This is a genomic window from Pseudonocardia xinjiangensis, from assembly GCF_012911925.1.
Classification (GTDB): Bacteria; Actinomycetota; Actinomycetes; order Mycobacteriales; family Pseudonocardiaceae; genus Pseudonocardia; species Pseudonocardia xinjiangensis.
Genome location: NZ_JAAXKY010000001.1, coordinates 173,015 through 216,452 on the forward strand (window position 1 = coordinate 173,015; position 43,438 = coordinate 216,452).

Here is a 43,438-nt window from a genome sequence, read left to right on the forward strand (position 1 = left end):
ACACCGTCCGCCAGGTCAGCCCACGCGATCGGATCATTGATTTGGGCATGATGGCGACGCCGAATCCGGCGCGGACGAGTTCGGCGCAGGTCAGGATGTCAGCCACCTCGACCACGATCCTCCGCTGTATCCCGGCGTTCCGGAAGGCCTGATCCGACAGCGTCCGCGCACCCCAGCCCTCCGGGAATTCGACGAAGGCCTCGTCGCTGAGATCGGCGAGTTCAAGCCTGCGGGGCAGGCGGCGACTGGTCGGCACGACGAGCACGAAGGGTTCGGTTGCCAGTTCGGCCACGCGCAGCCCGCGTGCGGAAGCTTCGGGCTGCCAGGCAAACGCCAGGTCGAGCTCACCGTGCCGGACGTGTTCAGCGAGAGCGACAGAGCCGCCGTGGGCAGGCTGGGGTTCGATGACGACCCCCGGGTGTGCCTGGTGGAACGCCGCGAACATCCGGCCGGCGTCGATCAGGGCGAGCGACTGCATGATGCCGATCCGAAGCCGCCCCCGGACCACGCCGCGCACCGCGTCCACCTCCTCCCTGACGGTTGCAACCTCGCGCAGGACACGTCGGGCCGCCGGCAGCAGTGCCTCGCCCGCCGCGGCCAGCCGCACACCGCGGCTCGTCCGGTCGAACAACGTTGCTTCCAGGTCCTTCTCCAGATTCCGGATCGACACTGACAGCGCGGACTGCACGAGGTTCAGCCGCGCCGCAGCCCTGGTGAAGCTCGATTCTTCTGCGAGGGCGACGAAGTGTTCGAGATGACGTAGCTCCACGGGTATTCCTTGAGTAGATGGCTTCGATCAAAAGTCTTCGTTGGACAGCATAGCTCCGGTGCATGACAGTAGAAGGGCTGGTGCAACACCCATGCTGAGGAGATGTGGCAACGGACGAAACCGACGACAGCGTGTCCAGCGACTGCTGCGTCTCACGATCACGAGGGGTGTCAACGGGCACGGGCACCGCTCACCGACCAGCGAATCCTGCCGCAGGCATCACCCTCACCGGGGCCGACGGACAGCCCGCTGATCCGTCCGTTGTGCCGGGCTCGTCAACGACGAACCGAATAGCGCGAGTCGCGGAATACGCTGTTGATTTCCACCGGAACGACAACCGCCCGACAGCTCGGCTAGTTCTCCGAACGGGACAAACGCCGCCCGCGCAGTACTCACCCCACCCCCCATGTAATCAGCCGTGATGTCAACGACTGAACACCACATGTGAACAATGCCAATAGAAGGAGCGTGACTGAAGATGAATGGGCTCGCAGCGAAGATCGGAGCAACCTTCTACGTGATCTGGGGCCTCGTGCACATCAATGCCGCATACGCCCTGTTGACACTCGGGCAATCGATCGATCCGAGCATGGTCCAGGCCCGCATCTTCCAGGACGCCTGGAACATCTTGGTCGGCGCTGTCGCCGTGATCATCGTCGGTATCGCCATGAACTGGCGCAACTCCAAGACCGGCTTCTGGATCAACCTGACCGTTGTGTCACTACTGGATATACCCTTCGTCCTCTTCGTCATCGCGCCCGGTTACGCGCCGTTATGGCCAGGACTCCAGGGCCCGATCGCCTGGGTGATCGCCGCAGTCTTCAGCACACTGGGACTGGCCGGCCACCCGGTCCGGCCCAAGAGCGCCCACGTGGCCGCAGGACATTCTCACTGACGCCGACAACGTGGGGTGTGGGGTGCGGCAACCAGTGAAGGCGCCGCACACACGTTTCACCGACAGCTTCAGCAGAACCTGGGTCACGTCTCAAGGTCGCCGACGGCCTCACCGTGTCACAGCGGCTGGACGCCGCAGCTCTGCGCGCAGGCACGTCCACCTCATGACCTTCCACCCCCTCGATAGGAGGAGAATCCCGATGTCCGACGCATCCTCGAACCCGGCGTCCGAGCCGTCCATGCCGTGGCAGGACCTCGTCACCTACTCCGAGACGCACGACCTGCTCGCCAAACGGCTCTACGTCGTGTTCTCCGAGCCGACGAACGGCCTGCGTCCGGTCCTGGAGAACCTCGACCCGCACGTCGCGCACCAGACCGAGCTGGAGAAGAACGGGATCATGTTCGGTGCCGGCCCGTTCGCCAGTGACGACGAGCAGCAGTGGAACGGCGAGGGCATGTTCATCTACCGGGCCGGCTCCCTCAAGGAGGCGCGCAAGATCGCAGAGTCCGACCCCATGCACAGCAGCGGGGCTCGCAGCTTCCGGATCCGGTCCTGGCTGCTGAACGAGGGCACCTACTCCTTCCGGCTCTACTACTCGGGCGGCAAGCCGGAGATCGTCTGAGCGGACCGGGCAGCCGCGCGGCTTCGGATCGACGCCGCCGCGCGGCTGCCCGTCCTCCAGCTCCGGCGCAGGGAGGGCAGCCGGCGCGGGACGGGGCGGCCTCGACACCCCCGCGGGCCTGGTCGCACTCGGTCCTCGGCCCCCGTCCACCTGCGCCGGAGGCCAAGCCCACGTCCCGCCGCCGTCGGCCCCGCTCGTCCGACAGTGCCAACGATCGTCCGACGTGCACTCCCGGAGCGTCTCATCACCTGCTGACAGCGCAGCTCGCGATTGCGACTACCGATGAAGGCGAGTGTCGGTGTCCGTTCGTGACGTGATCGATCGGGCTCCGCTGGGCCGGTTCCAGGTCCCGCTCATCGCGGTCTCCGCGTGCTGAACATGCGACGGCTTCGACCTCCTCGTGATGTCGTTCGCCGCATCCGGCCTGGCCACAGAGTGGGGGCCGAACGGCGCCCAGGTCGGGCTGCTGCTCAGCGCCGGCCTGCCCGCGTGGCGCGGGGTTCGGCGTTGCTCGCTCCGCTCGCCGACCATATCGGTCGCCGGCCGCCGAGCATCGGTTGCCCGGTCGGGTGCACCGTCGGCATGGCTCTGGCCGCGATCGTGACGAGCCACGTCGGCCTCGGCCTGGCTCGTCTCCGCACCGGGTTCGGGATCGGCGGCCTGGTGTCGAGCCCGCCCGTGCTCCTCTCCGAAGTTCTCCCCGAAGCGCCGGCGCGGGACCGTCATCGCTCCGCGTGCTCGTTCGTCGGCACCGGCCTCGCCTTCGTAACGATGAGCATCGTGCTGGGCGACCTCGGCTGGCCCCTTGGCGTCGCCGCCATGATCGGCGTCGTGCTCAACGCCAGCGCCGCAGGCCTCTTCGCACTGGCACCGGACCACTACCCGACGTCGGTACGGAGCACTCGGGGTCATTGTCTCGCCAATCTTCATGGGACTTGCTGGCTCGACCATGGGCGCCACCGCGGTCTTCGTCCTGTTCACCGCCCCCACGGTCCTGGCGCGGCCGCGCCGGTGCTGCGGGCTCGGACGCGTACGGGGCTCGACCGGTTCGCCTCCGGGGTCGTCGTCGTCACCGCGGTGGGGAGCGACGGTCCCTTGGCTTTACCTGTCAGAACTTCGCCAGCGTCTCGCACGACCCGCCGCTGGTGACCTCCGCGCCCGCGCGGACCTCGTCGACCTGGGCGCGTACGACGACCGCGACCCCCTGCCGAAACGGATTGCAAGCCACAGAGCCTGACGGACACGAGCGTCCATCGCGCACATACCCTTGAATGGCGATCAGCCGATCGGTGCTCCCACCGAGGTACGGAGTACTTGTCCACTCACACTGCGAGGAGACTCTCATGTCCACCACACCGTTCGAACTGTCTGGCGCCAGCGCTCACCCGGTTACGCACATCGTGCTTCTTCGTGTACGCGAGGATGTGGCCGCCAGTGAGGTCGAACGCGTCTTGAAAGAGGTCGGGGCCCTCCAGTCAAAGATTCCTGGAATTCTCTCGTACTTGTGGGGGCCGTACTCGTCGCCCGAAGGCCTTGGCCGCGGATACACGCACGGTTTCTGCATGACTTTCGTCAGCGAAGCGGCGCGTGACGCATACATGCCGCATCCCGAGCATCAGAGGGCCGGGCGTTTGGTGTCTTCAATCGTCGAGACCGGTTCGATGGACGGGGTGCTTGCGTTCGACTTCACGTCGTAGCACCCCCATCATCCCCTGCTAGGGGCCGATTGCTCGGGTTGGGGCGACGCGGGTGCGCCGGATGCCCGCCCGGTAAGGGCACTCGCCTCCGCTGCGCTCCGCACGCCAGGCTGCTGGCCGCCTGTGGCTTCGCCGGCCTGGGCAACTTCGCCCAGGTGATCACCGATACGACGAGCGCTGAGAACCGGAGCCTGTCGTTGCGCAGCCTCGACTGATCCACAGGCGGCGGCCGTACGCCCGATGATTCGCGCCTGACCGGCGAAGGCCACGCTGTCGGAGGGTGGCCGTGTGGCTGCACCTGCGCCTACGCGACCGGCGCGGCGGTGCACGGCAGGATCAGGCAAGAAGCGGAAAGGATCGTGCTTTTGCCGGAGGTATCGGCGTGGTTGCCTTCAAGTGTCACGTTTTTGGCCGTCCGGAGCTGCCGTCGTCCGCCCCAGAGTTTCGGATGGACCAGCGGTACGGGCGTCGTCTTCCTCGCCGCGAATCCTCACCGTGACTAGATCTGGCCACGCCCCACGCGACGAGAACCCCCGGTGCTCCCTCGGCCGGGGGTTCTCTGCTGTCTCGGGCTACTCGCGTCTCGGCGACCGCTGGCGGTGTCGCCGCTCGTTCGTCCCCGGGGGGGGGCTTGCGATCTTCGCGGTCTGGGCGATCCCGCTCCCGCGCCCGGGCAAGATGACGGATCAGGAGCGGCGGTACGCACGCCGCCAGCCGGCCGGCGTCGTCCCGTACAACCGCCGGAACGCCCGTTCGAACGTACTGAGGTCGCGAAACCCGACGGCAGCCGCGACGCTCGATATAGTGAGACGGTCGCACCTCGGGTCGGACAGCATCGCCTGGGCCGCGAGCAGCCGCTGCTCGCGAAGGTAGGCCCCCGGTGTGGTCCCGATTCGTTCGAACATGGTGTACGCATGGCGGATAGACACGTGGTGCCGCCGCGCCAGCTCCTCGACCCGCAGGTCCGGGTCGCCCAAGTGTTCGCGGACGTGGGTCCGCATCATCTCGAGCAACACCCCCTCGGGACCGTCCCCGCCCGGCACGGAGGGGGTGACATCGCGCAGCGCCATGGTGAGCAGATCGATCGCGGCGTGCCCGGCGTCCTGCCGCTGCGGCGCGGTGAGATTGTTGGCAACCTCGAACAGCTGGCCGAGGTAGCCGGAGAGCATCTGCATGGCCGGCACCGCCGGGTCCACGCTGCGTGCACAGGCCTCGGTGATCTCGGCGGTGCGGAGCGGAAGCAGCTCGCGGGAGAAGCGCAAGCTCATGCGCCGAGTATTGGTCGCCGAGACCCGCTCATAGCGGCTACGCGCCTCGGCCAGAACTCCGATACCGGGCGCCAGCTCGGCGACGCGGTCGTGCTGGCGGACGCGGCCCCGGCCAGCCATGTATACGCAGAAGACCACGAGGTTGTTGGCTGACGCTCTCGCTGCCATCCGATCGGTCCGGACGACCGACAGCGGTCCTCCCCAATGCGCGTGAGCGAGTGTCAGGTTCTCGCCCAGCTCGTGGAACGCCACTCGCCCGCGGCAGTCGGGACCCGTCCGGGCGATCACCGGAATACAGAACTCACCGGCGACGTGTTCCAACTCCTCACGGGAGAACTCGTGACTCTTCACCGTCCCGATGGTAGCTTCGGCCATCAGCCCATTGGGAGGCCGTACTGGGCGTGCTTTTAGCACCGGGACGGCTACCGTCGTGACGAGCAGGGCCAGGCCGCAGACGGACGGCGCAGGAGCGGCCGGAGTACGGACGGGCGACCTCCAGGGGTGGTGCCACGCCGCGACTGACTCCGCTCCCGCCAAACGTACGAGGACCCCCGACCGGGAGTGGTCGGGGGTCCTCTGCCGTTAAGGCGCTGCCGCGCCCGTGACCAAAAGCCGTGACCCCATAGACGGTGACCCCATGGACCGTGATGCAACTGCAGCTCCGGCGCATCCTCGGGCACATGCGGCTGAGACAGTCCCGGAGCATGTGAGTCGCGTACTCACTAGGCAGAAGGCAGACGCCCCTTCACTGACCGCTTCTGAACACTCGGCTCTGGGGCCTTAGCACCCAACTCGCTCTGTATGAGAAGAGTGATCTTGTTGGACGCATCGACGACCTCCTGCTCGGCAGCCTGGTCCGCAGGGTCGGCCTCGTCGTACTCCTGAAGTGCAGCTATGAGTCCGGAGGCCGCGTCGAGCACCTCGCGCGGCATCACGAGCGTTACGCGCATCAACGCGTCCAATAGCCCGCGACCGCGGGCCCGTTCACGCAGGAGTGGCCTGGCGGGTGCGTGGCGCAGCTTCAAGACCACCGCAGGCGCTGTGCGGGGCGGGCATCTGATCCTGTACTCGGCAACAAGCCCCGAGGGGAGCGGCGCGTACCTCGGCTACCAGGACGCCTCGACCGACTCCTTCATCAACGTCAGCGAAGACGGAACCTGAATCTGGAAGGCCCGTTCTCGGCATTCAGCGCGCCCGCCGGGCAAAGCTCCATGTTCATCGGGTTCGGGCAGTTGCCAGCGGCGTTCTCCGAGATAGTTGTCAACTACGGATTGACCATGGCTGACCAGCGCGGAACCCGGCAGCGGCCGCGATGCCCGACATCCCGCGATGCGCGTGCCTCGGGTCGGATAGCATCACCTGTGCCGTGTGCAGCCGCTGCTTGAGAAGGTATGCGCCAGGCGTGATCCCGATCCGTGCGAACAGGCTGTACGCGTGGCGAACCGATACAGGGTGCCGCCGCGCGAGCTCCACGACGCAAGTGCGGCTCGGCCAGGTGTTCGCGCACGTGAGTCTGCATCGTGTCGATGCAGTACCCGTTACCTTCTTGATCAAGCCCGGGTGAGGGCTTGCAGGCCGCCGGTCGCGGTATGACTCGTTGCCCCTGTCGCTTGCATGATCTGGAGGGTGTTGCCGCCGCGACCGGAGGGCGCCAACGACCGCTGATATAGACCTGACCCGCTCGTGGTCTGCTCGTAACGTGGCTGCCGGCGCGGGTGCTCGTGGTCGGCCTGCCGCGACGAGGAGGAAGCGGCGGATACCTGATCCTGATCACCACCCGAGTGGGTTTGCGGTGTTCTGCGGGCTGGATGTCGGCAAGTCCGAGCACCACGCCTGCGCGGTTGATGCCTCGGGGAAGCGGCTGCATGACAAGCCGCTGCCCACGACGAATCCGCGCTGCGCACCGTGCTGACCGGCCTATGATGGTTGTCGATCAGCCCGCGTCGATCGGTGCGCTCGCGGTCGCGGTCGCCCGCGATCTCGAGATCACGGTGGCCTATCTGCCCGGGCTGGCGATGCGTCGGATCGCTGACCTGCACCCCGGCCAGTCCAAGACCGATGCCCGCGACGCGCGTCATCGCCGAAGCCGCCCGCACGATGCCGCACACGCTGCGCCGGGTCGGCACCGACGACGAGACCCTCACCGAACTCAGCGTGTTGGCCGGCTACGACGACGATCTCGCCGGGCAATCGACCAGGCTCACGAACCGGCTGCGCGACGCCCTGCTCCACGTCCACCCGGCACTGGAACGCCTGCTCGGTGCCCCTCTCGACCGCGGCGGGGTCCTCAATCTGCTCACCGCCGCGTCGAACATCCGGCAGGGTGGGCCCGCGCAGGCGCGTGACATGCAGGCCGCAGCCGAGAAGGCTGGCAACATTCCGGGGATCCTGCGGCCGATCTGGGCTATGACTGGGCATGTGCTCCTCGCCGCGGCCACGGAGTTGGCCAACGGGCGCCGGCTTCCGATTGAGGTGCGGCGTGCCGCGCTGCACAGATGGTCTGGGCGATCGAAGAGGCCGCGCTATGGCGATAGCTCGAGGTGCTCGGGCCCCGGTGGAAGCCCCGGGGCCTGAGATGGTCAGCGTTGGACGTCGAGCCCGCCGCGTGAGGTGGCGGCGGCCTGACCGTGCCGTACCGGGTGTACCGCCGTGACGAGCGGGGGCCGGGACGCGTGCACGTCCCGGCCCCACCCCCCTCGGGCCAGGGATCAAACATCGACGCGGCCCCCAACCCCGTTCGCGTCTGCTTGTCCCATTGGCTGTGCATACAGTTGACCAACCAGGACCTTCGATGTGTACGGCCATTCCTGCTCGGCACCATGCGTTTCCTGCAGCACGGTCACGGGAGCAGTCCGGAGCGAAGGTGCTCACGCCGCCAACCGGCCAGCGTCGTCCCGTCCTGCCGCCGGAACGTCCGTTCGAACGTCCTGAGGTCGCGGAACCCGACGGCCGTCGCGATGTCCGACATCCTGCGCCAGCCGTGCCTCGGGTCGGACAACACGGCCTGTGCCGCGAGCAGCCGCTGCTCGCGCAGGTACGCACCCGGCGTGGTTCCGATCCGTTCGAACAGGATGTACGCGTGGCGGACCGATACATGGTGCCGCCGCGCCAGCTCCTCGACCCGCAGGTCCGGGTCGGGCAGGTGTTCGCGGTCGTGCGTCCGCATCATGTCGAGCAGTACGTCCTCGGGGCCGGCCCCGTACGGCACGAAGGGGGTGACGTCCCGCAGCACCATCGCGAGCAGATCGATAGAGGCCCGCCCGCATGGCGTCGTCCGACCGGGCCGATGCTGGCGAGCAGGACTGCGGCACCGCCTGCGCGGACGGGGGACGGCAGCCCCGATGGCACCTTCGAAAGCGTACCGGCCCGGCCGGTCACGCGTGGCAGGTCGACGACACCGACCGCACCGGAGCGCTCGGTCGCGCTGGCGTCGCCCCCGCGGGGGCGCGTTCGTGCTGGAGACGCCGCTGCCCTACCTCGAACTCGAGCGAGGCCTCGAGGACGCCGACCGTTCGCGTCCGCATCCGACGCGGATGCCCCTGGCGGCCGACGCCGGCTACTGGGCCACCGGCAGTTCGCTGCAACGGACCACGGCTATCACGAGCTGCTCACCTGGATGCGCAAGCACGGCCAGCGCGCCGCTATCGGAGTCGAGAGCACCGGCTCCTTCGGAGCGGCGCTGACCCGGACCCTGACCGCCGCTGGAGAACGAGTAATCGAGGTCAACCGCCCGAATCGACTGGCCAGACACATGGACGGCAAGTCCGACCGACTCGGCTCCGAACAGATCGCCCGCGCCGTCCTCGGGCGCACCTGCACCGCAGTGGCGAAGGCCAAGTCCGGGCTGGTCGAGGTCATCCGCACGCTGCGGGTCACCCGAGCCAGCGCGGTCAAGGCGCGGACTCAGGCGTTCAACACGCGCTGGGGCATCATGATCGGCACCCTGTCACCGCTGCGTGACGAGTAGGTCGTGCTGAGCAAGCGCACCCTGGTGAACCGGTGCCTACGGTTGCGCCCCGAGACCGAAGACCTGCTTCCGCTGGCCGATGATTCCCACCGGCTGCTGACTAGACCTCACTACGCGCTCGCGCATGACGCTGGAAGGCACGCGGTGACGAGGTCAAGGCGTTGACCGGCAGATCGAGGCGCTGGTGCGCGCTGCAGCTCCAGTCCTGGTCGAGCTGCATGGAGTCGGGGTGGAACCCGGCACTGGGCGCGAACCGGCAACTGCCCTTCACCCGTGAAGCAACGTCGGACCCGACCGCAACCGAGGCGACGTGAACAAGGAGGCGACACCGATGATGAGGACGATCGCTGTCGAGGAGGCATTCAGTCTCCCGCAGTTGGCCACTCGGGTGGCCCCGTGGGGCGGCAAGTCCGTGCTGCGGCCCGACCGGGCCGCCGAGTGGGCAAGGCGACTGCCCGATTTCGACGAGCTCCGGCTGGCCGAGATGGACGCGCATGGCGTTGACGTCGCGGTGCTGTCGCTGACAGCACCCGGGATCCAGGTCCAGCCCGACACCGCCGTGGCCGTGACCGACGCCGCGATCGCCAACGACGCCCTGGCCGAGATCGTGGCCAGGCAACCAGACCGCTATGCGGGCCTGGCCGCGCTGCCGCTGCAGAACCCGGACGCCGCGGCGGACGAGCTGGACGGGCGGTCCGCACGCTGGGGTTCAACGGTGCCCTGGTGAACGGCCCGACGCTCGGGCAGTACTTGGACGAACCCCGGTTCCGAGGGGTGTGGGCGGCGTTGGAGGACCTCGGTGTCCCGCTCTACCTGTACCCGACGTCCGCGCCGGCCGGGGAGTGGCACGTCCTCGGCGGGCGACCCGAGCTGGCCGGGCCGTCGTTCAGCTGGGCCGCCGAGACCGGAGCCCATGCCATGCGGATCATCTACGGCGGTGTGTCCGACGACCATCCAGGCCTCACGCTCGTCCTCGGACACATGGGCGAGTTCCTGCCGTTCCAGCTTTCCCGTCTGGACGCCCGGCACGCTGACATCAGTCCTCTCCGCTCGCTCGCCAAGCTGCCGTCGGAGTACATACGGCAGAACGTGATGATCACGACGAGCGGCGTGTGTTCGCATGCGTCGTTACTGGGTGCTGTGCTGGAGATGGGCGCCGACCGGGTGGTGTTCGCTGTCGACTACCCCTACGAGTCGACCGCCGACGCTGTCCGGTTCCTCCGATCGGCCCCGTTCACCGAAACCGACCTAGCTCGAATCGCGCACCGCAACGCCGAGCGTGTGTTCAAGCTCGACCCGGTTCCCACCAACCGACGGACCTCCACGCGAGGAGGATCGTGACAGCGGTCACGTTCGGCCCGGCTACGTCGCAGACCCCCGACCGCCGGACAACGTCGTAGGGAATCTGCTCCTCGTGCTCGACGCGCTGCTTCCGTCGAATGGTGCCGGGGGTCACAGCTCCATGCTTGACGTCACTGTCAAGTTTACAACCTCGCATACTTTGACCGCATCGTCAAACAAGGCTGGCTCTCGTCGGTGGTCGAAAACGACAATCCGATGAAATCAGGGACGCCGGCTGAAATACCGCACCAAAACGGCCACAGCGCTTGCCCATCCGCTCATCGATCGCCGCCAGCCGATCGGTGATCGGAAGGAGCCGAGCTCGCCTACCACGACCAGATTGCGCCACTCCTGCGTGACGGTGTGTTCTTCGCCCACCCGGGAAGCCCGTGGCAGCGCGAGACACGGGACACTGTGAGTGTGGGTGGCCCGGTTTGTTGATCGACCGGGCTGGCGTCGGCAACTCGAGGTGACTTCCGGGGCGCACAGCTCGACCTGCGTCCGCGGTCACCCCCACACCCACACGTCGCCTCGAGAACGACGAGTCGCGGTCACCGACACCGCGCTGGCGGGCTACATCGCCAAATACGGCACCAAGCACCGGCATCACCAACGGTGCCGACCGCCCCATCCGCGACATCACCCACATCGAACACCTCGATCTCACCCATCGCCGGCCCATGATCGAACCGCGTGGGAGCTCGGCGGCCTGTGGTCGTCGCGGACGTCCATTCCATCCGAAGTGCGGCGGTTCCGGAGCAGCAGAAGAAGCTCGCCGCAGAGCGCACGAACCTCGGTGTCCGCGACGGCGGAAGCCGGCCCATGACCGAACGTCGGCTCGTCCGGCCCGAGCCCGGTCACCGGCGGTAGCCGGTCTCGGTTCCCGAGCGCGAGCATGCACAGAGTCTGAGTCCAAGCCCTTGGTCATGCTCCGCGGTCGGCAGCCCCGGTGGCGACTTCGGCGCTGAGCATCCAGGCCTGCTTCTCAAGGGCGTTGATCAGCGCGTGGAGCAGGTCGCTGGTGGAGGGATCTTCCTGATCGACGGCGGCGTGGACGGCGCGGAGCGTCGCGACGGTCGCGCGGATTCGGGCCGTGATCAGCCGTGCGACCTTCCGGGTGTCCTGCTCGCCGGGTGGAAAGGCCGGCAGGCTGGTGCCGGCAGCGACGGTGTCCGAGCGTCCGTCCGCGGGGAAGGCTAGAGCGCGCATCCGTTCGGCGATGGTGTCAGCACCGTCGCGGGCGATGATGACGATCTCGTCGAGTTGTTGCCGGGCCCGCGGCGAGGAGAATTATTGAAGATCACCTTCGTTACCCGTAGCAGCCGCTTCTTGCCGACGGGATTGACCAGTTCGATGAGGTCACCCTCATCCACGTCGCTGTTCGGGCGCAACGTGATCTTATCGTCGTCGCGGATCTGGGCCGAGTCGAACTCGACCCGCTCCTCGCCCTCGGGTGTCTCTCGGATGCGCACGACCTTCTCGGTGAAGAGGATCAAGGGTTCGTCCTGGCTCGTGTCGTCAAAGGGGAACAACACCATCGTGGCAGAGCAGTCGCCGAACCCCGCAGTGCCATCGCCGACCACGAGCACGGCCACCAGGCGCCCGCCTGGGAAACCGCCGTGCACGTGACGCTCTGCCCGACGAGCGCTCGGTCGTCCGCTGCGGTGCAGACGCTCGGAAGATAAGCGGTCCAGGACGGAGCGCCGGGACGCTCGCTTGCCTGCCGCGCAGACCGGGAACCAACTGCGTGATCGGCCGCCGCGGAACCGGCTGAGCAGGCCGTCCATGATCGCCGTGAGGTGTCGGGGAAGACGCGCTAGCGGTCGAGCTGAGCAGTGTCGCGACCTCTCGACGGCTCGGTGACGCGGTGCGGCCGCTTGGTCCCGGCTGGGTCGAACTGGAGCTGGCCAGCGCGGCCCGGCTATCGCGGCCGGGTTCACACCGGCCTCGCTCGAACGTAAGCGCATCGCACCGGAACGCCCCCGTTCCGGCTCTGCCCCTACAGGGACAAGAAGCATCGCTTCTTGCATATCTCGCTGCTGCTCCCAACCACGGACCTGCCCATCCGTCTCCGCGCTCGAAGCCGTTGACCCGATTCAGATCTTTTCGGCGCGCCGCCACCTGGCCCTGGAACACCAGTACTGCTGGCGAGTGGTCACGACAGCGACCACGGCCCCTGCCAGCAGCGGTGCGCTTCGAAGGAGCTCTGTAAGCGGGGTCGGGACAGACAGCATGTCGCGAGCGCGGGTCCCGCTGGGAGTGGTGGCGGGACCCGCAGCCGGCTCAGCTCGGGCGGAGTTCGGTAGCGAGCTGCGCGAGTTCCTGGAGGGTGTGCTGCAGGAGTGTGGCCAGTGACGCGACGGCATCCAGGGCGAGTGTGGGCTCGCCGCAGAGGGCGGCGCCCTGGATTTCGCTGCGTGCCTGGCAGACCTGGGCCTCGAGTGCGGTGAGGCGGGTCGCGCGGGTGTCGGACTCGGTGATCTCGTGGGTGGTGGTCATGAGGGCCTCCGGTGCTCGGCGTCGGGGGAACGCGGCACTGCCTCAGCGCGCCGGGGTGGGGGTCCCGCAGGGGCGGCGAGGGTTCTGGCTCGCCCATCCCGGTGCGATCGCCGACCTCAACCGCCGGCCGACGTCGAGGCGTGCGGGCGATCTCGGCGGGATCGGTGGGCCAGGTTCATCGCCGCTTGCCCCGCCCCGGTGTGCTGACCTCCGGGCGATCCACCCGGAGCTGTGCACCGGAGGCCCGACCCGTCACACGACCGCCACCCATCCGATACCCGGCCACCTTCCGCGTTCACCGACCACGAAATGTCCACGCGGCACTCGAGGCCGACCACGGCGCGACCACACGATCTCCACCGGCCCGGCGACCTGGGTAGCCCCTTGGGGAGCCCAGCGACCGAGCACTGGAGTGGCAGGGGGCAGAACTGCTGGACACTCGAACTTCTTGGCCCGGGCGCCGGAACGGACCGAATGTCGGTCCTCGGCTCAGTTGGTCGAGTTCGCTGGATGGATCGGGTTCGAGGTGTTCTCGACCGATCGTGGGAGTCGGGCGCCGTAGGTGAGGCCGTCGGTGATGTCGCGCTCGACGTGTGCGGCGGTGTAGCCCGCGACCCCGACGAACTGCCCGGCGGCTTCGGTCAGCGCCGTTCGTGCCTCGGTCTCGGCCAAGGCGCCGCTTCCTACCCAGTGCCCGAGGCGGCGCGCTGCCCGCAGCAGCGTGATGTGCCGCTCCCCCACACCTGCCGCAGTGACGGCGGCGAGCTCTCCGGTGACGACGGCCCGTAGGTACGCCGCGGCGCGGCTGCCAGACGCCGGCGTCCGCGTGCCGACAGTGATTGACGGTGGCTGCGGAGACAGGACGGTGACAAGCCAGTCGGGAAAGGGCGCGATCGGGTATCGGCGAACCGAGCGATAGGAGCCCTCCCGGGAGACGGACCCCGAACCGAGTACATAACCGCCGTGGCCGCGGGTGTCCACACACCACCCGAGGCCACGGCCAGCCGCGCCTTGGGTGTTACGCAGCTCGACTCCCGCGGGCTGCCGGAAGTACCAATGCGTCCCGCCCGCTGGCGTGGCAACGACCAGGGTCCGCGGTGGCCAGGGCTCGCCGGCTCCGGCTGCGAGCCGCGCCAGTACGTCGAACCCGCCACGGACGCCGGGCGACTCGGGTGGTGGGTAGCCGTGCGCGAGGTCGAGGTCGAGGACGACCAGGCCGCTCTTTCCGGTGGCGATACCGATGTTGTAGGGCCGGTGAGCCCACCAGCCCTTGATCTGCTCGAGGTCGCGGGTAGCGGTGGCCTCCCAGTCCTTCACGGCGGGGAGCTTGCTGCGCGGGTGCACCGGGAACACGTACCGGCCGGCCTCGGCCCCCGCCGCGGCCACGCGGCCCAGCCGCGTACCCGTCGTCTTCGACAGCCCGGATCCGGGTTGCGGGTTGGTGCGGGGGTCGGGCGTGGTGGTCATCAGGCTGGGCTCCGGGTCTCGGATGGGCGGGCGACTACGGCCGCCGCTGGGACGTGGTGCCGCAAAGCGAGCTCCGCTTGCTGGTCTGGCTCGTGTCTGCTCGCGTCGGCACGCCGGAAACTGCCCGGGGTTCCGGGCCCGCGATCCGCGAGGAGCTGGACGTCAGGGTTCGGTCGGGGTTGTGTCACGGGCCCGGGTTCTCGGGCACCGTGTCGGGCCGACGCGAGACCACGAGCCGACCACGCGCTGACCATGGGCTGACCACGCTGCACGCGACCTGATCCGGCGCCCGTCCGTTCCGCGCAGACGCGCGATACGCCGAGCACGGCCAGCGACCCGGACCGGTGGCCCGGGCCGCTGGCCGCAGGATCAGGCGGCGGTGTCCTCGGTGGTCGACTCGGGCAGCGGCTCAGGAGCGGGGCCGGTGTCGGTGTCGGGTCGCTTGTTGCGGGTGATCTCGGCGGTGGCGTAGCGGAGGCTGGCGGCGATCTCGGCGGCCTCGAGCTTCACCCCGCGGCGACGCTCACCGTCTTTGAGGTAGGAGTCGTCGGCGAGCTGACCGGTGATGGCGACGGTCGCACCCTTGATCAGACTGGCGGCGGCGTTCTCGGCGAGCTGGTTGAACGCGACGACCCGGTGGAAGACCGGGGGCAGGTTCGTGTAGCCACCGCTGCGGCGGTCATACCGGCTGCGGTTGACCGCGACGGTGAGGGTCAGGACCGGCACGCCGCCGGCGGAGTAGCGCAGTTCGGGGTTGGCGGTGAGGTTGCCGTGGATGGTGATCTCGTTCATGTCGGGCTCCTGGGCTCGGTGTCAGTGGTGACGCGGCCCTGCCTCAGCACGGTGTGGTGGGGTCCCCCGAAGGGGACGGCGGGGGTTCCGGCTCGCTCTTCCCGGTGTGATCGCCCACTGATCGGCAGGCGGCGTCACGACCGCCCGCGATCTCACCGGGATGGGCCGGTCCGGATTCATCGGCGCTCGCCCCACCCGCACTGTGCTGACCTTCGGGCGTCATCAACAGACACCCCCCGCCGGGAAACGACAGCGCGCGCGATCACCAGCTCGGCAAGGCCTGCTCCGGCCAGCACACGCTCCTATCTGCGCACGCCGGTAGGCGATCCCGCGACGCCTCGAGCAGGGGCAAGACTTTGAGTCGCTGTTCCGCCGGCCGCAGGCCACGCGGGCTCGGGGATGTATGTGGCGCGGGCCCACGGCGGAGCCCGCGCCGACGGTCGATTAAGGGTTCAGCCAGCGGTCGACGATGGCAGCCTGCATCGGCACCGATGGCGTCTGGCCTCGGTCCTCGGTGGACAGGTCTTGCCCGTTGATGCAGATACGCCAGCCGTCATCACCGGTCCGGCGCCAGTCGCTGAAGCTGCGGGTCGTCACGAGCAGGAAACTGCCGTTGCTCCCGGCGAGCGCGGTGACGACGGTGAGCCATCCTCGGCGGCGTGCGACCTCGTGGTAGTGCAGGCCCAGCGGGACCGCGCCGGTGTGGCGGCAGATCTCGACGAGCAGCCCGCGCGCGGCGTTGTGCGCGCCGAGCATGCCCACACTGCCCCGTAGCGGGATGTTCGAACGGACGTGGTCAGGAAGGATCCAGCTGCGGGCGTTGTCATAGGCCGCGATCTGATTCCTGCCCATCACCACCGCCTCCCATCAGGCGCGTTCTTAGCAAGCTCGAGCACGCTGGCGAGATCTGCGTCGAGTGCAACCGTGTGGGTGCCGCGGTCGGGGAACTTGCACCGGAGACAGCTGACGAAGTCGGTGGATCGACGGGTGTGCGGCATGCGGGCCTCCGGGTCTCGGCGTCGGGATGACGCGGCCCGGCCTCAGCACACCGGAGGCAGGGGCCCGCAGGGACGGCGGCGGTTCCGGCTCGCCCATGCGGGCGGGATCGCAATGTCCTCCCCTCCGCCGGCCGGGGATCCGCAGGCGATCTCACCGGCATGGTGCGGGCCGGGTTCGTCGGTGCTGGCCCGCCCCGGTGTGCTGTCTTCTCAGCGGCGCCCGACGCCAGGCACCGGCGGTCGTTGCTCGTGCCCGGCATCGCCAGGCACGCATGAGGTTCCCCCGCTCTTAAGCGCCGCGCTGACCTGCAACCAATCTTGAGCACGCGTCTGGCGACCACCAGGCTCCGGGGCGTAATCGCGACACGCGCGGTTTATCCATCGCCCCTCCAAGCGCCGGATCGCGGCCATGCCAGGGGCAGTGGCCGAGGCGTTGTCGCCGCCGTCGCCTCGTGCCGCTCGTAAAGCGGACGCCGACATGTGGCAGCTGGTCCCGCAGGCTCTGCGTCGAGCTTCCGTGTATTGCATGCCGATGGCGAGGCGGGCGTTCCCTCCCCGCTGATCCGTCGAGGGGTACGCGCTCGTGGTCGGTGAGGCCGCGGAGGACCTCACCGACCACCCGTGTTCAGGCCACGTCGGCGCTCTCGTCTTCACCGCTCTGGCTGTCCGCGTCCTCGTCGGACTCGCCGTGGGCGGTGGCGATCTGCGTGTCAGCGGTTTCAGTGATCGCCTGCGGGTCGGCGTCCTGGACTTCGCTCTGGGTGTCGGGCTGCGCCATCGCCGCATCTGCGTCGTCGCCGTGCTGAATCTCGCCAGTGGCGGCATCAGCGGTCGGCTGTTCGTCGACAGTGGCGGTGTCCGGGGTGAGCACGAGCTGCTCGACCGGGGAGAGCGGATAGCCCCAGCCCTGCAGCGCAGTGAAGTAGGCGCGCGTTTCCCCGCTGGGGTTGCGCCAGCTGTGCCGTCCCGTGCCCTGCTCGACGGCACCGAGCAGGACCGCCAGGGCCAGCATCGTCGCTCGCGCCGACGACGCCGATTCCGCCGCGACCGCGATGGGATTGGATGAGCCCAAGCCCGCAGCCGAATCCATACCCAGTAGCTAACGCGCGGTGCTGTGGCCGGACTCCATCGCCTTACGCACGTCATGGCTGCCGCAGCCCAGCGTGGCGGCGATGAACCGGACAGCATCCTTCGGGGCCGTCTTGCGGGCCAGGAACGTCGTGCGCAACCAGTCCCGCCGGACCGTGGTCGCGGAATCCCAATCCTTGTTGTTGGCGATGACCCGGCGGCGTTCGGCCTTCTCGGCCTCGCTCATCGGGCCGGCCTGCCGGGTGCCCGACTCGCTGGCGGTGCCCGAGTTGTCCCACCGTGGGATGTGCCCGTTCCCGTCCGGGTCGGTGCAGACATACGCGGTCGTGACGGTGGCTTCCTGTGCTCCCCAGGCGCGTCGCAACTCGACGAGGGCGGCGTGTCCCGGGCAGCCTTGGTGGGCGTCGAGGGTCAGTTCAGTTCCGCTGGGATCCTCTGCGGCGGGCCGCAGTCCGGAGAGTTGCATTGCCTGGTCGGTGCGTTCGGTGACGACCGGACACCGGCGGCGATCAGTTCGGCGACCCGCTCGGCAACCAGGCGCTTCTCCTCGCGCAGGTCGCGCAGCCGCTGCGCCACGTGGTCGAACTGGTCCGGATCACTCTGTGCCGTCACGGTCAGGGCCTTGACCGCCTCGACACCCTGTTCGGTGCCGTCATCGAACTCGGCGAGCACCGCGACACGATCCAACGGGATGTCGTAGCGGGCCAGGACCGCGGCGGCGAGCTCGCTGCGCGCCACCGACGTGGTGACCTTGACCCGCTTCACCGGCGTGTGCGTCCGGCGGGCGATCTGCCCGGCCGTCAACCCCAGGTCCAGCAGCTGCTGATGGGCCGCCACCTCCTCGGCCTCCGAGTTGCTCGACCGGTGCAGATTCTCCTCGAGCTGGTCCACGATCCGCTCGATCTGCCCAGCACCGTCCTCCCCAGCCGGATCACCCTCCGGGTCAACCAGGACCCGCACCAGCGCCTGGCCGGCCTCGATCGCACCCAAGGTGCGGCGCTTGCCCTTCCGCACCACCAACGCCCCATCGGCGCGGCGGCGGACCTGGATCGGCTCCCGGACACCACGGTCACGGATCGACCGCACAAACTCGCGGTCAAGGACAACCCCGCCGCGGACGTTCGCGCCGATGATCACCTGACGAGGGTCGACCTGCAGCAGCTCCCCGAGCGGAGCAGCGGGGGCCACCTCGTTGCCCTCGTGCTCGGCGCTGATGGCTGCGTTCGCCTCGTGCTGGACGTGCTGGACGTGCCGGTCGTGCTGGTGGTCGTCGGTCATGGACAGGCTCCTTCGTGGTGGCCGCATGCCCTGCGGAGGCGGCGTCGGTGGGTCCCGGTGTGGGACGCACCCACCTGGCAGCGACCGCCCGCGTCGGCCGGGGGTTCCGGGCTGACCTGACCGGCGTGGACCAGCACTCGACAACACGCATACGACCGGCCAAGCCACACTGCGGGTTCACCCGGCGCAGGCCGGCCAGGGTTCATCGGCCACCAGACCGGGCGGCGTTGCCACACTGCGTCGGCCCACCCGCCAGGACCACCGACCCGACACCACGGAACGCAGCCACTGCCGAATCAGCCGCAGCACCGCGCGAGTCAGCTGAGCGCTACGCAGACCAGGATCGGGACACGGGTAGCGCCATGGACACGTCGCTCAACCGCAGGTCCCTCCGGACGCGGATGAACCTGGGCGGATGGCGCCACCGATGATCCTCGAACGCCGTGTCGACATCGAGCTCCACGACGGTCGTCGGCTCGACCTGGACGTAGGTCACCGGTTCCGCGGGTCGCTGCCCGAACCGGCTGGAGGCAATGGTCGGGGGCCACGGATGCTCGGCACCGGCCGCGGTCACCACCGCGGCGATGTCCTCGCGGGCAGCTCGGGACAACCGGGTGGTCCGAGCGGCAACCCGTAGCCGCCCACGATGATCAGGCCGACCGACGATCAGCGCCTCAGGCCGTGTCACCGCTCCCAGGACGCCACCGACGACGGCTTCCGCGGTGAAACGGGTACGAACCTTCCGCCACATCCTGCCGCCCGGCCGGTAGCCGTGGTCGAGCCGCTTCGCCACCACGCCCTCGACGCCGGCATCGGAATGGTTGACCAGCCACGCACGGGCAACGGCGAACTCGGTCGACATCGGCATCAGGACCAGGCCATGCGGGAGCCGGCGGGTGAGAAGATCTTCCAGTATTGCCCGGCGTGCGGCGTAGGACATGGAACGGATGTCCATGCCGTCGAGGGCGAGGACGTCGATCACCACGTAGAACGCCGGCATGGCGAGGGACAGCTCGCGAATCGGCGGGGTGCAGCCGCCCTTGCAGCGCGGCGAAGTCCATCCGGCCCTCCTGCCAGAGGACCAGTTCACCGTCCAGCACCACGTCGACGTCCAACCCGATGACGGCAGAGACGATCTCGGGAAAGTACCGGCCGAGCGGGCGCTGCTGACGCGACTGCAGAGCGACCCGATCCCTGCCGCGGTGGGCGAGGCAGCGGAAACCGTCCATCTTCGGCTCCACGGCCCAGCCGCCGGGGCAGCCCCTCGGGAGCCGCAGTGCCGGCACCGCGATCACCGGGCGCACCGGATACTCGACACCCGCCAAGCCCGCCTCTTCCTTCACCCGGGGACAGTAAGCAGGTCACAATGGGTTCGAGCTGCCGGACCGGCTGTGGTCGCGGCGGCGGCGAGCCGGTGGCTCTTCCAGCAGCACCGCAGGCACGCTGTGAATTCCGCCGAAGTCAGCGTCCGGACGGATCACGACGTTCCAACTCGACGACGGCTTCGCCGACACTCGCATCGTCGAGCGCCCGGCCAGCAAGGGCTGGGGAGTAGGTGTCGATATAGCGCGCGATCTCGTCGCGGGTTCGAAAGGGCTGCAGACGTCGCTAGCATCGCCGACCGCGATGGATGTTGTGGTTACGACCTGACCCGGGCCGGTCGAGTCGTCGTACCGCCATCGTCGACCACGCGCGACCACTTGATGGCCACGCGTCCGTACGTCCCTCAACCACCCAGAGAGGGCCGCAGCTATCCACAGTTCTGATGTTTGACAACCTTCGCAGGTTTGCGGGAACGATAATCGCCCGGTGCAAATTCAAATGGTGCAGCGGCGGGCGCAGCGAGCAGTGCCAGCTCGACCACATATGGTCGCGCTGCCAACCACGCAGAAACCACAGACAACGTCAGCTCAGTCGCCAAGCTCAGTCTCCTGCGCGCGAGGGCGCGAACATGACGAGACGAGGGACGATGACCGATCTCGATGGACTACCGGTCTTGATCAGCGTGACGAAGGCGGCAGAGGTGCTCGGTATCAGCAGAGCCTCGGCCTACCGATACGCCGAACAAGGACACCTCGATCAAGAGACTCGGTGGGCGCATCTACGTTGTCCGAGACCGCCTGCGCAAGCTCGTGGAAGAGCCCACGTGAAGAGCACGGCGTGGAGCTTGACATGACTACCGGTCGTGGTCGTAAGCGAAGCAGGCGAGGGATAGCCGGCACTGTATACCAACGGGGCGCCAAGTGGGCCTACCTGATCGACCTCGGAGCCGACCCCCTCACCGGCAAGCGGAGACGAGACTCACGCAGCGGCTTCCTCACCGAGAATGCCGCATGGGACGCACTCGTCGAGGCAAACACAGAACTCCGCACACACACATACGTCAAGAACTCCCCGCGGACTGTTCGCGAGTTCTTCGACGAGTGGCTCGCCGCAATGAAAAGCGGCCTCAAGCCGACCACGCACAGCAGCTACACCAGCTACGCCCAATACTACGTCATACCAATAATCGGAGATCGAAAACTGCAGGACATCACGGTCGAGACGATCAACCGCCTCTACTCTCACCTCCTTCAGCAGGGTAGGCGGTCAAAGAACACGAACCAGATCATGTACGAGGAGTGGCGAAAGGAGAGGGCCCGCGGCGCTGAGCCGTCCGCCCGCCAGATTGCCCAGGCAGCCGGGCTCAGCTACTCCGCCGGAGTACGGGCGTTGCAGCGCTACCGTGCGGGGCGCGTACCACGCGTCATCACCGACGGCCTGGAGCCGCGCAGCGTGCAGAGCGTCCACATCATGCTGAACCGGGCCTTCGCGGACGCGGTCCGATGGAAGTACCTCAGCACCAACCCCGTCGAGCACGCGGTCCGGGTACGGCGCGATCGCAAGGGGCACTCAGTGTGGACCCCTCAAGAGCTCAAGCAATTCCTCGCGAGCGCAGCCGACGACCGCCTCTACGCGATGTGGCTGATGTTCGCCACCACCGGCATCCGCCGATCAGAGGCTGCCGGCGCACTGCTCGCCCACCTTGACCTTGACGCGCGAGCGGTGACCGTGTGGCACACCCGGGTCGTAGCCGCCGGGAAGGCCCAGCCGTCCGACGGCAAGAGCGAGCGGTCCCGGCGCAGCCTCGCTCTCGACCGCCGGACCGTGAGCGCCCTCACCGCCCACGTCGGCAAGCTCGAGAGCGAGAAGCGCTCGTTCGGTCGCGACTACTCCGACCACGGTCTGCTCTTCTGCTGGCCCGACGGCCGTCCCATCCATCCCGACACGATCACCGATCAGTTCAGCCGGCTCGTCGACCGTGCCGGTGTCCCGCCCATCACGCTCCACCAGGTACGTCACACCCACGCCACGATGTCGCTTCGCGCGGGTGTCAACCCGAAGATCGTCAGCAAGCGACTGGGTCACGCCACAGTGGCCTTCACCCTCGACACCTACACCGAGGACGTCCCCGAACTCCACCACGACGCCGCGGACATGGTCACCAACCTCTTCTTCGACGACCCGGTCGACGAGACGTAGCCATCCGTCACGGTTGGCTACAAAGCCGGCTACCAAGTCGGCTGGGCGCCGAAGGACGGGAAGCCCCGAGAACACCAAAAGGCCCCCTAACCCGCAGGTCAGAGGGCCTCTTGGCATGGTGGGCGATACTGGGATCGAACCAGTGACCTCTTCGGTGTGAACGAAGCGCTCTCCCCCTGAGCTAATCGCCCTTGCCGTCGTAGACCTTACCTCACCCGAACAACGGGCTTTGCAACCAGGTCCACCTCTCGAGCCCCACCCAGCCGGCGACCAGGTAGAGGGCGTTCAGGAGGTAGAGGGTGGCCAGGACGATGAGGCCGGTGGCGGCCAGCACCGCGATCCGCACGATGAGGATCTGCCGGCCGAGCCAGTCGGTCCAGGCGTCGTACTTACCGCGGGCGTAGTGCAGGACGCGCTGGGCCCAGCTGAACTCCGTGGCGAGGATGGCGAGGCCACCGAACACGATGAGCCAGCCCGGGCCGGGGTACGGGATGGCGATGATGCCGGCGACGAGCACCAGCCCGCCGAGGATCGCCACGCCGACGCGGTACGTGCGCCGCAGTGTGGGCTTCTCCTCGAGCCGGGCCCGGAAGCCGGGTCGCTGCTCGTCGTCCTCGCTCAGCTGTCCACCGCCTCTGTCCTGTCAGGCGGCTACGCCGTCCGCCTCGGCCCGGAGCCTACTGGGTGGCCACCTCAAGCGGACGGCGGCGACGGCCACGGCCACGGCGCACATAAAGAAGAGGACAAGGGTGAGGGCGGGACGTAACTGGCCGGTAACTACGCGTTGTCGCTGGTAGCTGCCGACAGGCGGCCGTTCGGGGAGAACAGCGGCCGCCGACCGCTGGCACACAGCACCCCACGTGCAGGTGAGCCTGGAGTAATTAGCCCAGTCGGGTGACTCTGGCCAGGCAACTGCAGGGAGTTCGTGGCTCTACCCGTCACATCTTCGCGGCACGGTCGTTTTTCCTGATGACGAACCACGCGGGACCATGAAAGAGGGACGCAGGATGCGCGACGAGCCCACGGTCATCAGCTCACCGGCGGTGTTCGAACTGATCGCCCCGGACGCCCCTGCGGTGCCCGTCAATGTCGATCTGACGTACAGCAGCCGTGACCCATACGCCGTGCAGGCGTCGTTCCGGACCGGCAACGGCACCGCCGTTGACTGGGTTTTCGCCCGGGACCTCCTGCACGACGGCCTGATCGCACCGGCCGGCACCGGTGACGTGAGGGTGCAGCCCATGCCGCTCGACCCGCACCGGGTACAGCTGGAGCTCTCCTCACCGTCGGGCCACGCGGTCTTCACGACGTGCGCGCAGACGCTCGGCGACTTCCTGCACCGCACCTATCTGGCGGTACCGGCCGACACCGAGTACTCCTGGTTGGACTTCGACGTTGCGCTGTCGGACCTGCTGAACGACCCCGCGCGGGACTAAAACTGCAGGTCGGAGCTCCTTTGCGCAGAACACGGGGGGTGGTTTGAAGCCCCCGCGGCGACTGCGCTAAGGTTCTCCCATCAACGCAGCGGACACGCTGCACAGGCGGACGTAGCGCAGCTGGTAGCGCATCACCTTGCCAAGGTGAGGGTCGCGGGTTCGAATCCCGTCGTCCGCTCGGAGGAACCACGGGTCCCGTCGGACCTCCATGGATCGAACTCCACGGATCGCTCCGAGGAATTCGGCGGAGTGGCCGAGTGGCTTAGGCAAGGGCCTGCAAAGCCCTGTACGCGGGTTCGATTCCCGCCTCCGCCTCGGGCGATTAGCTCAGTGGGAGAGCGCTTCCTTGACACGGAAGAGGTCACTGGTTCAATCCCAGTATCGCCCACCACTCCCATGAAGGCCCCCTGACCAGCACGGACAGGGGGCCTTCGTCATGTCCGGGGCTCGCTCGACCGGCGCCGTAGGCCCGAAAAGGCACCACCCGCGTCACCGGGGCACCAGAACACCCGTGGCGCCGTCGTCCGGTCCTCGTCGTCGAGCGCCCGCAGGACTCGCGACGGGTCTTCCGTCCGCCGGATGTAGAGGTCCAGGGTCGTTGACGAGCGTTCGTGCCCGAGCACCCGACCCATGTCGCGTGCGAGTGCCGCAGATCGTGGAAGCGGAGTCCGCCGGCCTGGTTGCGGGCAACGTGGTTCACCGCCGCCGGTTCCGTGCCGAACATCGCTGATCCGGTGAGGCCGGCCGCGTCGGTCCACTCCGCATGGAACTTGTCGCCGTCCGGCTCGACGAGCCCGAGCAGCCCTGCCCGCACGAGCGCCGGCCGCCACACGCGGGTGCGGAACAGCGTTCGCCGGTACGCACCGCCCACCTGGTTGGCGAAGATCAGGCCGGCCTCCTCGCGCGGATAGCGCGCCATGTGTTCGCGCAGCAGCCCGACGAGCCAGGCCGGCAGTGGAACCGTGCGTCGGCCCGCGGTCCTCTTGGGGAACGGCGTGAACGAGGTGTGCCCGGCGACCTCGATCACGGTCCGGATCACCCGCAGCCGAGCGGCGTCGAGATCGAGCGCGTCAGCGCACAATCCGACCGCCTCGCCCCACCGCAGGCCCGCTCCCCCACCGATCGCCACGAGCGGGCGGTACCGGTGCGGAGTGAGGACTTGAGGGTGCCCTCGCCGGGCGGCAGATCTCGGAGAGGGGGGCGCGCCATCTCCCCGACCTCCCGGAGGGCTACCACACGGAACGCCGGGCGCAGGCCTGGCAGCGTCGGCGGCGGTCGGGCGTTGCCAGGTCGAGGAGATGGCGCTTCGGCGCAGGTGCGTGGCGGCGGAGCATTTCCGGAGCGGGACCGGCGGGCGCGGCTGACACCATCTGACACGGGGCGTCAGGAAACCGCAGCTCAGACGGCACGAGACGACACCGGACGAACGCGCAGAAGCCGACGTATCCGGCGTTCACACCGAAGCGCTCCGCATCTCGACGTCGCCGCTCTTCAACCCGGTCTCTGGGCCGGTCCCGCTGCCGACTCAGTCCACGACGCCTGCCTCGGCTAGTACGGCTTCACGGGTGCCAGGCACGCGCTATGCAATGCCCCCTCGGTGCGGGACTGGCCGGGATCGGCGAGTTCGACGCGACCGCCCGCGACGACGGCCCGACCGGCGTGATGGCCGACCTGCTCGGCGACGCGTACAGGTGGGTCTGCGCCCGGTGCATCGACCGGCACGACAAGCTGGCTGAGTTCAAGGCTGACCTGTGACGACGGTGGGACGAGACGCTCGACCGGTCGTCCATCCGCCACTGCCCGGGAATCCGAAACCCGCCAGGCCGCGAGACCGCCACGAGGAGTCTCTAGGGTGCGGGACGTGATCATCACGTTCGTCTTCGTGCACGGCGCCTTTTGTAACTCCGCAGTATGGGCGCCGACCTCCCGGGAGCTCGCCCTGCGGGGGCACCGCACGGTGCCCGTCGACCTCCCTGGCCATGGTCTCGGGGCGACGATCCCCACCGGCTATCTCGGCTCGCAGGACCTCGACGACCTCGCGAAGGCTCCGAGTGGCATGGCCGGCATCAGCACAGCCGACGACGTCGCCATCGTCACGGACGTCGTAGGCCGGGCCGCGGCGCACGGCCCCGTGGTCCTGGTGGGTGCCAGCCGCGGCGGGCTCACCATCACCGCGGTGGGCAACGCCGTCCCGGAGCTGATCGACCGGCTCGTCTATATCTCGGCGTGGTGCTGCGTTGACGCGACCGCAAGCGAGTACACGGCAGGACCCGAGAACGCCACGAGCCTGCTTGCCGCCGCCGGGGTGGGGATCGCGGTCGCGAACCCCCAGGAGATCGGCGCGATTCGGCTCAACTGGCGCACGGCCGACCCCGCGCACCTCGACGCGCTGCAGACCGCCCTGCTCGCCGACGGCACCCGCGAGGAGCTCATCGCCTACTTGCACACCCAGGACCCGGACGAGGCGCTCACCGTCGACGAGCAGGCCACCCGCGCCGACGCCGCCACTTGGGGCCGCATCCCGCACACGTACGTCCGGCTGACCGAGGACCGGGCGATGCCGCTGGCCCTGCAGGACCGCTTCATCGCCGAGGCCGACGCCCTGACGCCCGACAACCCGTTCGATGTGCGGTCAGTGGCCAGCAGCCACCTGCGCTTCCAGATTCACCCCACTGAGATCGTGGAGATTCTCGACGGGCTCGCGGTCGGATAGCCCGTCAGGCGGGCAGGCGGCGGAACACCGCGCGCTGCAGGCGCGCGGGACGACGCAGGTCAAGCGCGCACCAGTACATCGGCGGCGCCTCCGAGCGGCACGATCGAGGCCGTGCCGACGTCGAGGGCAGCGCTTCGGCCCCAAAAACGGGCGGAGCACTTCCGGAGCCGACCACCTATCCGCGCCCGGTTCGGACTGGCACCAGATGGCACAAACCAGCAGCTCAGATGGCACGACGGCACCGGCCGGTCGTCGAGATCCCGTCGCGTCCGCCTTCACACCGAGGAGGTCGCTTTGCGGACATATCTGTCCGGTTCGGATGAACCTTGCGGGGTTCGGGTCTAGGTTGCGGGACTGGCTGCGGGGTTCGGATCTACCTTGCGGGGCGCTGACGACCGGCCAACAAGGGCCGAGACGATGTCTCAGGTCCGAAACTTGATCTCGTGCCGGGCCGTGCCGCGGCCGCGCTCGGCAAGTGGTAGACCACCAGCGTCTGCTCGGGCCGCTCGGCGACGTGGAACGCGGCGTGCGACATGGTGATCACGCCCAGCCGGGGATGCCGGAAGCGCTTGTGACCCGCGTGGCTGAACTGGATGTCGTACTGCGGCCACCACTCGCGTACCTCGGGGCTCGCCTCGGTCAGCTCAGCCACGAGCCGGGTCACGCGCGGGTGGCCGGGATGCCGCCCCGCGATCGCCCGCAGCCGGGCCAGGATGTTGCGCGCCTCCCGCTCCCAGTCGACCAGCACCTCGCGGGCGGCGGGCTCGGTGAACATCCAGCGCACGACGTTGCCACCCGGCCCGATGCCCCGGAATAGCTCCGCGGCGGCGTCGTTGTGCGCGAGGACGTCGTAACAGATGCCGGTGACGTACGCGGGGTTGTCGCCCAGCAACGCCGGGACACCCGCGACCTCGGGCGCGGCCTCCTCGGGGGCGTCCTCCTCGGGCGTCGCTCCTCCACCGGCGAGGCGGCGCAGGTGCTCCTGCTCGGCGCCGGTGAGCCGCAGCGCCCGGGCCAGGGCGTCGAGCACCTGGCCGGAGGGGCGTACGTCGCGGCCCTGCTCGAGATAGGTGAGCCAGGTGGCGCTGATGCCGGCCAGCAGGGCCAGCTCCTCGCGGCGCAGCCCGGGTGTGCGGCGGCGCCCGGTGGCCGGCAGGCCCGCGTCGGCCGGGGCGATCCGCTCCCGGCGGCTGCGCAGGAACGTGCCCAGCTCGACGCTCAACCTAGAACCTCCAGTACCAGAATAAGGTGATTCTGGATACCACCTTACCGTTGCGCGAGGCTTACCTCATGCGAGCTTGGACTCTTGCTTCACAAGACGACGACGTACGCCTCTCCGAGGTACCGGCGCCCACTCTCCAGGGCGGTGGCGTACTCGTGGAGGTGCTCGCCGCGCATCTCCCGGCGTACACGAAAATGGTGGTGAAGGGGAACCGCGGCGGCCTGCCGGTCCCCCTGACCCTGGGCCCCTCCTGCATCGGGCGCGTGACCGACGTCGCGCCCGACGTGTTCCATGTCATCCCGGGCGACATCGTGCTGGACACGGCGCTGCTCGACGCGGGCGGCGGCGACGAGATCTTGGTGGGCTGGGTCGGCCTGGGCGGTTCCGGCGCCGGCAGCGAGCGCACGGATCGCATGCGTACGGTGTGGCACGACGGCGTCTTCGCGGAGAAGGCGCTCTGCGCCAAGGAGACGATGGTCAAGCTGCCCGGTGCGGAGAACTACCCGGACCCGGCCCGCCTGTCGTTCCTTCCGTGGCTCTGCATCGCCGCCGCGGGCCTGCACGCAGCGGGCCCGCTGACCGGCCGCGACGTCGCGGTGATCGGTGCGACGGGCCAGCTGGGCGGCGCGGCGGTGCTGATGGCGCTGGCGGAAGGCGCGGCGACGGTGACGGCGGTGGGCCGCAACAAGGAGGCGCTAGAACGGCTGGCCGAGCTCGGCCCCCGCGTGCGCATCCACCGGCTGACCGGCGACCGCGCGACGGACGCGGCGGGAATCGGCCCGGTGGACGTGGCCCTCGACGCCCTCGGCGCCACGCCGACGGCGGACGCGACCATGGCCGCATACGACAGCTTGCGGGGGCGCGGCACCCTTGTGCTCATCGGCGGCGTACACCAGGACCTCATTATTCCGTACGGCGACCTGATGCACCGCAGGCTCACCCTGCGCGGCTCCTGGATGAGCGACGAAGAGACGGTGACCACGGTGTGGAACCTGATCCGCTCCGGGCTGCTGGACCTCTCCGCAATCGAGCTGCTGACGGTCGGCCTGGACGACCCGGCGGCCGCCCTCGACCTGGCGGAGCGTACGACAGGCCTCGGCTTCGTAGCCCTCATCCCCTGACCGCACCTTTCAATTCCGGTCGCGAGCGATCTGGAAGAGCCGTCGCGGTCGCCGCGGTCGCACCGAAAACGAGGGTGGCCGGCAGCAGGGCGCCGTTCTTGAGGGTGACGAGCAATGCGGCGCCGACCAGCAGGAACAGCCCAGCCGGCTACCGGTCGCACCACGGCTTCCGCTTTGACACGGAAGAGGTCACTGGTTCAATCCCAGTATCGCCCACCACTCCCATGAAGGCCCCCTGACCAGCACGGACAGGGGGCCTTCGTCATGTCCGGGCGTCGGTCGACTCGGCCCCGTGGGCCCGAAAAGGCACCCGCGGCGCCGTCGTCCGCGTCCTCGTCGTCGAGCGCCCCCAGGACTCGCGACGGGTCATCGGTCCGGCAAGAATCGCCATCGGGTGACGGCGGCGCAGCGCAACCGCTGCGGCCATCGTCAGGCGAGGACGACCGCCGCCAGCGCAACCCAGCCGGACGTCGGTGGAGACACGTCGACGAATGTGGTGACCAGCAGCACCGCCGCCACCACGCCACCGAGGACGGCGTCGGCCACGACCGATGACTCTGCCCCGTCCTGGTCCGCGAGGTTGATGGGCATGGTCGGTGTCCCTTCGGATGAGGGGCGTACGGCGGGGTGCCTACCGTCGCGAGTACGGACACCAATTTCCGCGGGCGTGGGCCGCTCCGGTCTTCGGACAGGCCCGAACGCGCGCTCGTATTCGCTGCGGTCAGCCGGTCACCTCGGCGCGGCGGGAGCGGGCCAGAACCAGCCGGCCGAGGGCCGCGCCGACCAGCCCAAGCACCAGGGCCACAGCGCCACCAGCTACTCCGTTACCGGTGCCGAGACCACCGTCGGCGACCGCCAGATTCACCGCGCCGTTGACCACGCCGGTCAGCCCCGCCACCAGGGCCACGATGGCCCCTCCCTCCCGCCGTTGCCGATACGCCGGTTGGAGCGGGCCAGCGCCAGTCCGCCGATGGTCACGCCGACCAGCGCCACCACTGCAGCCACGCTCGCCCAGATCCGCGCCGGGGTCCCGACGAAGGTGTCGACACCCTGGTTCGCGCATTCAGCCGCGGTCGTACAGATCTGCTCGGCCGCCGGTGCGGCAAGCGCCAACAGAACGGACATGACGTGCTCCTTCTTCTCCTACGATTGGACGTCACCTCATCCCGGTGAGCCAGAGAGCCCGGGCTCTGGACATGCACGGGTACGTGCACGATCCCCGGCTCAGCCCGCCGGAACACCGCTCGTCGCCGTGAACGCCCGAACGCCCCCTCGTTGCGCGGACTCCCGTCCGTACAGGTGCACAGCCAGGATGGTCACCCAGATCCAGGGCGTCACGAGGAAGACCACTGCCAGGGCGTAGGGGTAGCTGCCAACGGCGGAGTTGACGGCGATCAGGGCCGCGAACACCAGCGGGACGGCGGCTCCGTAGAGGGCGTAGAACCAGGCCCATCCCTGGCGTCCGGTGGCGGCGAGTGCCTCGCGATCACAACGCTCATGGCGATGAGGAGGGCAGTGCTGCCCCCCGTGAGGCGTTCTGGACAGCCCCTTGCCAGGTGGTCTGCACCATCTCTGATGCGCCGCCGGGCGGGAAGCCGGCCACCGGGTCCGCGGTCAGCGCGCCGCCGATGACGTACGCCACGCCGAGCAGCCCGAGCAATCGCGGTCCCCACGTCGCGCCCCGGCCCGTCCGCAGCAGCCGTGCGGCCCAGACCGCGAACAGCACCGTGAGCACCCCGACCAGCAGCATGTTCGACCTGTGGATCCAGCCCAGGTCTCCGGCGGTCAGCGCCGTGAAGCGGTGCCGAGCCAGGTCGAACCCGTCGCGGGTCAGCGCCTGGGCCATCGCCACGGTCACGTACACCGGGCCGGCCACGGCGCCGCAAACCAGCAGCGCCCGCGTCGGCAACATCCGTCTCGACATCATGTCCCGGCCGATCGGCGTCGCTTCATGACAACGATCGTGGTCGCCGGACGCGATTCGTGCGTCCGACGGCGGATGTGTCTTCGCCCTGATCCGCTCGGTGTACGGTCAGCCGCCAGTGGTAGGCGTGATCATCCGTTTGTGGTAGCCCCATGCCGCAGGCGCGCGGGCGGCCTCGTTGGCCATGGGCACAGCGTGAGTCCGCGATGTACGGCGTGAACGAGGTGTGCCCTGCGACCTCGATCACGGCCCGGATCACGGCTGTCCGAACGCATCGAGTGCCTGACCCGCAACAGAGACGCAGTCGCCGACTACCTCGACACGGTTCTCAGCGTCAAGTCAGCGAACACGGTCCCAGCATCGATCACCACTCCCATGAAGGCCTCCTGACCAGCACGAACAGGGCGTCGTCGTGTCTCGGGTCGCTCGAGCACGCATTGGACCGCGCTCACCGGCACCCAGGCAGGAGCGGTGCTAGCCGAGGATCGCGCTGATCGCGCTGATCGCGGCGAGGACCACCAGGATGGCTGCCGCCACCCGGGTCACCCAGCGCACCGGCACGAGACCGCGCAGGCGGGCGCCCCCGTAGACCGCGAGCGCGGATACGGCCCACAACGCCAAGACGGCGCCGACGCCCACGGCGAGCGGATCGTCATATCGCGCCGCAAGCGTGACGACGACGATCTGCGTCGGGTCGCCGAACTCCGAGAGCAGGGTGACCCCGAAGCTCGTCGCTATCACACTCCAGCGCGTCCTCGGCGTCTCCTTGACGGTGAGCTCGTCGTCATCGTCGTCCTCGCGGAGAAGCAGCACCGCGCCGACGAGGAAGGTGACGGCCACGATGGCTTCGAGCGGCCGTTCCGGCAGCAGCGCCACGAGGCTCCCGGCGGCGATCGCGAGCCCGACGTGCAGGACCATGGCGGCGCTGACTCCCAGGAGCACCCACCGGGCCGGGAAGCGGGTGCCGAGGACGAGCGTCGCCAAGGCGCTGGTGTCCGCCAACTCCGCAAGGGCGACGATCCCGAAGGTGATAGCAGCGGCGACGCCCACGGGGAGATGATGCTCTCCGCCGAGGTTCAGCCGGTAAGCGGTACGGGAGCTCCTGCCGGATCCGACCATGCTCGTCACTGCCGCGCCCAGGTGAACCGGGCTCACACCACCGGGAGTATCCCGCCGTCGACCCGGAACTCGGCGCCTGTCAGCCACCTGGCGCGGTCCGAGGCCAGGAAGGCGATCATCTCCGCGACGTCCCCGGGGTCGCCGGGGCGGCCCATCGGCACGTCCAGGTGGTCCACGATCTGTTGCTTCACGTCCTCCACGCCGACGCACTGCTGCTCGGCCATGCCCTGCAGATGCTGCAGCGCGCCCTGGGTGACCACGAAGCCCGGCAGGACGCACACCACCCGCACACCGTGCCTACCGACCTCGGTCGCCGGCTCACGGCTGTAGACGTTGAGCGCCGCCTTCGCCGCCGCGTACGACGCCTCGGCCCGCTGCGGCAGCCGGCTCGCGATCGACGACACGTGCCCGACCACACCCGAGCCCCGCTCGACCACCCCGGGACCAGGACCCGGTCGAGCCGGACGGCCGCGAGCAGGTTCAGTCCAGGTCCGCGAGCCACGACTCGTCGGGACGCCTCAGGGTCGGCGCCGGCGCGCTCGCTGCGGCCGCGGCGAGGCGACGGACGGTCGCCTACCCAGGCCGCGGTCGCCCCGGCGCCCCGTCACGTCCAGTGCGCGGCGCAACCGGGAAGCGTTGCTGACCGCGGCGCGGGAGGCGTTCCTTCGGCATGGGGATGACCGTCGCGCTCGAGAGCATGATGGCCACGTCGTCACCGGTCTTCGACGACGCCCGGGCACAGATGGCCCGCGCCCTCGACCGACTCCTCGCGGCCGGAGCGGCGGCCGGCGCCACGCGGATCACGGCGATCCTTTTCGACGGGCTCCGCTACGGCGCTCGCGGTGCCGGCTGAGTCGACTCCCCATCGACGGACTCGGCATCGCCCGCCGTGGAGCGGTGGCCTTGCGGCGACGCCCCCATCGCCGCAAGGCCGCTCAGCCAAGGCGTCACGTCAGGAGGCGATGAACTCGTCGATCTGGTTGATCGCAGCCCTGGAGCCCTCGATCATGCCCATATCCAGCACCTTCTGCAGCCCTTCCGCGGTCTCGTACGTACCCACGTACGTCGCGCGCGTGCGGCCGTCGCGCTCGGTGAAGGTGTAGACGTTCGTCGAGACCGGCATCTCCGGGTTCGGGGTGAAGTCCATGTCGGCGAAGCCGTCCTCGAACGAGAAGCTCCGCGGCTCGTCGACGGCCGTGATCCTCCAGTACCCGGCGAACTTCTCACCCTCCGGGCTGGTCATGAAGTAGTTGACCCGGCCGCCAGGGGTGAAGTCGTGCTCGACGACGGTCGCCGGGTACGACGGCGGACCCCAGACCTTCTCCAGCTGGCGCGGGTCTGCGTACACCTGCCAGATCCGCTCCACGGGTGCGGCGAACTCGGCGGTGATGGTCAGGGTCAGGGCGTCCAGGTCGTGCGTGACGTCGGTGACGGGCATTGTTCAGTCCTCCTGGTCGGGATGGGTTGTGGTGTCGAATGCGATCAGCTCGTCGATGCGCGCGATGCGGCCACGCCAGACCTGTTCCAGCTCGGTGAGCATGGAGGCCACCGACCGCACCGCCCTCACGTCGCCGCTGGCCAGTTGCTCGCGACCGTTGCGCCGCTTGGTGAGCAGGCCGGCCTTCTCCAGCACGGCGACGTGTTTCTGCACCGCGGCGAAGCTCATGTCGTACTTCGCCGCGAGAGCGGAGACCGAGTGCTCCCCGGCCAGCACCCTGCGCATGATGTCGCGCCTGGTCCGGTCGGCGAGCGCATGGAACAGGGCGTCGGCCCGCTCCTCGTCGTCCTCGCTCACGCGACAAACATACAACTAATCGGTTGTACGTTGTCAAGAGGCTTCCCTGCGACTGGCTCCCGGGTCAGTCCGATGCAGCCAGGCCGTCGGTGCGCCGCGCCCGAAGGGCGGCGAGCTGGACGAGCGCGATGGCGGCCGGCGCGAAGAACAGCCCGATCGACAAGCCGGTGACCACGACGTACACGCTGAGCAGCAGCGCACACACGACGGTGAGAACCCGGATCCCGAGCGTCGCGACGTGCAGCACGAGCGGGATGGCTGTGAGCACCAGGGGCACTGCGGCGAACGTCAGGAGGGCCGGGAGGTCCGCCGCCCCGAGGCTCGTCGCGAGGAAGGCCACGCCGATCTCGCCGAGGAGGGCCAGCACGAGCGCGGCCCGAGCCGTCCACACGTCGATCCGCTCCGCCGACTCTCCCCCGCTGGCCCGGAGACCGACGACCACGGCGACGACGAGCAGGACGAGGAGCCCGATCCCGACCATCGCGGCCACCTTCTTTCGCTCCGACGTGCATGCTGCCACACAGGAGCCCTGGATGTCCGGAAGATCCTGATTACGGAGAATCACGTGAAGCGCTGATCACGAGCGCGTTTCGTCCCGTCCAGGTTGCTTGACACGACGCCTGCCGATCTCAGTACTATGTCACATACTACAGTTTTGGCGGCGCTGCCGAATTCGCGCGACCGCCGAATTCCGCTCCCCCGAAACGGAGAAGGATGTTCGCACTCATCGGCGTTGCGCTGGTGATAGTCGGGTTCGCGCTGCGCATCAACCCACTGCTGGTCGTCACGGTGGCCGGCATCGCCACCGCCGCTATTGCCGGAATCGGTCCGGTCGAGATACTCGACGCGTTCGGTACGGGTTTCGCCGGCAGCCGGTCGGTCACCACCTTCGTGATCGTGCTGCCGGTGATCGGGCTCATCGAGCGGTACGGGCTGCAGGACCAGGCGAAACACCTGATCGGCAAGCTCAGCAAGCTGACGACCGGACGCCTGCTGGCGGCCTACCTGTTCATCCGGCAGGTCACAGCGGCCGTCGGCCTCAACAGCATCGGCGGTCCGGCACAGACGGTACGGCCGCTCGTCTACCCGATGGCCGAGGGGGCCGCCGTGCAGAAGTACGGCGACCTGCCCGAGAAGATGACCGAGAAGATCAAGGGACACGCTGCCGGGGCGGACAACGTCGGCGTGTTCTTCGGCGAGGACATCTTCGTGGCCATCGGCTCGATCCTGCTGATCACGAGCTTCGTCGACACCACCTACAACCTCACCCTCGAACCGCTCGCACTCGCGCTCTGGGCCATTCCCACCGGAGTCGCGGCGCTGCTCATACACGGCACCAGACTTTTGCTGCTCGACCGGCAGCTCTCCCGGATGGCCTTCCTGCCCGCTCCCCCGAAGGGCCTCGCACGTGTTGACGAATGAATGGCTCTACTGGCTGATCGGGGCGTTCTTCATCGGCGTCGCCGTGCATATCCTGAACAATCCCGAGAATCCCAGGCGGATCGCCAGCGGAACGTTCTGGGGGCTGCTCGGGGTCAGCTTCGGCTACGGCACGTTCGTGCAGTCGAAGCAGGCACCGGCCTGGATCCTCGGCATCGTCGTGCTCGTGATGGTGGCACTGGCCGGCTTCGGCCTGACCGCGAGATCGCCGGAGAAGACGACCACACCCGGGGAGCGGGCCGATTCGGCCCGCCGCTTCGGCAACAAGCTGTTCATCCCCGCCCTGCTCGTGCCCGTCGTGACGGTGCTGGTGGCCACCGTCGGGCCGCTGATCACGATCGGCGGCACTCCCCTGCTCGCGGACGGGAGCGCCACCCTGACCGGCCTGGGCGTGAGCGCGATCATCGCCGTCGTGGTCGCCGTGCTGATCCTGCGGCCACCCAGCCTCGGCACGCCGCTGCACGAGAGCGGTCGCCTGCTCGAGGCGATCGGCTGGGCAGCCCTGCTCCCCCAGATGCTCTCGACGCTGGGCATCCTCTTCACCCAGGCCGGTGTCGGCAAGGCCGTCGGCACGATCGCCGGCTGGGTCCTCCCCGAGGGGTCGCTGTTCGCCGCAGTGGTCGTCTACGCGGTCGGCATGGCGGTCTTCACCATCATCATGGGCAACGCCTTCGCGGCGTTCCCGATCATGACCGCCGCCGTCGGATGGCCGGTGCTCGTCCAGACGTTCGGTGGCAACCCGGCGGCGGTCTTCGCGATCGGCATGCTCTCCGGGTTCTGCGGGACGCTCGCCACGCCGATGGCGGCCAACTTCAACCTGGTCCCGGCCGCCTTGCTGGAGATGAAGGACAAGTACGGGCCGATCAAAGCGCAGTTGCCGACCGCCGGTCTGCTCCTGCTCGTCAACGTAGGGATCATGTACTTTGTCGCATTCTGACGATCGCAGGAGATGGGCCGACGGGTTCGCGGCGGTCGCGCTCGACAACCTCACCCGGCGCTACCCCTACGAGGCCCACCACGCGACGGGCAGCGCCGATGACCGCGCCCTGCCGATCGAGCTGCATCCCGCGTTCGCCACCTCCTACGACTGGCACTCGTGCGTGCACATGCATTGGCTGAGCGCACGGCTGCTGGCGTTCGGCGTCGACCGGGATCTGGAAGCGCGGCTCGGGGAGCTCCTCGCGGGGAACCTCACCGCCGCGAACCTCCACGCCGAGGCCGCCTACCTCGCCGCGCACCCGCGCTACGAACGGCCGTACGGCTGGGCGTGGGCGATGCGGCTGGCCGTGGAGCTCACCGCATCGCCCGTCGAGGCGCTGCGTGCCCTCGCTCCGAACGTCACGCCGCTGGTGGAGGCCATCGACGAGCTGACGAGAGCGTGGCTCGAGAAGGCGGCGGCTCCCGTCCGCCACGGCGTGCACAGCAACTCCGCCTACGGGCTGGTCATGATCCTCGACGCGGCTCGCGCGCTGGGGCGCACGGCACTGGAGGACGCGTGCGTCGCCACCGCACGCACGTGGTTCCTCGGCGACCGCGACTGGCCGGCGGACTGGGAACGCAGCGGCCAGGACTTCCTCTCCCCCGGGCTGGCCGAGGCCGACCTGATGCGGCTGGTCCTCACCCCGGACGAGTTCGCCGAGTGGTGCACCGGCTTCCTCGGCACCGCGCGACCGGACAGCCCGATCTTCGCCCCTGCCGGGGTCGTCGACGAGAGCGACGGGCAGCAGGTGCACCTGTTCGGGCTCAACCTCCACCGCGTGGCCGCCGGCGCCCGCATCGCGGAGGTGCTGCTTCCCCGGACCGGGGCTCCCGCCGAGCTCGGCCGGCGTCTCGTGGCGAGCGGGCCGCAGATGCTCGCGGCCGGGCTGGCCGCGAGCGTCTCCGACGAGTACATGTCCACCCACTGGCTGGCGACCTTCGCCTGGGAGGCGCTGGAGGCGATCGAGGCGGCGGCGCCGCGGGGCTGACCCCGCACCCGGCCGAGTTGCAGCAAAGCCACTTTCCTGCAACCTCGTTGCATGAACGTGGCTTTGCTGCAATCCCGGGGGCGCCTCACGAGCGCCGGTCGGCGGCGGTGCGCGGGACGCTCCCGGCGATGAGCACGGCGGCCACGACGGCGACGAGCGCGAGCACCACGAACACCGCGGGGTATCCGCCGAGCACCTCGGCCAGCGCGGCCCCGGCCCACGGGGCGAGGGCCGTGGCCAGCATCGCGGGGGCGGACAGCAGGCCGCCGAGACGGCCGTAGTGCGCCGTGCCCCAGCGGTCGGTGATCGCCGTGGCCTGCAGCAGAGTGAACAGGCCACGAGCGGCGCCGGCCAGCATGGCGGCGGCGACGAGCAGCGCCGGGGGGCCGGGCAGCACGGCGAGCAGGCCCGTCGCGAGTGCGGTGCCGGCGAGGACGAGCACCGAGCGGGTGCGCACGCCGGTGGTCGCGACCAGTCCGGCGTAACCGAGCCTGCCGAGCACCTGTCCCACCCCGCCCAGGCCGAGCGCCCACGCCGCGGCGCTCGTGGAGAGACCACGCTCGATGAGCAGCGGAACCTGGTTCACCACCACAGCGAACGCGGTGAACGCCCCCAGCCCGACCGCGGCGACCAGGAGCACGAAGTGCCGGCTGCGGGCAACCGCTCCGGGATCGTGGGCGGTCTCGGCGACGGACTCCGGTCGGGGCCAGGGACCGCGCAGCCCGAACAGGTGGGCGGGGATCGTGATCACGGCGAGGATCCCCGCCAGGACGAGGTACGTGTCGCGCCAGTCCAGCCGCTCGACGAGGGCCGCGGTGAGCGGGGCGAAGATCGTGCTGGCCAGCCCGGCGAGCAGGGTGAGCCAGGTCAGCGCGGTGACCCGGCGCGGTCCCCACCAGCGGGTGAGGGCGGCGAAGGCGGGTTGGTAGAGCACCGCGGCCATCGACACGCCGGCCAGCGTCCAGGCGGCGAAGAACCAGGGCAGCGTGGTCGCCCTCGCGATCCCCACCACGGCCGGCACCCCGAGCACCGACCCCACCGTCATCACCGGCCACGGGCCCGAGCGGTCGAGCCAGCGCCCGGCCGGGATCCCGACGGCAGCGGAGACGACCAGGCCCGTGGAGAACGCGGCGGTGATCGTGCTGATCGACCACCCGGTGTCGGCGGCGATGCTCGGAGCCAGCACCGGGAACGCGTAGTAGAGCACGCCCCAGCTGGTGATCTCGGTGACGCAGAGGACCACGAGGACCCGACGGAGCCCGGCTCGGGACAGTGCGTCGGATCCCGTCGTGGTCACCCTGACCAGGCTGCACAACTCGACCGGCCCCGTCGAGATGGACCGATTGCCGGTCGCTCAGTTCAGCGGCGCCGCCGCGGCCCGGCGATGGAGATCGAGCAGGCGCGCGGGCAGCTCTGCCGGATCGAGGCGCCCGGCCCGGATCCAGGAGGCGAGCGCGTCGACATCCGCCGAGGTCCGCAGGGGCCCGACCCGGACGGCGACGCCGGTGGGTCGGCGCCGGGCGTCACAGGCCTGCACGAGCACCACCGGCGCCGTGGCCCTCATCGCGCAGGCAGGGCCGTCGAACAGGCAGCCGGTGGTGACGAGCACGCCGTAGCGGCTCGTCCGGACCGCGCTGCGCAGCGCGTCGAGGAGCGGCGCCGCGACCGTCCCCTCGTCACCGGTCCCGCAGCCGGGGGCGGTGCAGAGGACCGCCGTGAACCCCGTCGCAGACGCCTGGGACATCGTCCTACCCCCCGGAAACAAAATGACAATCGTTCTCGTTAAGGAGCACAGTAGCAGTCCGGAGCTCGACCAAGGGAGATCACGATGCGTCCCGACATCCACCCCGCCTACCAGCCCGTCGTCTACCAGGACCGGGCCACCGGCGACGCGTTCCTGACGCGCTCGACGGCGACCTCCGGCGACACCGTCGAGTGGGAGGACGGCAACACCTACCCGCTGATCCGGGTGGACATCACGGCGTACTCGCACCCGTACTGGACCGGCGCGGCGCGCGTGCTCGACTCGGCCGGAGCGGTCGAGAAGTTCCGTCGCCGCTACGGCGAGCGTGGCGGACGCAGCTGACGTCGCGGGGCCCGCGTCCGACGGCCGGGCGCGGGCCCGTCAGGGCGCCGGCAGGATCTGACGCGGCAGCAGCTCACTGACGGTGGTGCCGTTGCGCTCGTCGCGGGCCTTCCACTCCCGCGGGTAGCCGAGCGACGCCTCGACGAAGCGCACCCCGTCCTCCCAGGTCACCCGGGGGATGTGCAGGTGCCCGTAGACCACGGCGGCGGCCCGGAAGCGGACGTGCCAGTCGGCCGTGCGCTCGGAGCCGCACCAGAGTGCGAACTCCGGGTACGTCAGCACCCTCGTGGGGAGCCGGGTCAGCGGCCAGTGGTTCACCAGCACCGTCGGGATGTCCGGATTCACCTGCGCGAGCCGGCGCTCCGACTCCTCGATCCGCGCGGCGGACCACGCGGCCCGGTCCGGGAACGGATCCGCGTAGAGCAGGTGCTCGTCCGTGCAGACCACCCCCGCCGCGTACGCCGCCTCGAGGCCCTCCGCCGACGTCGTGGTGCCCTCGGGCAGGAACGAGTAGTCGTACAGCGTGAACAGGGGCGCGATCGTCGCCGGGCCGCCCGCCCCGTCCCAGACCGCGAACGGGTCCTCCGGGGTGAGCACGTCGATGGCCCGGCACGTCTCGACGAGCAACCGGTAGCGCTCCTCACCGCGCAGCGGTACCGGGTCCTTCGAGCGCGTCCACAGCTCGTGGTTGCCCGGCACCCAGATCACCCGGGCGAACCGCCCCCGGAGCAGGGCCAGCGCCCACTCGACGTCCCCGATCTCCTCCGCGACGTCACCCGCGACGATCAGCCAGTCGCCGTCCGAGGTCGGCTGCAGACCCTCCACGATGGCGCGGTTGTCCCGGTGATGGACGTGGAGGTCACTGACGGCCAGCAGCCGCGGGATGGTCACACGTCAGTCGTACCGGACGCCGGTGCCGCTCGCGCGCGTCGACCCCCACCCTGTCCCATCCCGGCCGCATCGCCGGAATGGGGCGGTACCGTCGATCACGAGCGATGGGGGGCACGATGCCAGGTGTAGGTGATGCGCGGCAGGCGCTCCGGTGGGGGCTGCGACACGGGCTGGTCCGGCGCACGCTCCTGCGGAAGATGCGCGACGGCGATCTGAGCGCGCAGCTCATGTTCGACCGGGAGATGATCGCCGACCCGTTCCCGCACTACGACGTCCTGCGCGAGCAGGGGCGCCTGGTCGACAACGGCCTCGTCCTCAACACGGCGCACCACGACATCGCCACCGCCGTCCTGCGCAGCCCCGACTTCGGCGTGGTCGGCGGCCCGAGCGGGCAGGCCCCCGCCGCGTTGCGGTTCGCCGTACGCGCCGCAGGCCGGGGACCCGTCGGACCGGTGGAGCCCCCGTCGATGCTCGCCGTGGACCCACCCGACCACACCCGCTTCCGCAAGCTCGTCACCAGGGCGTTCAGCGCCCGGGCCGTGGCCGCCCTGCGCAGCCGCACGGAGGAGGTGGCAGAGGAGCTCCTCGACGAGATGGCCGCGCGCGGCCACAACGCCGACCTCGTCGCCGACTACGCGAGCCTGCTGCCGGCCACCGTGATCGCCGAGATGCTCGGCGCGCCCGTCGAGATGCGCAGGCAGTTCCTCGAGTGGGGCGCCGGCGGCGCGGCGTCACTGGACACCGGCCTTCCCTACCGCGAGTTCCGACGCTCCGAGCAGCAGCTCGAGGCCATGCAGAACTGGATGCTCGGCCACTTCGACCACATCCGCCGCCACCCCGCCGACACCATCCTCTCCGCACTGGTGCACGCGCACGCCGAGGAGGGGCGCCTCACCGAGGACGAGGTCGCCAGCATCGCCATCCTGCTGCTCGCCGCCGGGTTCGAGACCACGGTCAACCTCATCGGCAACGGCGCCGCACTGCTCGACGGCCACCCTGAGCAACTCGCCCTGCTCCGCGCCGAGCCCGGGCGCTGGGGCAACGCCGTCGAGGAGATCCTCCGGCACGACTCCCCCGTGCAGCGGACCGGCCGGTTCGCAGGCCGCGACACCGAGGTGGCCGGCGAACACGTCCGGACCGGGCAGGTCGTCCTGGTGCTGCTGGGGGGCGCCAACCGCGACCCCGCGGTCTTCACCGACCCCGGCCGCTTCGACATCACCCGCGAGAACGCCGACGACCACCTGGCCTTCTCCAGCGGCATCCACTACTGCCTCGGGGCGGCGCTGGCGAAGATGGAGGGCGAGGTGGCGCTGCGCGCGCTGTTCGACCGCTTCCCCGACCTCACCCTCAACGGCCCCCCGCACCGCCGTCCCACCCGCGTCCTGCGCGGGTACGACGCGATGCCGGTGCGGCTGTCCTCGGCCACGGTCGACGCCTGACGCCGGTTCAGCCTCCGCCGAACCAACCGGGGACGTCGAGACGGAACGGGGTGGACCCGGTCATCGCACGCAGGTCGGCCTCGAGCGCGCGCAGCCGCTCCACGCCGAGCGTGTCGGCCCACTCGGCGCGCAGCGCGTCGAAGATCCGGGCGGAGCGCGCGAGGGAGTCGGCCCCACGGGCGGTGAGCCGCAGGACCTTGCGGCGCGCGTCGGCCGGGTCCGCGGTGCGCTGCAGGTAGCCGAGACGTTCCAGCGCCTCGACGTGCTTGGCGGCGGCCTGCTTCGTGATGCCCAGCCGACGGCCGAGCTCGACGGCAGTGGTGCCGTCCGGGCCGACCGCCTGCAGGACGAAGCCGTGCACGGGCCGGACGTCGGGATGCCCCTGGCGGGCGAGCTCGGCGTGCAGCCCGTCGATCAGCACCCGGAACCCGAGCAGCAGGCGCAGCGGCAGCTCGAAGCCCGGCGGCTCAGTTGACACGATCGACAACCACGTTCACTATTTCGACAACCACGTTGTCCATCATAGGAGTACCGGCCATGCACGTCATCCGCCACGCCGACAGCCGTCGCACCGCCACCCCGAACGCCGTGATGACCACCCATGCCTCCCCCACCCAGGGCGGCAGCGCGCTCGCGGTCTGGCGGGTGGAGATGGCCGCAGGCGCGGCAGGTCCGCAGCACTCGTTCGACGTCGAGCAGGTGTGGACCGCACTCGACGGCGCCGCCACCGTGGACCTGGACGGCGAGACGCTCACCGTCCAGGTCGGCGACACCGTGGTGATGCCGGTCGGGGTGCAGCGCCGGGTGCACGCCGATGCCACGGCCGGGTTCACCGCGGTCGTGGCCGCACCTGCCGGCGCCCGGGCGACCGTGCCCGGCGGGGATCCGGTGCTGCCGGCGTGGATCGCCTGAGGTCCGGACACCGGCGCCGCACCCACCGGGTGGCCACCGTGCACACGTCAGGACGTGCGCACGGTGGCCAGGGGGTGTGCGTGGTGCCCACCGGTCACCCGCCGAGGGCCGCGAGCGCGGTCTCGGCCTGGCGGTGCAGTGCCGCCAGGCGGGCCGCTCCGCCGTCCTCCTCGGCGCCACCCATCACACCGCCGGCGTAACGGCTGTAGACCCCCGCGCCGATGCAGGCCGACCGCCAGCGGGCGAAGGCCACGTAGAAGTCGAGGTGTGAGACGTCCCGGCCGGAGCGCTCGGCATAGCGCTCCACCAACTCGGCGCGCTCGGCGTACCCCGCCACCAGGCTCGGCCCCGTGATCGTGGGCGGCACCGCGTCGCCGGGACGGCCCCACGACGCGATCAGCCACCCCAGGTCGGCCAGCGGGTCGCCGAGCGTGGCGAGCTCCCAGTCGAACACCGCGCGCACCCGGCCGTCCGGACCGACGGCCAGGTTGCCGAGCCGGAAGTCACCGTGCGCGATCCGCACGTCCGACGGGGGCAACGCCGCCGCCTGCTGGACCAGCCGCTCGTGCACGGCGTCCACTGTGGACAGATCCGGCACCGCCGACTCGTGCACCTGACGGTGCCAGCGCCGCAGCTGCCGTTCCAGGTAGCTCCCGGAACGCCGGAAATCCCCCAGACCGACCGCGTCGGGGTCCACGGCGTGCAGAGCGGCCAGGACGTCGACGGCGTCGAGTCCCGCGGTGCGCCGGGGCGGGCCCGGATCGAGCCGGTGTCCCGACGCCTCGTCGCCGAGTACCACGCCGTCGACGAACTCCATGAGGTAGAACTCGGCGCCGATGACGTCGGGGTCGGCGCAGTAGGCGACCGGCGGCGGCACCGGCACCGCGGTGGGCGCCAGCGCCGTGATGAACCGCCACTCGCGGCTCATGTCGTGGGCGGTGGCGAGCACCATGCCGGTCGGCGGACGCCGCAGTGCCCAGCGCCCGCCTGCGGCATCGGTGATCCGGTAGGTGAGGTTCGAGTGCCCCCCGGAGATGCGTTCGATGCCGACGGGCTCGTCGCCCACCGGCAGCTGGGGTACCTCGGCACGCAGCCACTCGGTCAGGGGACCGGGCGGCACGGCCTCGATCTCCGGTGATCGGCTCATCCCACCATCCAATCCCCCCACC

General features: G+C 69.6%; 47 protein-coding genes, 4 tRNA genes and 4 pseudogenes (1 of these 55 only partly in view). 23 read left to right on the forward strand and 32 right to left on the reverse strand.

Annotated features, from left to right (window positions below; all coding sequences use genetic code 11):
• On the reverse strand, positions 1–769 hold the 5' portion of the coding sequence (locus HF577_RS00800) for a LysR family transcriptional regulator (RefSeq protein ID WP_211173593.1). 128 nt of this gene lie to the left of the window's left edge; the window shows 769 of its 897 coding nt (coding positions 1–769); it begins with the start codon at positions 767–769; the stop codon falls past the left edge of the window.
• A 478-nt stretch (positions 770–1,247) separates the two neighbouring features.
• On the opposite strand from HF577_RS00800, the gene HF577_RS00805 reads away from it, so the two are divergent.
• The 4 genes from HF577_RS00805 (at position 1,248) to HF577_RS00820 (ending at position 3,983) form a co-directional block, all read left to right on the forward strand.
• On the forward strand, positions 1,248–1,664 hold the full coding sequence (locus HF577_RS00805) for a hypothetical protein (RefSeq protein WP_169393726.1): 417 nt from the start codon (positions 1,248–1,250) through the stop codon (positions 1,662–1,664).
• 199 nt (positions 1,665–1,863) lie between these two features.
• Complete coding sequence (locus HF577_RS00810) at positions 1,864–2,286, forward strand: YciI family protein (protein WP_169393727.1); 423 nt, start codon at positions 1,864–1,866, stop codon at positions 2,284–2,286.
• A gap of 582 nt (positions 2,287–2,868) precedes the next feature.
• A complete protein-coding gene (locus HF577_RS37260; protein ID WP_211173594.1) occupies positions 2,869–3,435 on the forward strand; it encodes an MFS transporter in 567 nt (188 codons plus the stop codon).
• A gap of 194 nt (positions 3,436–3,629) precedes the next feature.
• Positions 3,630–3,983, forward strand: a complete 354-nt coding sequence (locus tag HF577_RS00820; RefSeq protein WP_169393728.1) for a Dabb family protein — start codon at positions 3,630–3,632, stop codon at positions 3,981–3,983.
• A 686-nt stretch (positions 3,984–4,669) separates the two neighbouring features.
• Here the strand turns inward: HF577_RS00820 and HF577_RS00825 are convergent.
• Entirely contained in the window at positions 4,670–5,602 is a 933-nt protein-coding gene (locus HF577_RS00825; protein ID WP_169393729.1) for a helix-turn-helix domain-containing protein, read from the reverse strand.
• 543 nt (positions 5,603–6,145) lie between these two features.
• Between HF577_RS00825 and HF577_RS00830 the strand changes: the two genes are divergently transcribed.
• Entirely contained in the window at positions 6,146–6,412 is a 267-nt protein-coding gene (locus tag HF577_RS00830) for a hypothetical protein (RefSeq protein WP_169393730.1), read from the forward strand.
• A 595-nt stretch (positions 6,413–7,007) separates the two neighbouring features.
• Positions 7,008–7,549, forward strand: a pseudogene (locus HF577_RS00835) (IS110 family transposase); the annotation flags it as partial.
• Between the two features lie 541 nt (positions 7,550–8,090).
• Here the strand turns inward: HF577_RS00835 and HF577_RS00840 are convergent.
• Positions 8,091–8,486: a helix-turn-helix transcriptional regulator gene (locus HF577_RS00840; protein WP_169393731.1), complete on the reverse strand. Its 396-nt coding sequence runs from the start codon at positions 8,484–8,486 to the stop codon at positions 8,091–8,093.
• Positions 8,487–8,537: 51 nt separating this feature from the next.
• Between HF577_RS00840 and HF577_RS37265 the strand changes: the two genes are divergently transcribed.
• Positions 8,538–9,218, forward strand: a complete 681-nt coding sequence (locus tag HF577_RS37265) for an IS110 family transposase (protein ID WP_211173596.1) — start codon at positions 8,538–8,540, stop codon at positions 9,216–9,218.
• A 484-nt stretch (positions 9,219–9,702) separates the two neighbouring features.
• Positions 9,703–10,559 (forward strand): annotated as a pseudogene (locus HF577_RS00850) (amidohydrolase family protein).
• A 924-nt stretch (positions 10,560–11,483) separates the two neighbouring features.
• On the opposite strand, the gene HF577_RS00855 reads toward HF577_RS00850, so the two are convergent.
• From HF577_RS00855 to HF577_RS40045, 11 genes and pseudogenes are all read right to left on the reverse strand, one after another.
• Positions 11,484–11,768, reverse strand: a complete 285-nt coding sequence (locus HF577_RS00855) for a ferritin-like domain-containing protein (RefSeq protein ID WP_246265130.1) — start codon at positions 11,766–11,768, stop codon at positions 11,484–11,486.
• A complete protein-coding gene (locus tag HF577_RS00860; protein ID WP_169393732.1) occupies positions 11,756–12,154 on the reverse strand; it encodes a hypothetical protein in 399 nt (132 codons plus the stop codon). The genes HF577_RS00855 and HF577_RS00860 overlap by 13 nt, the downstream gene beginning before the upstream one ends.
• A 688-nt stretch (positions 12,155–12,842) precedes the next feature.
• Positions 12,843–13,058, reverse strand: coding sequence for a hypothetical protein (locus HF577_RS00865; RefSeq protein WP_169393733.1), 216 nt, complete (start codon positions 13,056–13,058; stop codon positions 12,843–12,845).
• A 489-nt stretch (positions 13,059–13,547) separates the two neighbouring features.
• The gene (locus HF577_RS00870) at positions 13,548–14,525 is read right to left on the reverse strand and encodes a bifunctional DNA primase/polymerase (RefSeq protein WP_169393734.1); all 978 of its coding nucleotides are present in this window, start codon (positions 14,523–14,525) and stop codon (positions 13,548–13,550) included.
• A 369-nt stretch (positions 14,526–14,894) separates the two neighbouring features.
• Positions 14,895–15,317 (reverse strand): single-stranded DNA-binding protein, encoded by a 423-nt coding sequence (gene ssb / locus HF577_RS00875; RefSeq protein WP_169393735.1) that lies wholly within the window; start codon positions 15,315–15,317, stop codon positions 14,895–14,897.
• 444 nt (positions 15,318–15,761) lie between these two features.
• Positions 15,762–16,175, reverse strand: a complete 414-nt coding sequence (locus HF577_RS00880) for a hypothetical protein (RefSeq protein ID WP_169393736.1) — start codon at positions 16,173–16,175, stop codon at positions 15,762–15,764.
• A 765-nt stretch (positions 16,176–16,940) separates the two neighbouring features.
• Positions 16,941–17,405: a hypothetical protein gene (locus HF577_RS00885; RefSeq protein WP_169393737.1), complete on the reverse strand. Its 465-nt coding sequence runs from the start codon at positions 17,403–17,405 to the stop codon at positions 16,941–16,943.
• Positions 17,406–17,414: 9 nt separating this feature from the next.
• Complete coding sequence (locus tag HF577_RS00890; RefSeq protein WP_169393738.1) at positions 17,415–17,870, reverse strand: hypothetical protein; 456 nt, start codon at positions 17,868–17,870, stop codon at positions 17,415–17,417.
• Positions 17,816–18,541 carry a ParB/RepB/Spo0J family partition protein gene (locus HF577_RS00895; RefSeq protein WP_169393739.1) on the reverse strand — a complete coding sequence of 242 codons (726 nt, stop codon included), beginning with the start codon at positions 18,539–18,541 and terminating at the stop codon, positions 17,816–17,818. The genes HF577_RS00890 and HF577_RS00895 overlap by 55 nt, the downstream gene beginning before the upstream one ends.
• A gap of 469 nt (positions 18,542–19,010) precedes the next feature.
• Positions 19,011–19,682, reverse strand: a complete 672-nt coding sequence (locus HF577_RS00900; RefSeq protein WP_169393740.1) for an ATP-dependent DNA ligase — start codon at positions 19,680–19,682, stop codon at positions 19,011–19,013.
• Between the two features lie 43 nt (positions 19,683–19,725).
• Positions 19,726–20,025, reverse strand: a pseudogene (locus HF577_RS40045) (ATP-dependent DNA ligase); the annotation flags it as partial.
• Between the two features lie 817 nt (positions 20,026–20,842).
• Between HF577_RS40045 and HF577_RS00910 the strand changes: the two are divergent.
• Positions 20,843–22,204: a site-specific integrase gene (locus HF577_RS00910; protein WP_169393741.1), complete on the forward strand. Its 1,362-nt coding sequence runs from the start codon at positions 20,843–20,845 to the stop codon at positions 22,202–22,204.
• A 116-nt stretch (positions 22,205–22,320) separates the two neighbouring features.
• On the opposite strand, the gene HF577_RS00915 is transcribed toward HF577_RS00910, so the two are convergent.
• Together HF577_RS00915 and HF577_RS00920 are read right to left on the reverse strand one after the other, a co-directional pair.
• A tRNA-Val gene (locus HF577_RS00915) sits at positions 22,321–22,395 on the reverse strand.
• Between the two features lie 20 nt (positions 22,396–22,415).
• Positions 22,416–22,826, reverse strand: a complete 411-nt coding sequence (locus tag HF577_RS00920) for a TIGR02611 family protein (protein ID WP_169393784.1) — start codon at positions 22,824–22,826, stop codon at positions 22,416–22,418.
• A gap of 385 nt (positions 22,827–23,211) precedes the next feature.
• Here HF577_RS00920 and HF577_RS00925 point away from each other — a divergent pair, with 385 nt between their 5' ends.
• The 4 genes from HF577_RS00925 to HF577_RS00940 all read left to right on the forward strand — a co-directional run bounded on the left by HF577_RS00925 (position 23,212) and on the right by HF577_RS00940 (position 24,031).
• Entirely contained in the window at positions 23,212–23,640 is a 429-nt protein-coding gene (locus HF577_RS00925; protein WP_169393742.1) for an SsgA family sporulation/cell division regulator, read from the forward strand.
• Between the two features lie 105 nt (positions 23,641–23,745).
• Positions 23,746–23,818 (forward strand) — tRNA-Gly (locus HF577_RS00930).
• 65 nt (positions 23,819–23,883) lie between these two features.
• Positions 23,884–23,955 (forward strand) — tRNA-Cys (locus tag HF577_RS00935).
• Between the two features lies 1 nt (position 23,956).
• Positions 23,957–24,031: transfer RNA gene (locus HF577_RS00940), tRNA-Val, on the forward strand.
• Here the strand turns inward: HF577_RS00940 and HF577_RS00945 are convergent.
• Positions 24,002–24,769: a site-specific integrase gene (locus HF577_RS00945; RefSeq protein ID WP_169393743.1), complete on the reverse strand. Its 768-nt coding sequence runs from the start codon at positions 24,767–24,769 to the stop codon at positions 24,002–24,004. The genes HF577_RS00940 and HF577_RS00945 overlap by 30 nt on opposite strands.
• 452 nt (positions 24,770–25,221) lie before the next feature.
• Here HF577_RS00945 and HF577_RS00950 point away from each other — a divergent pair, with 452 nt between their 5' ends.
• Positions 25,222–25,395: a hypothetical protein gene (locus HF577_RS00950; RefSeq protein ID WP_169393744.1), complete on the forward strand. Its 174-nt coding sequence runs from the start codon at positions 25,222–25,224 to the stop codon at positions 25,393–25,395.
• A gap of 106 nt (positions 25,396–25,501) precedes the next feature.
• Complete coding sequence (locus HF577_RS00955) at positions 25,502–26,353, forward strand: alpha/beta fold hydrolase (protein ID WP_169393745.1); 852 nt, start codon at positions 25,502–25,504, stop codon at positions 26,351–26,353.
• 373 nt (positions 26,354–26,726) lie between these two features.
• Here the strand turns inward: HF577_RS00955 and HF577_RS00960 are convergent, their stop codons facing one another.
• Positions 26,727–27,575 (reverse strand): helix-turn-helix transcriptional regulator, encoded by an 849-nt coding sequence (locus HF577_RS00960; protein ID WP_246265132.1) that lies wholly within the window; start codon positions 27,573–27,575, stop codon positions 26,727–26,729.
• Positions 27,576–27,730: 155 nt separating this feature from the next.
• Here HF577_RS00960 and HF577_RS00965 point away from each other — a divergent pair, with 155 nt between their 5' ends.
• Entirely contained in the window at positions 27,731–28,696 is a 966-nt protein-coding gene (locus tag HF577_RS00965; protein WP_312858857.1) for a zinc-binding dehydrogenase, read from the forward strand.
• A 429-nt stretch (positions 28,697–29,125) separates the two neighbouring features.
• Here the strand turns inward: HF577_RS00965 and HF577_RS00970 are convergent, their stop codons facing one another.
• The 6 genes and pseudogenes from HF577_RS00970 to HF577_RS00995 all read right to left on the reverse strand — a co-directional run bounded on the left by HF577_RS00970 (position 29,126) and on the right by HF577_RS00995 (position 32,176).
• Positions 29,126–29,287, reverse strand: a complete 162-nt coding sequence (locus HF577_RS00970; RefSeq protein ID WP_169393746.1) for a hypothetical protein — start codon at positions 29,285–29,287, stop codon at positions 29,126–29,128.
• A gap of 130 nt (positions 29,288–29,417) precedes the next feature.
• Positions 29,418–29,821, reverse strand: a pseudogene (locus HF577_RS40050) (DUF6223 family protein).
• A gap of 99 nt (positions 29,822–29,920) precedes the next feature.
• Positions 29,921–30,106: a hypothetical protein gene (locus HF577_RS00980; RefSeq protein ID WP_169393747.1), complete on the reverse strand. Its 186-nt coding sequence runs from the start codon at positions 30,104–30,106 to the stop codon at positions 29,921–29,923.
• A gap of 85 nt (positions 30,107–30,191) precedes the next feature.
• Positions 30,192–30,608, reverse strand: coding sequence for a DUF998 domain-containing protein (locus HF577_RS00985; RefSeq protein WP_169393748.1), 417 nt, complete (start codon positions 30,606–30,608; stop codon positions 30,192–30,194).
• Positions 30,609–31,094: 486 nt separating this feature from the next.
• Positions 31,095–31,670 carry a TMEM165/GDT1 family protein gene (locus HF577_RS00990; RefSeq protein ID WP_312858860.1) on the reverse strand — a complete coding sequence of 192 codons (576 nt, stop codon included), beginning with the start codon at positions 31,668–31,670 and terminating at the stop codon, positions 31,095–31,097.
• A 101-nt stretch (positions 31,671–31,771) separates the two neighbouring features.
• Positions 31,772–32,176, reverse strand: a complete 405-nt coding sequence (locus tag HF577_RS00995; protein WP_169393749.1) for an SDR family oxidoreductase — start codon at positions 32,174–32,176, stop codon at positions 31,772–31,774.
• 233 nt (positions 32,177–32,409) lie between these two features.
• On the opposite strand from HF577_RS00995, the gene HF577_RS01000 reads away from it, so the two are divergent.
• Complete coding sequence (locus HF577_RS01000) at positions 32,410–32,592, forward strand: hypothetical protein (RefSeq protein ID WP_211173597.1); 183 nt, start codon at positions 32,410–32,412, stop codon at positions 32,590–32,592.
• A gap of 99 nt (positions 32,593–32,691) precedes the next feature.
• On the opposite strand, the gene HF577_RS01005 is transcribed toward HF577_RS01000, so the two are convergent.
• The 3 genes from HF577_RS01005 to HF577_RS01015 form a co-directional block, all read right to left on the reverse strand.
• Positions 32,692–33,177 carry an SRPBCC family protein gene (locus HF577_RS01005; protein WP_169393750.1) on the reverse strand — a complete coding sequence of 162 codons (486 nt, stop codon included), beginning with the start codon at positions 33,175–33,177 and terminating at the stop codon, positions 32,692–32,694.
• A 3-nt stretch (positions 33,178–33,180) separates the two neighbouring features.
• Complete coding sequence (locus tag HF577_RS01010) at positions 33,181–33,534, reverse strand: ArsR/SmtB family transcription factor (RefSeq protein WP_169393751.1); 354 nt, start codon at positions 33,532–33,534, stop codon at positions 33,181–33,183.
• 64 nt (positions 33,535–33,598) lie between these two features.
• The gene (locus HF577_RS01015) at positions 33,599–34,015 is read right to left on the reverse strand and encodes a hypothetical protein (RefSeq protein ID WP_169393752.1); all 417 of its coding nucleotides are present in this window, start codon (positions 34,013–34,015) and stop codon (positions 33,599–33,601) included.
• Positions 34,016–34,248: 233 nt separating this feature from the next.
• Between HF577_RS01015 and HF577_RS01020 the strand changes: the two genes are divergently transcribed.
• The 3 genes from HF577_RS01020 to HF577_RS01030 are packed head-to-tail and all read left to right on the forward strand — an operon-like array spanning position 34,249 to position 36,941.
• Positions 34,249–34,956 carry a DUF969 domain-containing protein gene (locus HF577_RS01020; protein ID WP_169393753.1) on the forward strand — a complete coding sequence of 236 codons (708 nt, stop codon included), beginning with the start codon at positions 34,249–34,251 and terminating at the stop codon, positions 34,954–34,956.
• Complete coding sequence (locus HF577_RS01025; RefSeq protein ID WP_169393754.1) at positions 34,943–35,911, forward strand: DUF979 domain-containing protein; 969 nt, start codon at positions 34,943–34,945, stop codon at positions 35,909–35,911. The genes HF577_RS01020 and HF577_RS01025 overlap by 14 nt, the downstream gene beginning before the upstream one ends.
• Positions 35,898–36,941 (forward strand): DUF2891 family protein, encoded by a 1,044-nt coding sequence (locus tag HF577_RS01030; protein ID WP_169393755.1) that lies wholly within the window; start codon positions 35,898–35,900, stop codon positions 36,939–36,941. The genes HF577_RS01025 and HF577_RS01030 overlap by 14 nt, the downstream gene beginning before the upstream one ends.
• 85 nt (positions 36,942–37,026) lie before the next feature.
• Here HF577_RS01030 and HF577_RS01035 read toward each other — a convergent pair whose 3' ends face one another.
• Positions 37,027–38,238 (reverse strand): MFS transporter, encoded by a 1,212-nt coding sequence (locus HF577_RS01035; RefSeq protein ID WP_312858861.1) that lies wholly within the window; start codon positions 38,236–38,238, stop codon positions 37,027–37,029.
• A 57-nt stretch (positions 38,239–38,295) separates the two neighbouring features.
• The gene (locus tag HF577_RS01040; protein ID WP_169393756.1) at positions 38,296–38,685 is read right to left on the reverse strand and encodes a hypothetical protein; all 390 of its coding nucleotides are present in this window, start codon (positions 38,683–38,685) and stop codon (positions 38,296–38,298) included.
• Between the two features lie 84 nt (positions 38,686–38,769).
• Between HF577_RS01040 and HF577_RS01045 the strand changes: the two genes are divergently transcribed.
• A complete protein-coding gene (locus HF577_RS01045) occupies positions 38,770–39,027 on the forward strand; it encodes a type B 50S ribosomal protein L31 (RefSeq protein WP_169393757.1) in 258 nt (85 codons plus the stop codon).
• A gap of 39 nt (positions 39,028–39,066) precedes the next feature.
• Here HF577_RS01045 and HF577_RS01050 read toward each other — a convergent pair whose 3' ends face one another.
• Positions 39,067–39,918 carry a metallophosphoesterase family protein gene (locus HF577_RS01050; RefSeq protein WP_169393758.1) on the reverse strand — a complete coding sequence of 284 codons (852 nt, stop codon included), beginning with the start codon at positions 39,916–39,918 and terminating at the stop codon, positions 39,067–39,069.
• A 116-nt stretch (positions 39,919–40,034) separates the two neighbouring features.
• Here HF577_RS01050 and HF577_RS01055 point away from each other — a divergent pair, with 116 nt between their 5' ends.
• Positions 40,035–41,357, forward strand: coding sequence for a cytochrome P450 (locus HF577_RS01055; RefSeq protein ID WP_211173599.1), 1,323 nt, complete (start codon positions 40,035–40,037; stop codon positions 41,355–41,357).
• 7 nt (positions 41,358–41,364) lie between these two features.
• Here the strand turns inward: HF577_RS01055 and HF577_RS01060 are convergent, their stop codons facing one another.
• On the reverse strand, positions 41,365–41,835 hold the full coding sequence (locus tag HF577_RS01060) for a MarR family winged helix-turn-helix transcriptional regulator (protein WP_312858862.1): 471 nt from the start codon (positions 41,833–41,835) through the stop codon (positions 41,365–41,367).
• A gap of 59 nt (positions 41,836–41,894) precedes the next feature.
• Between HF577_RS01060 and HF577_RS01065 the strand changes: the two genes are divergently transcribed.
• Positions 41,895–42,269, forward strand: coding sequence for a cupin domain-containing protein (locus HF577_RS01065; protein ID WP_169393760.1), 375 nt, complete (start codon positions 41,895–41,897; stop codon positions 42,267–42,269).
• Between the two features lie 94 nt (positions 42,270–42,363).
• On the opposite strand, the gene HF577_RS01070 is transcribed toward HF577_RS01065, so the two are convergent.
• Positions 42,364–43,438 (reverse strand): phosphotransferase family protein (locus tag HF577_RS01070; protein ID WP_312858863.1); only part of this gene is annotated, 1,075 nt, incomplete at its 5' end.

What these genes read in the sequence shown, in the direction of transcription:
- HF577_RS00805 (WP_169393726.1), top strand. Translation starts at nt 1,248, where the DNA reads ATGAATGGGCTCGCAGCGAAGATCGGAGCAACCTTCTACGTGATCTGG.
- HF577_RS00810 (WP_169393727.1), top strand. Translation starts at nt 1,864, where the DNA reads ATGTCCGACGCATCCTCGAACCCGGCGTCCGAGCCGTCCATGCCGTGG.
- HF577_RS37260 (WP_211173594.1), top strand. Translation starts at nt 2,869, where the DNA reads ATGGCTCTGGCCGCGATCGTGACGAGCCACGTCGGCCTCGGCCTGGCT.
- HF577_RS00820 (WP_169393728.1), top strand. Translation starts at nt 3,630, where the DNA reads ATGTCCACCACACCGTTCGAACTGTCTGGCGCCAGCGCTCACCCGGTT.
- HF577_RS00830 (WP_169393730.1), top strand. Translation starts at nt 6,146, where the DNA reads ATGAGTCCGGAGGCCGCGTCGAGCACCTCGCGCGGCATCACGAGCGTT.
- HF577_RS00840 (WP_169393731.1), bottom strand. Translation starts at nt 8,486, where the DNA reads ATGGTGCTGCGGGACGTCACCCCCTTCGTGCCGTACGGGGCCGGCCCC.
- HF577_RS37265 (WP_211173596.1), top strand. Translation starts at nt 8,538, where the DNA reads ATGCTGGCGAGCAGGACTGCGGCACCGCCTGCGCGGACGGGGGACGGC.
- HF577_RS00855 (WP_246265130.1), bottom strand. Translation starts at nt 11,768, where the DNA reads ATGCGCGCTCTAGCCTTCCCCGCGGACGGACGCTCGGACACCGTCGCT.
- HF577_RS00865 (WP_169393733.1), bottom strand. Translation starts at nt 13,058, where the DNA reads ATGACCACCACCCACGAGATCACCGAGTCCGACACCCGCGCGACCCGC.
- HF577_RS00870 (WP_169393734.1), bottom strand. Translation starts at nt 14,525, where the DNA reads ATGACCACCACGCCCGACCCCCGCACCAACCCGCAACCCGGATCCGGG.
- ssb (WP_169393735.1), bottom strand. Translation starts at nt 15,317, where the DNA reads ATGAACGAGATCACCATCCACGGCAACCTCACCGCCAACCCCGAACTG.
- HF577_RS00885 (WP_169393737.1), bottom strand. Translation starts at nt 17,405, where the DNA reads ATGGATTCGGCTGCGGGCTTGGGCTCATCCAATCCCATCGCGGTCGCG.
- HF577_RS00890 (WP_169393738.1), bottom strand. Translation starts at nt 17,870, where the DNA reads ATGCAACTCTCCGGACTGCGGCCCGCCGCAGAGGATCCCAGCGGAACT.
- HF577_RS00900 (WP_169393740.1), bottom strand. Translation starts at nt 19,682, where the DNA reads ATGCCGGCGTTCTACGTGGTGATCGACGTCCTCGCCCTCGACGGCATG.
- HF577_RS00925 (WP_169393742.1), top strand. Translation starts at nt 23,212, where the DNA reads ATGCGCGACGAGCCCACGGTCATCAGCTCACCGGCGGTGTTCGAACTG.
- HF577_RS00950 (WP_169393744.1), top strand. Translation starts at nt 25,222, where the DNA reads ATGCAATGCCCCCTCGGTGCGGGACTGGCCGGGATCGGCGAGTTCGAC.
- HF577_RS00970 (WP_169393746.1), bottom strand. Translation starts at nt 29,287, where the DNA reads ATGCCCATCAACCTCGCGGACCAGGACGGGGCAGAGTCATCGGTCGTG.
- HF577_RS00985 (WP_169393748.1), bottom strand. Translation starts at nt 30,608, where the DNA reads ATGTTGCCGACGCGGGCGCTGCTGGTTTGCGGCGCCGTGGCCGGCCCG.
- HF577_RS01000 (WP_211173597.1), top strand. Translation starts at nt 32,410, where the DNA reads ATGGGGATGACCGTCGCGCTCGAGAGCATGATGGCCACGTCGTCACCG.
- HF577_RS01005 (WP_169393750.1), bottom strand. Translation starts at nt 33,177, where the DNA reads ATGCCCGTCACCGACGTCACGCACGACCTGGACGCCCTGACCCTGACC.
- HF577_RS01015 (WP_169393752.1), bottom strand. Translation starts at nt 34,015, where the DNA reads ATGGTCGGGATCGGGCTCCTCGTCCTGCTCGTCGTCGCCGTGGTCGTC.
- HF577_RS01020 (WP_169393753.1), top strand. Translation starts at nt 34,249, where the DNA reads ATGTTCGCACTCATCGGCGTTGCGCTGGTGATAGTCGGGTTCGCGCTG.
- HF577_RS01040 (WP_169393756.1), bottom strand. Translation starts at nt 38,685, where the DNA reads ATGTCCCAGGCGTCTGCGACGGGGTTCACGGCGGTCCTCTGCACCGCC.
- HF577_RS01045 (WP_169393757.1), top strand. Translation starts at nt 38,770, where the DNA reads ATGCGTCCCGACATCCACCCCGCCTACCAGCCCGTCGTCTACCAGGAC.
- HF577_RS01055 (WP_211173599.1), top strand. Translation starts at nt 40,035, where the DNA reads ATGCCAGGTGTAGGTGATGCGCGGCAGGCGCTCCGGTGGGGGCTGCGA.
- HF577_RS01065 (WP_169393760.1), top strand. Translation starts at nt 41,895, where the DNA reads ATGCACGTCATCCGCCACGCCGACAGCCGTCGCACCGCCACCCCGAAC.